Source organism: Psychrobacillus sp. FSL H8-0484, from assembly GCF_038005325.1.
Taxonomy (GTDB): Bacteria; Bacillota; Bacilli; order Bacillales_A; family Planococcaceae; genus Psychrobacillus.
The window spans coordinates 3,269,009-3,326,679 of record NZ_JBBOSZ010000001.1 but is presented as its reverse complement, the minus strand read 5'-3'; the positions used below and the strand labels follow the sequence as shown (position 1 = coordinate 3,326,679).

59 protein-coding genes are annotated in these 57,671 nt (G+C 36.2%); 38 read left to right on the top strand and 21 right to left on the bottom strand.

Annotated elements, in window-relative coordinates:
• Window positions 1–781: 781 nt before the first annotated feature.
• Genes MHH81_RS16295 through MHH81_RS16285 form a run of 3 tightly spaced genes read right to left on the bottom strand, consistent with a single transcriptional unit; the run spans window position 782 to window position 2,579 of the window.
• Window positions 782–1,630 carry an RluA family pseudouridine synthase gene (locus MHH81_RS16295; protein ID WP_340923162.1) on the bottom strand — a complete coding sequence of 283 codons (849 nt, stop codon included), beginning with the start codon at window positions 1,628–1,630 and terminating at the stop codon, window positions 782–784.
• A gap of 51 nt (window positions 1,631–1,681) precedes the next feature.
• Window positions 1,682–2,152 (bottom strand): thioredoxin family protein, encoded by a 471-nt coding sequence (locus MHH81_RS16290; protein ID WP_340923160.1) that lies wholly within the window; start codon window positions 2,150–2,152, stop codon window positions 1,682–1,684.
• A gap of 1 nt (window position 2,153) precedes the next feature.
• On the bottom strand, window positions 2,154–2,579 hold the full coding sequence (locus tag MHH81_RS16285) for a disulfide oxidoreductase (protein WP_340923158.1): 426 nt from the start codon (window positions 2,577–2,579) through the stop codon (window positions 2,154–2,156).
• 130 nt (window positions 2,580–2,709) lie between these two features.
• Between MHH81_RS16285 and MHH81_RS16280 the strand changes: the two genes are divergently transcribed.
• The 4 genes from MHH81_RS16280 (at window position 2,710) to MHH81_RS16265 (ending at window position 7,904) form a co-directional block, all read left to right on the top strand.
• Window positions 2,710–4,254, top strand: coding sequence for a GNAT family N-acetyltransferase (locus MHH81_RS16280; RefSeq protein ID WP_340923153.1), 1,545 nt, complete (start codon window positions 2,710–2,712; stop codon window positions 4,252–4,254).
• A gap of 15 nt (window positions 4,255–4,269) precedes the next feature.
• Complete coding sequence (locus MHH81_RS16275) at window positions 4,270–5,991, top strand: phospho-sugar mutase (RefSeq protein WP_340923151.1); 1,722 nt, start codon at window positions 4,270–4,272, stop codon at window positions 5,989–5,991.
• A 135-nt stretch (window positions 5,992–6,126) separates the two neighbouring features.
• Entirely contained in the window at window positions 6,127–7,242 is a 1,116-nt protein-coding gene (locus MHH81_RS16270) for a GAF domain-containing sensor histidine kinase (protein WP_340923148.1), read from the top strand.
• 14 nt (window positions 7,243–7,256) lie between these two features.
• Complete coding sequence (locus MHH81_RS16265; RefSeq protein WP_340923146.1) at window positions 7,257–7,904, top strand: response regulator transcription factor; 648 nt, start codon at window positions 7,257–7,259, stop codon at window positions 7,902–7,904.
• 55 nt (window positions 7,905–7,959) lie between these two features.
• Here MHH81_RS16265 and MHH81_RS16260 read toward each other — a convergent pair whose 3' ends face one another.
• Window positions 7,960–9,303, bottom strand: coding sequence for a hemolysin family protein (locus MHH81_RS16260; protein ID WP_340923143.1), 1,344 nt, complete (start codon window positions 9,301–9,303; stop codon window positions 7,960–7,962).
• Between the two features lie 241 nt (window positions 9,304–9,544).
• Here MHH81_RS16260 and chrA point away from each other — a divergent pair, with 241 nt between their 5' ends.
• The 5 genes from chrA to MHH81_RS16235 all read left to right on the top strand — a co-directional run bounded on the left by chrA (window position 9,545) and on the right by MHH81_RS16235 (window position 17,269).
• A complete protein-coding gene (chrA, locus tag MHH81_RS16255) occupies window positions 9,545–10,702 on the top strand; it encodes a chromate efflux transporter (RefSeq protein WP_340923140.1) in 1,158 nt (385 codons plus the stop codon).
• 385 nt (window positions 10,703–11,087) lie between these two features.
• Complete coding sequence (locus tag MHH81_RS16250; RefSeq protein ID WP_340923137.1) at window positions 11,088–12,830, top strand: ABC transporter ATP-binding protein; 1,743 nt, start codon at window positions 11,088–11,090, stop codon at window positions 12,828–12,830.
• On the top strand, window positions 12,827–14,566 hold the full coding sequence (locus MHH81_RS16245) for an ABC transporter ATP-binding protein (RefSeq protein ID WP_340923134.1): 1,740 nt from the start codon (window positions 12,827–12,829) through the stop codon (window positions 14,564–14,566). Before MHH81_RS16250 ends, MHH81_RS16245 begins: the two co-directional genes overlap by 4 nt.
• A gap of 188 nt (window positions 14,567–14,754) precedes the next feature.
• On the top strand, window positions 14,755–16,011 hold the full coding sequence (locus MHH81_RS16240) for an MFS transporter (RefSeq protein ID WP_340923132.1): 1,257 nt from the start codon (window positions 14,755–14,757) through the stop codon (window positions 16,009–16,011).
• A 79-nt stretch (window positions 16,012–16,090) separates the two neighbouring features.
• A complete protein-coding gene (locus MHH81_RS16235; RefSeq protein WP_340923129.1) occupies window positions 16,091–17,269 on the top strand; it encodes a M20 metallopeptidase family protein in 1,179 nt (392 codons plus the stop codon).
• 835 nt (window positions 17,270–18,104) lie between these two features.
• Here MHH81_RS16235 and MHH81_RS16230 read toward each other — a convergent pair.
• The gene (locus MHH81_RS16230) at window positions 18,105–18,308 is read right to left on the bottom strand and encodes a YheE family protein (RefSeq protein ID WP_340923126.1); all 204 of its coding nucleotides are present in this window, start codon (window positions 18,306–18,308) and stop codon (window positions 18,105–18,107) included.
• Between the two features lie 72 nt (window positions 18,309–18,380).
• Between MHH81_RS16230 and MHH81_RS16225 the strand changes: the two genes are divergently transcribed.
• The 5 genes from MHH81_RS16225 to MHH81_RS16205 all read left to right on the top strand — a co-directional run bounded on the left by MHH81_RS16225 (window position 18,381) and on the right by MHH81_RS16205 (window position 21,775).
• Window positions 18,381–18,770 (top strand): ferritin-like domain-containing protein, encoded by a 390-nt coding sequence (locus tag MHH81_RS16225; RefSeq protein WP_340923123.1) that lies wholly within the window; start codon window positions 18,381–18,383, stop codon window positions 18,768–18,770.
• A gap of 191 nt (window positions 18,771–18,961) precedes the next feature.
• Window positions 18,962–20,104, top strand: coding sequence for a DUF445 domain-containing protein (locus MHH81_RS16220; RefSeq protein ID WP_340923120.1), 1,143 nt, complete (start codon window positions 18,962–18,964; stop codon window positions 20,102–20,104).
• 19 nt (window positions 20,105–20,123) lie between these two features.
• Window positions 20,124–20,468 (top strand): YlbF family regulator, encoded by a 345-nt coding sequence (locus tag MHH81_RS16215; protein WP_340923117.1) that lies wholly within the window; start codon window positions 20,124–20,126, stop codon window positions 20,466–20,468.
• Between the two features lie 144 nt (window positions 20,469–20,612).
• Window positions 20,613–21,392, top strand: coding sequence for an enoyl-CoA hydratase (locus MHH81_RS16210; RefSeq protein ID WP_340923114.1), 780 nt, complete (start codon window positions 20,613–20,615; stop codon window positions 21,390–21,392).
• 5 nt (window positions 21,393–21,397) lie between these two features.
• Window positions 21,398–21,775: an FAS1-like dehydratase domain-containing protein gene (locus MHH81_RS16205; RefSeq protein WP_340923111.1), complete on the top strand. Its 378-nt coding sequence runs from the start codon at window positions 21,398–21,400 to the stop codon at window positions 21,773–21,775.
• 256 nt (window positions 21,776–22,031) lie between these two features.
• Here the strand turns inward: MHH81_RS16205 and MHH81_RS16200 are convergent, their stop codons facing one another.
• From MHH81_RS16200 to MHH81_RS16175, 6 genes are all read right to left on the bottom strand, one after another.
• On the bottom strand, window positions 22,032–22,238 hold the full coding sequence (locus MHH81_RS16200; RefSeq protein WP_340923109.1) for a hypothetical protein: 207 nt from the start codon (window positions 22,236–22,238) through the stop codon (window positions 22,032–22,034).
• A 46-nt stretch (window positions 22,239–22,284) separates the two neighbouring features.
• A complete protein-coding gene (locus MHH81_RS16195) occupies window positions 22,285–22,488 on the bottom strand; it encodes a helix-turn-helix transcriptional regulator (protein ID WP_340923108.1) in 204 nt (67 codons plus the stop codon).
• A 12-nt stretch (window positions 22,489–22,500) separates the two neighbouring features.
• The gene (locus MHH81_RS16190; RefSeq protein ID WP_340923105.1) at window positions 22,501–22,899 is read right to left on the bottom strand and encodes a hypothetical protein; all 399 of its coding nucleotides are present in this window, start codon (window positions 22,897–22,899) and stop codon (window positions 22,501–22,503) included.
• Between the two features lie 440 nt (window positions 22,900–23,339).
• The gene (locus MHH81_RS16185; RefSeq protein ID WP_340923103.1) at window positions 23,340–24,191 is read right to left on the bottom strand and encodes a pentapeptide repeat-containing protein; all 852 of its coding nucleotides are present in this window, start codon (window positions 24,189–24,191) and stop codon (window positions 23,340–23,342) included.
• A 200-nt stretch (window positions 24,192–24,391) separates the two neighbouring features.
• Window positions 24,392–25,000, bottom strand: coding sequence for a hypothetical protein (locus tag MHH81_RS16180; RefSeq protein ID WP_340923101.1), 609 nt, complete (start codon window positions 24,998–25,000; stop codon window positions 24,392–24,394).
• A 314-nt stretch (window positions 25,001–25,314) separates the two neighbouring features.
• Window positions 25,315–25,500: a YhzD family protein gene (locus MHH81_RS16175; RefSeq protein WP_340923098.1), complete on the bottom strand. Its 186-nt coding sequence runs from the start codon at window positions 25,498–25,500 to the stop codon at window positions 25,315–25,317.
• A 140-nt stretch (window positions 25,501–25,640) separates the two neighbouring features.
• On the opposite strand from MHH81_RS16175, the gene MHH81_RS16170 reads away from it, so the two are divergent.
• The 6 genes from MHH81_RS16170 (at window position 25,641) to yhaM (ending at window position 31,325) form a co-directional block, all read left to right on the top strand.
• Complete coding sequence (locus MHH81_RS16170) at window positions 25,641–25,850, top strand: helix-turn-helix transcriptional regulator (RefSeq protein WP_340923096.1); 210 nt, start codon at window positions 25,641–25,643, stop codon at window positions 25,848–25,850.
• Complete coding sequence (locus MHH81_RS16165) at window positions 25,843–26,154, top strand: DUF3796 domain-containing protein (protein WP_340923093.1); 312 nt, start codon at window positions 25,843–25,845, stop codon at window positions 26,152–26,154. Before MHH81_RS16170 ends, MHH81_RS16165 begins: the two co-directional genes overlap by 8 nt.
• 17 nt (window positions 26,155–26,171) lie before the next feature.
• Window positions 26,172–26,369: a hypothetical protein gene (locus tag MHH81_RS16160; protein WP_340923091.1), complete on the top strand. Its 198-nt coding sequence runs from the start codon at window positions 26,172–26,174 to the stop codon at window positions 26,367–26,369.
• A 94-nt stretch (window positions 26,370–26,463) separates the two neighbouring features.
• Window positions 26,464–27,669 carry a metallophosphoesterase family protein gene (locus MHH81_RS16155; protein ID WP_340923089.1) on the top strand — a complete coding sequence of 402 codons (1,206 nt, stop codon included), beginning with the start codon at window positions 26,464–26,466 and terminating at the stop codon, window positions 27,667–27,669.
• Between the two features lie 3 nt (window positions 27,670–27,672).
• The gene (locus tag MHH81_RS16150) at window positions 27,673–30,390 is read left to right on the top strand and encodes an ATP-binding protein (RefSeq protein WP_340923087.1); all 2,718 of its coding nucleotides are present in this window, start codon (window positions 27,673–27,675) and stop codon (window positions 30,388–30,390) included.
• Entirely contained in the window at window positions 30,387–31,325 is a 939-nt protein-coding gene (yhaM, locus tag MHH81_RS16145; protein WP_340923085.1) for a 3'-5' exoribonuclease YhaM, read from the top strand. Before MHH81_RS16150 ends, yhaM begins: the two co-directional genes overlap by 4 nt.
• 48 nt (window positions 31,326–31,373) lie before the next feature.
• On the opposite strand, the gene MHH81_RS16140 is transcribed toward yhaM, so the two are convergent.
• The gene (locus MHH81_RS16140) at window positions 31,374–32,306 is read right to left on the bottom strand and encodes a peptidylprolyl isomerase (RefSeq protein WP_340923083.1); all 933 of its coding nucleotides are present in this window, start codon (window positions 32,304–32,306) and stop codon (window positions 31,374–31,376) included.
• 138 nt (window positions 32,307–32,444) lie between these two features.
• Here MHH81_RS16140 and MHH81_RS16135 point away from each other — a divergent pair, with 138 nt between their 5' ends.
• Window positions 32,445–32,546 carry a YjcZ family sporulation protein gene (locus MHH81_RS16135; RefSeq protein WP_340923080.1) on the top strand — a complete coding sequence of 34 codons (102 nt, stop codon included), beginning with the start codon at window positions 32,445–32,447 and terminating at the stop codon, window positions 32,544–32,546.
• Between the two features lie 114 nt (window positions 32,547–32,660).
• Here the strand turns inward: MHH81_RS16135 and MHH81_RS16130 are convergent, their stop codons facing one another.
• The 6 genes from MHH81_RS16130 to MHH81_RS16105 all read right to left on the bottom strand — a co-directional run bounded on the left by MHH81_RS16130 (window position 32,661) and on the right by MHH81_RS16105 (window position 35,824).
• The gene (locus tag MHH81_RS16130; protein ID WP_340923078.1) at window positions 32,661–32,846 is read right to left on the bottom strand and encodes a hypothetical protein; all 186 of its coding nucleotides are present in this window, start codon (window positions 32,844–32,846) and stop codon (window positions 32,661–32,663) included.
• A gap of 69 nt (window positions 32,847–32,915) precedes the next feature.
• A complete protein-coding gene (locus MHH81_RS16125; protein ID WP_340923076.1) occupies window positions 32,916–33,437 on the bottom strand; it encodes a DUF3267 domain-containing protein in 522 nt (173 codons plus the stop codon).
• A 149-nt stretch (window positions 33,438–33,586) separates the two neighbouring features.
• Window positions 33,587–34,126 (bottom strand): HTH-type transcriptional regulator Hpr, encoded by a 540-nt coding sequence (locus tag MHH81_RS16120; RefSeq protein ID WP_340925291.1) that lies wholly within the window; start codon window positions 34,124–34,126, stop codon window positions 33,587–33,589.
• A gap of 143 nt (window positions 34,127–34,269) precedes the next feature.
• The gene (locus MHH81_RS16115) at window positions 34,270–34,647 is read right to left on the bottom strand and encodes a YtxH domain-containing protein (protein WP_340923074.1); all 378 of its coding nucleotides are present in this window, start codon (window positions 34,645–34,647) and stop codon (window positions 34,270–34,272) included.
• Between the two features lie 106 nt (window positions 34,648–34,753).
• Entirely contained in the window at window positions 34,754–35,278 is a 525-nt protein-coding gene (locus MHH81_RS16110; RefSeq protein ID WP_340923072.1) for a tryptophan transporter, read from the bottom strand.
• Window positions 35,279–35,398: 120 nt separating this feature from the next.
• Entirely contained in the window at window positions 35,399–35,824 is a 426-nt protein-coding gene (locus tag MHH81_RS16105; RefSeq protein ID WP_340923069.1) for an HIT family protein, read from the bottom strand.
• A 246-nt stretch (window positions 35,825–36,070) separates the two neighbouring features.
• On the opposite strand from MHH81_RS16105, the gene MHH81_RS16100 reads away from it, so the two are divergent.
• The gene (locus tag MHH81_RS16100) at window positions 36,071–36,820 is read left to right on the top strand and encodes an ABC transporter ATP-binding protein (protein WP_340923067.1); all 750 of its coding nucleotides are present in this window, start codon (window positions 36,071–36,073) and stop codon (window positions 36,818–36,820) included.
• Window positions 36,804–38,000, top strand: coding sequence for an ABC transporter permease (locus MHH81_RS16095; RefSeq protein ID WP_340923064.1), 1,197 nt, complete (start codon window positions 36,804–36,806; stop codon window positions 37,998–38,000). The genes MHH81_RS16100 and MHH81_RS16095 overlap by 17 nt, the downstream gene beginning before the upstream one ends.
• A gap of 346 nt (window positions 38,001–38,346) precedes the next feature.
• Here MHH81_RS16095 and MHH81_RS16090 read toward each other — a convergent pair whose 3' ends face one another.
• Together MHH81_RS16090 and MHH81_RS16085 are read right to left on the bottom strand one after the other, a co-directional pair.
• Complete coding sequence (locus MHH81_RS16090; protein ID WP_340923062.1) at window positions 38,347–39,516, bottom strand: M20 metallopeptidase family protein; 1,170 nt, start codon at window positions 39,514–39,516, stop codon at window positions 38,347–38,349.
• Between the two features lie 62 nt (window positions 39,517–39,578).
• Window positions 39,579–40,070, bottom strand: a complete 492-nt coding sequence (locus MHH81_RS16085; protein ID WP_340923060.1) for an antibiotic biosynthesis monooxygenase family protein — start codon at window positions 40,068–40,070, stop codon at window positions 39,579–39,581.
• Between the two features lie 203 nt (window positions 40,071–40,273).
• On the opposite strand from MHH81_RS16085, the gene hemE reads away from it, so the two are divergent.
• The 9 genes from hemE (at window position 40,274) to MHH81_RS16040 (ending at window position 49,484) form a co-directional block, all read left to right on the top strand.
• Window positions 40,274–41,326: a uroporphyrinogen decarboxylase gene (hemE, locus tag MHH81_RS16080; RefSeq protein WP_340923058.1), complete on the top strand. Its 1,053-nt coding sequence runs from the start codon at window positions 40,274–40,276 to the stop codon at window positions 41,324–41,326.
• A 21-nt stretch (window positions 41,327–41,347) separates the two neighbouring features.
• Window positions 41,348–42,277, top strand: a complete 930-nt coding sequence (gene hemH, locus MHH81_RS16075; protein WP_340923056.1) for a ferrochelatase — start codon at window positions 41,348–41,350, stop codon at window positions 42,275–42,277.
• A gap of 293 nt (window positions 42,278–42,570) precedes the next feature.
• Entirely contained in the window at window positions 42,571–43,509 is a 939-nt protein-coding gene (locus tag MHH81_RS16070; RefSeq protein ID WP_340923053.1) for a YncE family protein, read from the top strand.
• A gap of 5 nt (window positions 43,510–43,514) precedes the next feature.
• The gene (locus tag MHH81_RS16065; RefSeq protein ID WP_340925289.1) at window positions 43,515–44,180 is read left to right on the top strand and encodes a response regulator transcription factor; all 666 of its coding nucleotides are present in this window, start codon (window positions 43,515–43,517) and stop codon (window positions 44,178–44,180) included.
• A complete protein-coding gene (locus tag MHH81_RS16060; protein ID WP_340923050.1) occupies window positions 44,177–45,571 on the top strand; it encodes a sensor histidine kinase in 1,395 nt (464 codons plus the stop codon). The genes MHH81_RS16065 and MHH81_RS16060 overlap by 4 nt, the downstream gene beginning before the upstream one ends.
• Window positions 45,568–46,023, top strand: coding sequence for a FixH family protein (locus MHH81_RS16055; protein WP_340923048.1), 456 nt, complete (start codon window positions 45,568–45,570; stop codon window positions 46,021–46,023). The genes MHH81_RS16060 and MHH81_RS16055 overlap by 4 nt, the downstream gene beginning before the upstream one ends.
• A gap of 91 nt (window positions 46,024–46,114) precedes the next feature.
• The gene (locus tag MHH81_RS16050) at window positions 46,115–46,684 is read left to right on the top strand and encodes a TetR/AcrR family transcriptional regulator (RefSeq protein ID WP_340923047.1); all 570 of its coding nucleotides are present in this window, start codon (window positions 46,115–46,117) and stop codon (window positions 46,682–46,684) included.
• 66 nt (window positions 46,685–46,750) lie between these two features.
• The gene (locus MHH81_RS16045) at window positions 46,751–48,940 is read left to right on the top strand and encodes a YhgE/Pip domain-containing protein (protein ID WP_340923045.1); all 2,190 of its coding nucleotides are present in this window, start codon (window positions 46,751–46,753) and stop codon (window positions 48,938–48,940) included.
• Between the two features lie 157 nt (window positions 48,941–49,097).
• Window positions 49,098–49,484, top strand: a complete 387-nt coding sequence (locus MHH81_RS16040; protein ID WP_340923042.1) for a hypothetical protein — start codon at window positions 49,098–49,100, stop codon at window positions 49,482–49,484.
• Between the two features lie 62 nt (window positions 49,485–49,546).
• On the opposite strand, the gene yhfH is transcribed toward MHH81_RS16040, so the two are convergent.
• Window positions 49,547–49,672: a protein YhfH gene (yhfH, locus tag MHH81_RS16035; RefSeq protein ID WP_340923039.1), complete on the bottom strand. Its 126-nt coding sequence runs from the start codon at window positions 49,670–49,672 to the stop codon at window positions 49,547–49,549.
• Between the two features lie 122 nt (window positions 49,673–49,794).
• Here yhfH and MHH81_RS16030 point away from each other — a divergent pair, with 122 nt between their 5' ends.
• From MHH81_RS16030 to MHH81_RS16005, 6 genes are all read left to right on the top strand, one after another.
• Window positions 49,795–50,787: a lipoate--protein ligase gene (locus MHH81_RS16030; protein WP_340923037.1), complete on the top strand. Its 993-nt coding sequence runs from the start codon at window positions 49,795–49,797 to the stop codon at window positions 50,785–50,787.
• A gap of 463 nt (window positions 50,788–51,250) precedes the next feature.
• Entirely contained in the window at window positions 51,251–51,955 is a 705-nt protein-coding gene (locus MHH81_RS16025; protein WP_340923036.1) for a response regulator transcription factor, read from the top strand.
• Between the two features lies 1 nt (window position 51,956).
• Window positions 51,957–52,982, top strand: a complete 1,026-nt coding sequence (locus MHH81_RS16020; RefSeq protein ID WP_340923034.1) for a sensor histidine kinase — start codon at window positions 51,957–51,959, stop codon at window positions 52,980–52,982.
• Entirely contained in the window at window positions 52,963–53,736 is a 774-nt protein-coding gene (locus MHH81_RS16015) for an ABC transporter ATP-binding protein (protein WP_340923032.1), read from the top strand. The genes MHH81_RS16020 and MHH81_RS16015 overlap by 20 nt, the downstream gene beginning before the upstream one ends.
• Window positions 53,708–55,639, top strand: a complete 1,932-nt coding sequence (locus MHH81_RS16010; RefSeq protein WP_340923030.1) for an ABC transporter permease — start codon at window positions 53,708–53,710, stop codon at window positions 55,637–55,639. The genes MHH81_RS16015 and MHH81_RS16010 overlap by 29 nt, the downstream gene beginning before the upstream one ends.
• A 454-nt stretch (window positions 55,640–56,093) precedes the next feature.
• Window positions 56,094–57,641 carry a fatty acid--CoA ligase family protein gene (locus MHH81_RS16005; protein WP_340923027.1) on the top strand — a complete coding sequence of 516 codons (1,548 nt, stop codon included), beginning with the start codon at window positions 56,094–56,096 and terminating at the stop codon, window positions 57,639–57,641.
• The last annotated feature ends 30 nt before the right edge of the window (window positions 57,642–57,671 follow it).

Sequence of the window (57,671 nt, the reverse complement as noted above, 5' to 3'; positions counted from 1 at the left end):
ACCTTCTCTTTGTTTTATATACAAGCATAAGGTGTGCATTTATATGAGTATTATTCGGTTATGAGTTGCTAACTAGTAGAGGTATTGGTTAGATTTACAGGAATAGAAAGACCAACAGCATAACGTGCTCGATTATCAATTTCACTAACTTTTAACCTCGCTTGACCTACTAACCGTCCTTCAAACTCCACCCACAATTCAAATTTATTTGTTCTAGAGTGACTTGAAACTTATAATTAATAATACCATCGCTAGATGTAAGGCGGAATGCTTGGAAACTAGCACGTTCCGTTTGGAGTAGGGGGAATTCTGGAGATAACTTCCAGAGAATATCAATCTTTAAAAGTTACGTTTGTAAAGATGAGCTTATTAAGCTAACGTGGTGCTTTACTTCAAGAAGGGAGTAAAGACTTTTTCCTTATTAAGCTAACGCGTGCTTTAGTTGAATATTCGCTTTCCGAAATAATCAATCTTTATTATAAAAAGCCCTATACAGGTATGAAAAATAGCCCCTTTTTGATCACTCTTTGTTCAACATAAGGGCTATAATTTTCTATTAGAATCAGCATTTGTAGCTGTATTTTAATCAATCTTTATTACAAACCAACAACCGAAAAAAGAGTCGGGGGAAATGACTTCAGTTACTTCCCCCGACTCTAATTATTCTACGTTGAAAATGTGTCAAAACCATCCCGAAAACGAGTGAAAATAAGGTGCTCCTAGAACTTCTCTTAGGATGATATCACTCTTTAAAAGGAGAGATTAGCACTTTCTCACGTTTCTATCTTTTATCCTCCACAACAATTTTTTCGCCGGTGATTGGATGAATAAATTGAACCTTGAATGCATGCAACTCATATGTTTTGGTAGGTGTTCTTTTTGCTCCATATAAGTCATCACCCACAATTGGGTGACCTAAATGAGCAAAGTGCACACGAATTTGATGCGTACGTCCAGTTTCTAATATTGCGTGTATCTTTGTAAATTGGTCATGTTTACCGACTACTTCATAATGCGTAATAGCAAGTTGACCGGACGGAGAAACGCGTTTTCTCGTCGGATGATGGCGATCATTTCCAATGGCTGCTCGAATGGTGCCATGCTGGTTTTTCACTTGACCTTCAACAATTACTTCATACGTGCGAACAATTTCTTTATTTTCAAGCATACGATCTAGCATACCTTTGACGATTGGATTTTTTGCAATGACTACTAAGCCTTTTGTACCTTCATCAATTCGGTGTACATGCTCTCCGTAATTTTGCCCCTTGCTCTTTAAATAGTTCATCACAGTATTCATAAATGTATGATTTTGCCCAGTGTCATTCGGGTGTGTTGCAACACCTCGAGGCTTGGAAGCAATCAATAAGTACTCATCTTCATAGGCAACATATAAAGGAATTTGATCGGAAGTAAGATAATTAGATGATTCGCCTTCCCATTTAAAAACTAATACTTCCCCTTTTTGGTGGGGTAATTTCCATTGTAATAATTCTCCGTTTGTGTCTGTTACTGCTTTTTGCATGCGTAAATCATGGATCAGCTTTTTCCCAAGCTTCCATTTTTGTTGTAGAATTGCGTCAATCGTTAGTCCATCTTCTGGGACTGTGTAAGTTAATGTATGTTGCATCTTTCATTCTCCTTCAAAAAAGGCCATGTCTATTCGACACGACCTCTCTGATTATTTCAAAACAACTTGATCAAAAAATGCTTGAATTTGCCCATTAGGTACAGCGCCTGTTACTCTTGCTACTTCTTTTCCGCCTTCAAAATGAACCAATGTTGGAGTAGCTTCTATTCGATAATCATTCCATCCTTGTTCATATTCCAGTACATTATATTTTACAATATCTACCTTATTTTCATTTGCAAGTGGAGTTAATCTAGGTGTCATTTCTTTACAGTGTACACATTCTGGACTAAAGAAATACGCAGTAACTGGTTCACCACTACTAATCTTAGCTTTTAAATCATCTGGTAGGATAATGTTTTGATAGTTCGGATCATCAATTAAGTCAATAGTAGATTGTTTTAAATTGTCTGTGTCGTATGGGTTATCTGCTAATACGTTTTTGTTTTTTTGGCTATTTAGTACAAAAATTAATACGAAGACGGCAATAATAATTCCACCAAATATGGCTAATTTCTTCATGTTATTTTTCCTCCTTAATACTTTTTAAAATGATTACACTGCTAATGGCAATTAGTAAAAATGCTGTAAGGGCTAAAAATGGAATCGTAATAAAGCCTAAAACATTTATGTACTCACCTGTACAAGGAACTCTTCCGCAAGTCGGTGCAGCCTCTTGCATAAAATCCAACTTTTGAATGCTATAATGATAGGTAGAAATGCAAAGACCAATTATAGAAAAAGTAAGGGTAGTAACTGCTATTTTCGCATTTTTTTGTACATATGCCACACCTAATATTAACACAAGTGGGTACATAAGAATCCGTTGATACCAGCATAATTCACAAGGCTCGTACTGTCGAACTTCTGAAAAATATAAGGATCCTAGAGTTGCGGTAAAGGCTACTGACCACATAAATAACATAATATTTTCAACTTTTTTTGTCATAGTCTACTCCTTTTAAATACTTTGAACTCAAGTCAAATTATAAGTGTTCTTTATAGGCATGTAAAACATTTTAACTGCGGACAAAAGAGATATATAATGAAGTTAAGTGAAAAGAAGAGGAGCGGTTAACATGTCAGAAGAATTCAATTCATCTCAGTTTGAAAAAAAAATGATTATAAGACAAACTTCTTTTTCAGATATAGCACCTATATTAGAAATTCAGCGTCTTTGTTTTCCAGGTATGGATCCTTGGGAAGTTGCACATTTGCGCAGCCATTTAACTATATTTCCTGAAGGACAATTGGTAGCAGAGTTAGACGGAAAGGTAATTGGATCTTGTTCCAGTCTTGTGATTAACTTCGATGAATACGATGATCGACATTCATGGTCTGATGTGACAGATTCGGGTTATATTACAAATCATAATCCAGATGGGTACAACTTGTACGGCATCGAAGTAATGGTTCACCCTGATTATAGAAGAATGAAAGTCGGGCAACGTTTGTATGAAGGAAGAAAGGACATTGCAAGGCAGTTCAATTTGAAATCCATTATTATCGGTGGGCGAATTCCAAACTATCATAAGCATACGGAAGAAATGTCACCAAGAGAATATGTGACGGCTGTTTCTCGACATAAAATATACGACCCTGTGTTAACCTTCCAACTGATGAATGGGTTCACATTAATGCGTATTAATCCGAACTATTTACCAGATGATATGGCTTCAGCTAAATATGCAACGTTAATGGAGTGGAATAATGTAGACTATATTCCATTATCAAAACGCCATTTTAAAACAAGCTATCCTGTACGAATTTGCGCAGTTCAATATATGATGCGTAAAATTAACTCGTTTGAAGAGTTTGCACACCAATGTGAATACTTTGTAGATGTAGCTTCAGACGCACAATCAGATTTCGTTGTTTTTCCAGAAATTTTCACGACTCAACTCATGTCTTTCTTAGATGAACGCTCACCAAGTCAAGCTGTTCGCAAATTAACCGAATACACTCCACAGTATATGGAATTATTTGCAGATTTAGCGGTTCGATATAATATCAATATTATTGCTGGTTCCCACTTTGTGGAAGAAGAGAATGAAGAAATTTATAATATCGCATACTTATTCCACCGTGATGGAGCAATTGATAAGCAATATAAAATTCATATTACACCGAATGAACGTAAATGGTGGGGTATTAGTGCAGGGGATACGGTCCAAGTATTTGATACTGACTGTGGTAAAATTGCGATTCAAATTTGCTACGATATCGAATTTCCAGAACTTGCGCGAATTGCGACAGATATGGGAGCGAACATAATTTTCTCTCCGTTTTGTACAGAGGATCGACAAGGTTACTTACGGGTTAGATACTGCGCACAAGCTCGTGCCATTGAAAATCAGATTTATACCGTCATCTCAGGTACAGTAGGAAATCTACCACAGACGGAAAATATGGATATTCAATATGCTCAGTCAGCTATTTTTGCACCTTCTGATTTTGAATTCGCACGAGATGGAATTGTAGGAGAAACAGAACCGAATGTAGAAATGGTCTTAATAGGAGACGTTGATTTAGAAATCTTAAGACGTCAACGACAAGATGGAACGGTTAAGCATTTAAAAGATCGTCGCCATGATGTATACAGTATTGAGTATAAAAAAGAATGAATGGGAGAATCGCTAATGTCGTATAAACAATTATTCGAACAATGGAATAGTTCTTCTGAATTGGAAAGTGTTTGGAAAGAAGATCTGCAGCTATTAGCGAAAGATGAAAAACGAACAGAGGATGCATTTTACCGAGATTTAGAATTTGGTACTGGTGGAATGCGCGGAGAGATTGGAGCAGGAACGAATCGTATGAATACATATACGGTTCGTAAAGCTACATCGGGATTAGCTTCCTACATAATATCTGCAGGCGTGGATGCGATGAGTCGGGGAGTAGTAATTGCTTATGATAGTCGTAGGTATTCTCCTCAATTCGCACAAGAAGCAGCAAATACATTAGCTTCTAACGGCATTAAGGCTTATGTGTATAGTGAACCGAGAACGACACCTCAGCTTTCCTATTCGGTACGTGAGCTACACGCATTTATGGGGATTGTTATTACGGCAAGTCATAATCCTCCTGAATACAATGGTTATAAGGTATACGGAGAAGATGGAGCACAGCTTAACCTTGAAGATGCCGATTCTGTTATTCAGCATGTACAGAATGCTGGAGATGCTCTTCAAATAAAACAAACGGCTATAGACGAGAATTTAATCATTCGTTTAGAGGAAGAAATGGATCAAGCTTATATAGAAGCATTGAAAACGGTGCAGGAAAATCCTGATTTAGCTTTAACTACTGATTTAAAAGTAGTATTTACTCCTCTTCACGGAGCATCTGGTAAAACAGTAAAGCGAATTTTAAGTGAAGTGGGCTACAAGCATATTTTTTATGTAGCTGAACAAATGGAACCAAATGGCGAGTTTCCTACCTTAAAATCACCAAACCCTGAGGAACAAAGTGCTTTTGAGTATGCGATTCAATATGGAGAAAAACAGAATGCCGATATTCTAGTTGCAGTGGATCCAGACGGCGATCGTGTAGGAGTAGCAGTAAAAACGGACAAGGGCTATCAGCTTTTAACTGGCAATCAAACCGGTGCAATTCTAATTGATTATTTATTGACTCAACGAAAAGAAAAGGGCAATATGCCTGCAAATGGGCGAGTCTTTAAAACAATTGTAACATCTGATTTTGGACGAGTTATTGCAGAGTATTATGGTGCAAGTTCAGAAAATGTATTAACTGGCTTTAAATTTATCGGGGAAAAGATTAAGCAATATGAAGAAACCCAAGAATACCAATTCTTGTTTGGATATGAAGAAAGCTACGGTTATTTAGTAAAAAGCTTTGCGCGCGACAAAGACGCTATCCAAAGTGTGCTAGCTATCGTGGAAGCTGCTGCGTACTATAAAGAACGTGACATGACATTAGTGGACACCTTACGTACCCTATATGACAGACATGGCTACTATTTAGAAGGACTAGTATCTGTAACGAAAAAAGGAGTAAGTGGTGCGAAGGCGATTAACAACTTACTAGAACGAGTTCGTGCCAATCAGTTAACAGAGGTTGCAGGAATACCTGTTCAATCGCAAGAGGATTACTTAACTTCTTTACGAACATTTACAGATGGTAGAGATGCAGAACAAATTTTATTGCCACAATCAAATGTTTTAAAATATTTTCTCGCAGAAGGTTCATGGGTTTGTGTGAGACCAAGTGGAACGGAGCCAAAGATAAAATATTATTTTGGGGTAACAAGTGGCTCAGAAGCAGAAAGTATGGAAAAGCTAGAATCGTTGAAAGAAGCCTTCACTGCTAAAATGAATAAGTACTTAGAAGAATAGTAGTTTAAAAACGAGAGGAGCGGTAAAAGCTTTTCTCGTTTTTTTCGGTCAAAAGTATGATGTCTTGTTTTTACAGTCTCGTAGCATTAAATGATAAAATGTTACAAGAGGATGATTATACATGGAGGAGTTTACATGCAGTCAAACGAACTCTCGAATATAGAACTATTAAAAGAAATAGCCGAATTTTTAAATGAAGAAACAGAAATGGAGCAGATGCTGCAAGGTGCACTTCGCAAGTTATTAGAAGGCACTATTTTCGAAACAGGCTGGATATTTTTTATTAATGAAAAAGGAAAGCAAGAACTTATCACACATGAAAATTTGCCTAATTCACTACAGCAAAATGATTGCCGACATTTGCAAAAAGGTGGATGCTGGTGTGTTTCAAGATTTCGAAATGGTGATTTAAAAAAAGCATCGAATATCATCGAATGTAAACGAATTGAAAATACCCAAAAGATGAAAAATGAAAACAATGAAGGCATTACCCATCACGCTACGGTTCCATTACAGTCTGGGCAGGAACGTTTTGGTCTTTTAAATGTAGCTACTCCTAATACGATTCGTTTTTCAGAAGGAGAACTTGCGTTGTTAGAGTCCGTTGCATTCCAAATTGGATCTGCGATTAAGCGCATTCTTTTGACAAATCAGGAGCGGGAGGTTGCACTTGTACAAGAAAGAAATCGTCTTGCTCGGGACTTGCATGATTCTGTTAATCAGCTGTTATTCTCAGTTACTTTAACGGCAAGAGGTGGTATTGAAATGACTGATCAGCAGGAAGTCAAAAATACCTTTAAAGAAATACAATATTTAACGCAAGAAGCTTTGACCGAAATGCGCGCACTTATATGGCAGCTTCGACCAAAAGGGTTGGAAGCGGGTATAATTGAAGGCTTGAAGGGCTATGGCGAGATATTAGGACTAACATTAACTATTAAAGTAAAGGGCGTTATAAACTTACCAGCTAATATGGAAGAGACCTTATTTCGTATAGCTCAGGAAGCATTAAATAATATTCGAAAGCACTCAGGTGTATTAAATGCAGAGTTGTATTTAACAGTGACCCCGACAGACGTTCTCTTAGTTGTAAAAGATGAGGGCTGTGGATTTCATATGAATGAATTAAAAATTCTTCCGTCTATAGGCTTGCAGAGTATGAGAGATCGAGCAAATTCAGTGGGAGGAACCATTGACTGGGTAACAGAATGGAATAAAGGGACGGAAATACTAGTACGCTTACCTTATTAGAAAGGGGGATAAATATGATACGAGTATTAATTGCAGATGATCATCATGTAGTGAGAAGAGGGCTAAGATTCTTTTTAATGACACAAAAGGATATGGACATCGTAGGTGAAGCAACGAATGGAAAAGAAGCTATAGAAATGACAGAGAGTTTAAAGCCAGACGTTGTCCTCATGGATCTTGTTATGCCTGAAATGGATGGTATACAAGCAACGAAGCGAATTAAAACAAAATATCCACAAATTCAAATTTTAATGCTAACAAGCTTCTCCGATAGAGACCATGTCATACCAGCTTTAAGGGCAGGTGCAGCAGGGTATCAATTAAAAGATATTGAACCGGATGATTTAGCAGATTCTATTCGAAAGCTAATGAGAGGAGAAAATACGTTACATCCTGAAGCAACAACTCAGTTAGCTAAAGAAAATGAACCAATCGAATTAAGTCCACATGAAGAACATCCGTTAACACCTAGAGAACAAGATGTATTGTCAGAACTAACAAAAGGGAAAAGTAATCGTGAAATAGCTTCCTCTTTGTTCGTAACAGAAAAAACAGTGAAAACACATATATCTAATATTTTTACAAAGCTCCACGTCCAAGATCGAACACAAGCTGCACTTTATGCAGTCAAACATGGATTGACGGAGTCTAGTGGACAATAAAAAACACGGGGAGTCTCTATAATAGAGATTCCCCGTGTTTCCATGTGCTTATATTCTAATATTGTACTTCTACTTTATCTTCTAGTTCAGTGTCAACAGGAGCAGATTTAATGATTTCTAAGTATTGAATGTGATGACCATCAATCTCTTTTACCATGAAATCAAAGCCTTGTTCCACTAATTTTTCGCCTTTTACAGCATCATAGCTCTTTGTCATAAACCAACCACCGATTGTATCAATATCTTCTTCATCGATATCGATTCCTAGTAGGTCATTTACATTTCCAATTAACATTTTTGCATCCACAATATAATGATTTTCCGCGACTTTTTGAACTTCTGGAAGCTCATCTGTGTCGAACTCATCACGAATATCACCGACGATTTCTTCGATAATATCTTCAATTGTTACAAGACCAGAAGTACCGCCGTATTCGTCCATTAAGATGGCCATATGAATACGTTCACGTTGGATTTTAAGTAATAAATCAGCAATAGGCATATTTTCAATTACTCGAATAATTGACTGCATATAGTCAATAACACGAGTAGATGCATTGGCAGGATCCTTAATATAAGCTGTTAATAGGTTTTTCATGTTAACAAGGCCTATAATGTGGTCTTTGTCACCATCTGTTACAGGATATCTTGTATATTGTTCTACTCCTATTAACTCAAATACCTCATTAAGTGTGAGATCTTTGTCAATCGAAATAATTTCAGTTCGAGGAACCATGATCTCTTTTGCAATGCGATCGTCAAATTCGAAAATTTTATTTACATATTTGTATTCTGCTTGATTTATCTCTCCGCCTTTATAGCTTTCAGAAAGAATCATCCGAAGTTCTTCTTCCGAGTGGGCTACTTCAGATTCGGAAACGGACTTCAATCCAAACACACGAACTGCTAGAAAGCGTGCAGATCCATTCATCCCTTTAATAACTGGATACATAAGCTTATCAAAAATGATGAGCGGTTTTGCAACTGCTAATGTGATAGCCTCTGCTTGTTGAATTGCAAATGTTTTTGGTGTTAATTCTCCTACCACTACATGGATATAAGTTACAAGAGAAAATGCAATGATAAACGAAAGTATAGAGGAAACACTCTCAGGAAGCTCAAAATACTCGAATGCTGGATGTAACAGTGCTTCTACTGTCGGCTCACCAAGCCACCCTAATCCTAAAGCAGTGATGGTAATACCGAGCTGACAGGCAGAAAGATATTCATCCAAATTGGAAACGAGTTTTTTGGCATTTAATGCCTTTTTGTTTCCTTCAGCTATCAGCTGATCAATTCTTGTCGTTCTTACTTTTACAATTGCAAATTCACTAGCAACAAAAAATGCAGTGAGTGCGATTAAGACAGCAAATGCTGTCAACCGTATGGCTATGTCCAAATAATTACTTTGTCCCTAACCCAAATGGGGGGTAGAACAAAGTGTACACCTCCTGTTTTCTAAAAAATAGTTTATAGGTTTAATAATAAAATATAAAAAAAGAAATTACAAATCTTTCTCCTTACACTGAATATAATGACATTGCTGCTGTTCATAAAAGGTTTGAAAATTAACATAAACTTATCAATCAAAGGGCTAATTTTATATCATAATAATAGAAAGATGATTGGGGTGAGCGTAATTGGCAAACAAATATTTGGAGATTTTAAAAGCAGCTACAAAGCTTGGGTTTACCTCATTTGGAGGTCCCGCAGCGCATATTGGTTACTTTCGTGAAGAGTATGTCCAAAAAAGAAAATGGTTAGATGATAAATTATACGCGGACATAGTAGCCTTATGTCAGTTTTTACCTGGTCCTGCTTCCTCTCAAGTAGGTATATCCATTGGTTTACTAAGAGGAGGGATATTAGGTGGTATTATTTCTTGGTTCGGATTTACAATGCCATCTGTCATCATACTAATGCTATTTGCAATGTTTGTTACATCAACTGGTTCATATGACAGTGGATGGATACAAGGATTAAAAATAGTTGCAGTAGCAGTAGTTGCCCAGGCGCTACTAGGAATGCAAAAGTCACTTGCGCCAGACCGTATGAGAATTTCAATTGCTATAGTTTGTGCAGGACTCACTCTACTTATTCCCACAGCTATTGGACAAATTAGTATTATAGTTGCAGCTGGAATTTTTGGATATTTTTATTTTAAAAAAGAACTGGTTGATCCTGTTCCTAAGATGTCACTTACTTTTGGGAAAAAGACCGGAATTATAAGTTGGATTATATTTTTTGCTTTATTGGTTTTATTGCCTATTTTTAAACCTTTTATGCAATCCGTTTATTATGCCATATTTGATACATATTATCGTGTTGGTTCGATCGTTTTTGGTGGGGGACATGTTGTTTTACCAATGCTACAACGCGAAGTGGATATTTCGTCGGATGTATTTATTGCAGGATACGGAGCAGCTCAAGCAGTACCAGGTCCACTTTTTACACTAGCTGGGTTTTTAGGCCAAGTTACTGCAGGCACATCAGGAGCATTTGTTGCAGTTATAGCAATGTTTTTACCCTCTTTTTTACTTGTAATTGGAACATTACCTTTTTGGTCAGTAATACGATCGAAAAAAGGGATCCAAGCAGCTTTAAAAGGAGTGAATGCCGCGGTAGTAGGAATACTTCTTGCTGCATTATATGATCCAGTATTTACAAGTGCTGTGAACAGTCCAACAGATTTTGTCATTGTTCTTATAACTTTTACGTTACTTGTCGTGTATAAATGGGCACCTTTTAAAGTAGTATTAGTAAGTGCACTCCTTGGAGCGATTATGCATATTATTTAATTAGTCGCTTTTTTCGAAAAGTATTGACAATGGAAAATTCTATGTGCTAATGTTAAGGGACACTAAATAAATTGGAAATGGAGGTATGAGAAATGATTCGTTTAAAAGATATGACAAACAATTTAATAATTTCTTCATACCTACCATCAGACGTAAAATGATTTAATAATAGACATTTAAGGAACGACTTTGTCTATTTTAAAGCACATTGCCGGAATATGGGTAATGTGCTTTTTTGCGTCTTTTCATTTCCATTTTTTGGTTAAAAAATGATGGGAAGGAGTGTTGAATATGATTATTCAACGAACAAGACAAATTTTATTAAAGGAATCTCTAGAAGGTGGATAGCTTTCCTAAACATAGAGAAAAGAAATGAGGGATAAGAATGTTTTCTGTTTTATTTAAATTGAAATGGTTTTTTAAAGATCATTGGAAGCGATATACAGTCGCTGTTAGTTTGCTAATTATCGCAAGTGCATTTGAAGTTGTAGCTCCATGGTTAGTCGGTGAAGCAATTGACTCGATTACGTTGGGTAAGATGACAACGGAATCATTAATGCAATATGTATTATATTTTGTTGGAATAATTATTGTGGGATATGGACTTAACTTTGTTTGGCAATACCAATTATTTGGTGGCTCTATTTCGATCGAGCGCATTTTACGTTCGAAGCTAAATCGAAAATTTTTGAGCATGACACCAACTTTTTATGAGAAAAATCGTACGGGCGATTTGATGGCTCGTGCAACGAACGATTTAAATGCTGTAGCTACAACAGCTGGTTTTGGAATTATGACGTTGATTGATTCTACGATGTATATGGCTGCACTAATTCTTGCAATGGGTTTCATCATTTCATGGAAGCTCACCATTTTTGCAATTTTACCAATACCGATTTTAGCATTAATCATGCAATATTTAGGAAAAATCATTCACGAAAAATATATGGTTGCACAAGACGCATTTGGTGATTTAAATGATCGAGTACTAGAATCAGTTGCTGGTGTTCGTGTTATTCGTGCTTATGTGCAAGAACGAGCAGACGAGCAAAATTTTGCGGATATGAGTGAAGAAGTGTATCAAAAAAATATGGTTGTAGAACGAATTGATGCATTATTTGGTCCAATCACTAAAGTAGGAACTGGTATTAGCTATGTTGTTGCATTAGGATATGGTGCTTATCTTGTATCACAAAATGAGATGACTGTTGGAAACCTAATTACATTTAATGTTTACTTAGGGATGGCGATTTGGCCGATGTTTGCTATTGGAGAATTAATCAATGTCATGCAACGTGGGAATGCTTCTCTTGATCGTGTACAGGAAACATTGGATTATGAAGCAGACGTGAAAGATCCTGCCGTTCCAGTTCAATTAAAAGAAGTAGACTCCATCGGATTTGACGATGTAGGATTCCAATATCCATTATCGCAAGTTAAAAATCTTCAAAATATCCGTGTGAACCTTGAGAAAGGGCAAACACTTGGAATCGTTGGGAAAACTGGTTCGGGTAAAACAACCTTTATGAAGCAATTATTAAAGGAATATCCGATTGGGGCTGGCCAACTAACAATTGGAGATACAGCCATTTCAGAGCAAACGAAAGATCAGGTTTTAGAATGGATAGGATATGTTCCTCAAGACCATGTGTTATTTTCCCGAACGATACGTCAAAACATTCTTTTTGGTAAAGAGGATGCGACAGAAGAAGAGCTAGAAGAAGCAATTCGATTAGCTCATTTCCAACGAGACTTGATGAACTTACCGATGGGATTAGAAACACTTGTAGGAGAAAAAGGAGTATCCCTATCCGGTGGGCAAAAACAAAGGGTATCTATTGCTCGAGCACTTATTAAAAATCCGGAGATTTTACTATTAGATGATTCGCTTTCTGCAGTAGATGCAAAAACAGAGGCGAAGATTATTGAAAATATACAAAATGAACGCAGTGGGAAGACAACAATTATTACGACGCATCGATTGTCAGGAATTCAACATGCAGACCATATTATCGTTTTAGATGAAGGACTGATTGTCGAAGAAGGTACACATGATGAACTTCTAGGGCAAAATGGTTGGTATAAAGAACAATACGATCGTCAACAGCTTGAGGGGGTGTCGTCATGAGTACAGGAAAACGACTCTACCATTATGCGTTATTTTATAAGAAACCAATTATGCTTGGTTTAATCTTTTTGACTATTGCAGTGTTTAGCGACTTGTCAGGTCCATTTATTGCAAAGAAAATTATCGATGAGCACATTATGGAAGGGGCTATTGACCTTCAGCCCATATTAATGCTATTAGCGGTGTTCTTCAGTCTGTCTATTGTAACTGCTGTATTTAGATATTTTATGTTTATTAATTTACAGATTGGTGCAAACCGAGTTGTGCAAAAACTAAGAAACGATGTTTTTCAACACATCCAAACGTTGCCAATACAGTACTTTGATAACTTGCCAGCTGGTAAAGTAGTAGCGCGTGTAACAAATGATACAGAAGCAATTCGTAATTTATACGTGCAAGTGCTATCTCAGTTTGCTACAAGTATAATTTCAATTGCTGGAGTTTACGTGGCATTATTTATTTTAGATGTAAAAATGGCTGCAATTGCACTATTTGTTCTCCCAATTGTGTATATTTGGATGATTGCATATCGAAAATATGCTTCCAAATATAATCATATTGTTCGTACAAAGATTGCTGATATGAACGCGATGTTGAATGAATCCATTCAAGGGATGTCCATTATTCAAGCATTTAAACGAGAAAAACAAATGGACCATGAATTTGAAGAGATGAATGAAGAACATTACCGCTATCAGAAAAAATTACTTACACTAGATTCAGCTACTTCTTTTAACTTAGTAAGTGTGTTGCGTTCGATTATGTTTGTGTTATTCATTTGGGTTTTTGGTAGCCAATCAATGGAACCAAATACAATCGTTTCAGCTGGTCTGCTATATGCATTCGTGGATTACACAACAAGATTATTTAATCCGATTACAGGAATCGTAAATCAATTCTCTCAGTTAGAGCGATCACTTGTGGCTGGAAATCGTGTATTCCGATTACTGGATGAATCCGGGGAGAAGGTGGAAGACCAACGAATGGATCGTTACGAAGGAAATGTGGAGTTTCAAAATGTTTCCTTTGCTTATAAAGAAAAGGATTATGTATTGAAAAACTTAAACTTTGTTGCGAATAAAGGAGAAACGGTGGCACTTGTCGGCCATACAGGATCCGGTAAAAGTTCGATTATGAACTTATTGTTCCGTTTCTATGATCCTTCCAAAGGAAAGATTCTGATAGATGGAACTGATATTACGACGTTACCAAGACAAACAATTCGAGATCATATGGGGATTGTTTTACAAGATCCTTATTTGTTCTCTGGGACGATTGAGTCAAATGTAAGCTTAAGCGATCCACGGATTTCCCGTGAAAAAGTAGAAGCTGCATTAGAAGCGGTTGGTGGAGAACGCGTTTTAAAAAATCTTGAAAAAGGATTGGATGAACCTGTCATTGAAAAGGGGAGTACATTATCCTCAGGACAAAGACAGCTAGTTTCTTTTGCAAGGGCACTTGCATTTGACCCGGCCATTCTTATTTTAGATGAAGCGACATCAAACATTGATACAGAAACAGAAGAAATCATTCAGCATGCAATGGATGTATTGAAAAAAGGAAGAACGACGTTTATCATTGCACATCGACTTTCTACTATTAAGAATGCAGACCGTATTTTAGTATTAGATCGTGGAGAAATTGTGGAAAGTGGAACTCATGACGAGTTATTACAGCTACAAGGACGCTATGAACAAATGTATAAATTACAAGCAGGAGTATCTCAGCATGTGTAAAACATGTGGGGATATTCCCTTTTTATTTTCTATATCTGTGGGGGACTGCTCCAATATTGCACGAATGAGTTTCGAACTTGAGGAAAACGTTTCATGAATTTCGGTTTAATTAGTCAAATCTGTATTGAGTTTTTCTGACGGGAATCGTATATTTAGAGTATCGAAATAAAGAACAAAAGAGGTCTCGTATGATTCATTGGCTCCAGGATTGGAAAAAGAAAATAGCTTCATTTAATAGAAACATTCGCATGTTTATGATTGCGAATATACTCATTCAAATTGGAATGGGTGTTTTTATGGTGATGTACAATTTGTATATAAAGGAGTTAGGATTACCAGAAGCGGTGAACGGAAAAGTGATATCCATGACTTCACTTGCTTCTGCAATTATGCTTATTCCAGCGGGTTTTTTAAGCGATCGATTTGGACGTAAGGGCATCATCATCATTGGTACAGTAATATCGGCTGGGACTCTTTTTTATAGAAGTATAGCTGTAGGGGAACAATCCCTTATTTACGCTGCTTTTTTCACAGGTCTATTTATGGCACTTGTTCAAGTGTCAGGTGTCCCTTTTTTAGCGGAAAATTCAAATGCAAGCGAGCGAATGCATTTGTTCAGCATTCACTTTTCACTCATTATGATTGCAAGTGTCGTTGGAAGCCTGGGGGGAGGAGTGTTAGCAGATGCACTCCATATGTATGCATCTCTACCGACTGTAGATGCGATTAAATATGTATTAATTTTAGGAGCGCTCATTTTTACAGCAGCTTTAATTCCTTTATTTCAATTAAAGCCAGTTGTAAAAAGAGTAGAAAAAGAATCTAAAGTAAATCCATTAGAAAAAGAATTACCGAATACTTTTACTCGTAATGTAAAGATTATTGTATTATTTGGATTTGCGAATTTGCTAATTGGAACGGGATCTGGACTTGTCATTCCCTACTTAAATTTATATTTTTCGAATCGATTTGATGCTTCCAACACGTACATTGGGTTAATTTTATCACTTGGATCTGCAATGACTGCAATTGCCATGTTATTAGGGCCAGCTCTTGTGAAAAGGGTTGGTCAAGTGAGAGCACTTGTTATTTTCCAACTTCTTTCCATTCCATTCTTATTTATTACAGGATATACGAATTCACTTGTCATTGCATCAATCGCCTTTTTAATGCGACAGGCTTTGATGAATGCAGGAAATCCGATTCAAAGTGCCATAGCTATGGATCTTGTACATGATAAATATAAGGGACTTTCCAATTCAGTAAACCAAATGGTGTTTAATATAGGATGGGCAAGTACAGGAACTATTTCGACAGGGCTAGTTATGACGTTTGGATTTTATTGGGGGTATGCATATGCATTTACGATTACAGGGATATTATATATAATTGCCTCAACTTATTTTTATATTTTATTTGGTCGAAAGAAAATAGGAACGATCTAATAAAGAAACCTCACTTTCTATACTAATAATATGGTATAAAAGGGAGGTAATCAGTAGATTTTTATTAGGAGGGTTTAGGATGTTAGAAAATTTGTTTAATAGACTAGAAGAAATTTATCCAGAGTTAGTTGAATTGCGAAGAGATTTTCATATGTATCCAGAACTCTCACATGAAGAAGTAGAGACACCGAAAAAAGTTGCAGCTTATCTTACAAGTTTAGGATTAGAAGTGAAAACGCAGGTTGGTGGAAGAGGCGTACTAGGTTATCTAAAAGGTGGGAAACCCGGAAAAACGGTTGCTCTTCGTGCTGATTTTGATGCGCTTCCAATTCAAGATGAGAAAGAAGTAGGGTATAAATCTCGAACTCCAGGTGTAATGCATGCTTGCGGACATGATATTCACACTTCGGCACTCTTAGGGGTTGCCAAAGTATTGAGTGAAGTAAGAGAGGAAGTACCTGGTACGATTGTATTCTTACATCAATTTGCTGAAGAAACTTCTCCTGGTGGCGCTGAATTCATGATTAAAGAAGGTTGCTTAGATGGAGTAGATGTAATTTATGGTGCACATGTCATGTCACAACAACCTTACGGTACAGTTAGTGTAGTAGAAGGTTATGCATCCTCTGCACAAGATGATTTTTATATTACGATTCATGGGAGAGGTGGCCATGGGGCATCTCCTCATGAAACAGTTGATGCACTTGTAACGGGAAGTCAAGTAGTACTCAATTTACAACAAATTGTAAGTAGAAGAGTTAATCCATTGAAAGCAGCTGCAGTGACTGTAGGGGCATTTACAAGTGGAAGTACTACGAATATTATTCCTGATTCCGCTTCGATTAAAGGAACTGTTCGAACGTATGATGAGGGAGTTCGAAAACTGATTCAAGAATCAATGGAAAAAATAGTGAAAAGCACTTGTGAAGCGGCGGACGCTACATACGAATTGAAATACGTTAATGATTGCCCTTCTATATACAATGATCCAACTGAAACAAAACGTGTAGAAAGAGTAGCGAAATCGATTGTTGGCGATGAAAATGTCATCGAGAGTGATCCAATGATGGGTAGTGAGGATTTTGCATACTATCAAAAAGTGATTCCAGGTACATTTTTTATTATAGGTGGAAGAAATGAAGAACTAAATGCAACTTATCCACATCATCATCCTAAATTTGATGTGGATGAGCGCTCGATGAAAGAAATAGGAAAAGTGTTTATCGGAACTGTCTTTGACTACTTAGAAAATGAATAATGAATGAAGAAAGCTGCATGTGTTTAGAATTCTAAACTACATGCAGTTTTTGTATTTTATACAACTAATTGAAAAAATGTTGTTACCTGCCGAAAATCCGCTCGCTTTCCGCGGACGAACTGCCAAGCCTCCTCGGTTGTGCCTGCGGGGTCTTGGCAGTCCGTTTTTCCGCAGGAGTCTCGCGGATTTTCGTCATAAAATAAATTCTCCTAAAAATCGCTCAGTAATGATGTAGCTAAAGTCCACTCAAAAGCAATTCGTAAACGTCTGCGAACAAGTTTTGTACTTAAAGGGAACTATGCGCTTTTCTTAAAAGATAAGAAAGTATATGAAATTAGACTTCCACGAACCCAGTGTTCATGGTGTTTTGAATGATATAAGAACTCCATTACATTACATGCAAAGCAGAGTTATTAATTTGGTAGCAAGAACTTGAAATAAATGCCTTAAGAAAAGTAATCCCTGATTTCTCATACTTGTAAACAGAGCTTATGACAGAAAAATAATTAGGATTCAACTTATAGAACTGTAAATGTGCTCCCGAAATTGCATCTTCGGGAGCTTTCAATATGAGTAAGAAAGAATCTATTCTCTCGTTATCCAAAACAGCACTAACCTGTTGCCAACAGTTGCAGGAAGGCGACGGATGGACGAAATCCACAAAATTACCGAAAAGGAGAGTAGGATCGTGACGCTAGTCACGATCCTACTCTCCTAAAAAACGCGCGGTAATGATGTAGCTAAAGTCCATTCCAAAGCAATCCGGAAACGTCTGCGAACAAGTATTGCACTTAAAGGGTGCTTGCGCTTTTCTTATCTACAAATTTTGTGAGTATCAGTCATACACATGAAACAGCATTAGCTCATGTATCATTTTTTTGACGCTTTCTTCATCAGCAGGTATGTCGCCGATCCACTTAATCGTTCCGTCTGATTCGTATTCTGCTGTATATCGGTGTTGTTTGTAGAAGAAGGAGACGGACCAACCAGGTAATTGTTTATTTTTATATAAGGATTTGAAGCTAAAGTGCTGTAGCAAAGAAATCAACCTTTCATGTGTGAGATTTTATTCGCATACACTAGTATAAATGACTAGTAAAGGAGCATCTATTTGTTTACTGAAAAATTAAAACAAGCAATACAAAATGAATATGCCGATTATCATTATTATGTAGATATGTATAACTTAACAGACGATCCATATTGGAAAGACTTTATTGAGCATATCTATGAGGATGAAAAAAGCCATTATGAAATGTTTCAACAACTCTATTATATGCTGACGGGGACATTTGTTCAAAATTTGGAAAAACGTCCTCCTTGTGAAGACTTGAAAACATGTGCCAAAAATGCGGTGAGAGATGAGCTAGAGGCTGCTGAAATGTACAAAGAAATGTTGCTTCAAATTCCAGTTCAGCAAGCATATGCTCCACTTTTTGTTGCTATGCATGACGAAACGGAGCATGCTATTCGGTTATCAATGATGTATAACGCGTTGTAATAAATGTAACATCATTCAACGAAAACCATGCTGTCATAAAAGTAACGTCCTCATCTGATTATTCTAAATTTTGTAAGAAGTTCAACAAGCTCAATGCTAAAATCTAGACCTAAATACTTCAAGGCGAATTTGATGTGCTTGTCTATCCTCTGCTATAATAAGCTAGAAGCTAGAGGAAAAAGGTGAAATAGATGGGTTTTTTATGGACAATCACATTCATGGCAGTTGTTGGAGCGGCAATTGGAGCAGTTACAAATCACTTAGCTATTAAAATGCTTTTTAGACCGCATGAAGCAAAATATATAGGGTCATGGCGAGTTCCTTTCACACCGGGTTTAATTCCCAAAAGACGTGATGAGCTTGCAATACAACTAGGAAATACGGTTATTAAGCATTTATTGACGCCTGATATATTTAAAAAGAAGTATTTCAACGAGGAAATGAGAGTAAAAGCAAATACCCTTATCGTTCAGCAGTTAAATGACAATATCCTTCAATCGTATAAGACGATTGGGGATTGGTTGAAACTTGGCGGACTTGAAAATGTTGCCTCCATTGCAAATGAAAAAATAAATGAGCAAATAGATGTGCAATTTAATCTAATAAAAGCAAAAATTGAAAATGAAACGATTCGTCAGCTTGCTCCTATAGAATGGCAGAAAAAAGCAGATAGTAAAGTGGGGGAAATTGTTTCGTATATTCTTCTCAAAGGAGAAGACTTCTTCCAATCAGAAGAAGGGAAAATGGCGGTTAAAAACCTCATTGATGATTTTCTTTCTACTAAAGGAACGCTTGGGAGTATGATTCAAATGTTTATGGGAGAATCTTCTTCGTTAGCAGGAAAGGTTCAACCAGAAATATTGAAGTTTTTAAAAGCCCCAGGAACTAAGAACATGCTGGAAAAAATTGTTCAGAACGAGTGGGAAAAATTAAAGGATCAACCAATTATTGAAATGATGGAAGGCTTTGATTTTGATCCGGTTATTGCCAATGTGAAGGGTTACCTGACCAATCAGTTGGCTCTAGAAGAAAGATTGAATCATAACCTTATTCACTACTTCCCGGGTGCAACTGAATGGACGCAAAATCAGCTGGTACCTAAAGTTACTGCGTTTGCATTTAAAGAAGCAGAAACAAAGCTGGAAGAAGTATTGCGTAAAATGAGATTAGAAGATATGGTAAAAGAACAAGTTGATTCTTTCCCAGTAGCACGCCTGGAAGATATCGTACTTGGTATTTCCAAACGTGAATTTAAAATGATTACTGTTCTAGGTGGCGTTCTTGGAGGTCTGATAGGAATTATCCAAGGACTAATCGTATTTTTCACTACTTAAATTAAAGGAGCCTACAAAAATGATTAATATTTATGATGACATTAACAAGTTAGAAGCAAGCCTACGCCAAACAGACCAGTTTGCCAATGTAAAAGCAGCGGTCGAATCAGTAAAAGCTGATTCAGAAGCCCTAGCGCTATTTCAAAGCTTCCGTAAAATACAGTTATCCCTTCAAGAGAAGCAAATGAAGGGCGAAGAAATATCTGGTGAAGAGATAGAGTACGCACAAAAAACAGCTCAGCTTGCACAAAGTAATGAAAAAATCTTCCATATGCTTCAAGCAGAAATGGCATTAAGCCAATTAATTGAAGAAGTAAACCGAGTGTTACTTAAACCTGTTCAAGAATTATACGAAGGTATCTAACTTGAATGAAAGGATCTCCCCAATATTTGGGTGAGATCCTTTTTTGTATTGCAGAAGAATTTCTTCTTTCTAGCAGGAATAAAATTATAAGAAGGCGAATTTAATAATAATGAATGATCATTCACTTATAAAGGGGAAATCGTAATGTATGAAACTTTACTAGTAAAAAAAGAGGGACGAATTGCAACTTTATCGTTAAATCGACCAGAAACAATGAATGCTATGAATGAAGTAATGATGAGAGAGCTTGCGGAGAGTTTAGAGTCATTAAAAGAAGATCTATCTATTCAAGTGGTAATACTAAAGGGAGAGGGGCATGCCTTTTCAGCTGGTGGAGATATAAAAGCAATGATAGATACGGAGAATCAACTCAATATCGAGGACGCTATGGTTTATTTATCTCGTATTGCTACAACATTATATACATTACCTCAAATTACAATTGCTTCTGTTCACGGAGCAGCTGCCGGGCTTGGATTTAGTATGGTACTGGGATGCGATATTATTATTACAGAAGAAAACAGTAAGCTTGCGATGAATTTCATTGGAATTGGTCTTGTTCCCGATGGTGGAGGACATTTCTTCCTAAAAGAAAGAGTTGGAATTCCAAAAGCAAAGGAGCTTATGTGGAGCGGCCAGCTATTTACAGGAAAAGAAGCACTAAAAATAGGTCTAGTGGATGAGGTAGCGTCAGATGGATTAGGCCAAGTAACAGCGGAATCCTATGCTCAAAAGCTTCTGCAATCACCACTTGCTGCAATGATCGCTTCCAAAGAAATATTACATGCATCTAAACTACGAGACCTAGAATTAATTTTAGAAAAAGAAGCAAAAATGCAAAGTGCAATGCGTCAAACAGCAGATCATATAGAAGGAATTAATGCATTTGTAGAAAAGCGTACACCTGTATTTAAAGGAGTGTAACTGTTATGGAGTTAAAAATAGGGGAAACTTTTACATGGAAACGAACATTTAGCGAAGTTGAGGTCATACAGTTCGCAGAGATATCAGGAGACAAAGGAAAACATCATATGGTGCGAGATGATCAAGGTCGGTTGATGGTTCACGGGTTATTAACTGCAAGCATTGGGACAAAAATTGGTGGAGATTTAAACTATATTGCGAGAGAATTGGTGAGCGAGTTTCTACGTCCAGTTTTCACGGGTGATACGATTACCTGCGAGCTGTCTATTACCGATGTAGTCCAATCAGAGGGATTTAAAAAGATAGAAATCAAATCTACTTATAGCAATCAGCATGGTAAAGAAGTGTTGATTGGAACAAGCCACGGGATTATAAGGGAATAATGTAGCGGGAGTTGAAGGGGGTGTCCTTCGACTCTTTTTATTTTGAATGAGGCTAAAAATGCTGATCCTAATAGAAAATCATAGCCCCTATTTTGAACAAAGATTGATCAAAAAGGGGCTATTTTTCATACCATTGTAGGGCTTTTTGTAATAAAGATTGATTATTTCGGAAAGCGAATATTTAACTAAAGCCTCCGTTAGTTGAAGTGAAATTTTTCACAATATTTCAGTGGAAAATAGAAATTCTCATTTATTACTACTTCACAAAAAATGCGATAATACCTATAACAATACACAGTATCCCACTCAAAAATTGCCCTAATCCTGAAGCTTCTCCCATTAGAAGTAAATTGAATATGTTTTTACTTTTTTGTTTTTTTCCAAATAAGCCATCATCTGTTTTCATACGATAAATACCCCAAACTATTAAAATAGCCCCTAAAATAAATAATATAATAAGCATTTATGTTCCTCCGTTTTTTTTTATATGTGCATCTTTATGAAATGTATTATTTGTCATCCTCATCAAAAATAAAAGTTTCTTCAATTGATAAATTAAAAACTGAAGCTATTTTATACGCAAGTAGCACAGATGGATTATACTTTTGTTTTTCTAGTGAGATGATTGTTCTAGAAGATACACTTACTTTATCAGCTAATTCTTGTTGCGTTATCCCATATTCTATTCGCAATTCTTTCACTCTATTTTCCATAAATCCTCCTGATTAAAGGAAATGATTGTAATACTTTCTAGACCCAAATTCAATAATTATTAAAGATATTAAGACAACAAATAATGCAGTATTTGTTGGGATTACCACAAAATTAGTTAAAAACATAAGAATTAAAATTTCGGATATCAGAATATGCAAGGAAAAGCGAGCAACTTTTCCATCAATTAAAGCATCTCTTTCGTCATATTCCTTTGCTAATTCCTTTTCTAGTGATTTATTCTTTCGGGATGTAATATTAGAAATTGTTGAGTACAACAAAATTATTCCACCTAGGAATACTGTGATATAGCCGAAATTAAATTCTACTGATGTATCGAGAATTATTTGAATGATTCCCATTATAATTATCAAGGTTGAGACTAAAAAACGCTGTATAAATAGATTTTTCAAACATTCCTCTCCTAACCAACTTATTCTTCTTTAGTGAAGTTTACTTCACGTGAAGTTAATTTCACATTAACATTTTTCAAAACAAATTTCAAACGGTAAATAATGGTTCTTCAAATGACGGAATATTTCATCGTTTGAACGATTTTAGTTTTAATAGTATACAACTAAACTGCTTCTTTAGTTGAACAAGAAAAAAGAGCTGCCTAAGCAGCTCAACGATCTTTCACTAAAGCACACCGTTAGTTTAAGTAGAATCCTTCACAATCTCTTCTACACCTTAATATAACTCCAATCCATTAAATGTGTTCCAGAATCTGATTGATTAGAAAAAGACGCCTTTCTATTAAAGAAAAGCGCCCTATAATTGAATAAGGAATTCCGCTTCAATTGAACGGAGATAATTTTCAAAAGTCTCCTTCAATACACAAACATGAACAAAATCAGTTAATCCAATGAGAGGGGCGTTGTATATGAGAGGGTAATGTTGTCTTTACATCACCTTTAGCCGAATTAATTTGCATTTGAGTTAAAAACATACTCGTAGATAAGTTCGCTCCCCTTAAATCAGCATCACGCAAATCAGCACCAATAAAATCGACACCTCTTAAATCTGCATTCCTCATATCTGCTGCAATCAAATATGCTCCCCTTAAATCTATCGCCCTTAAATCTTTACCTCTTAATTTTATGCCAATCCAGTCAGCTCTTTCATGAATATAATTCTTGGCATTTATAGTGCTAGCTAACTTTGAAATTAAGCTTTCTCGAATATACTTGCTGGTTTCCGAAAGCAATTTATTTATTGGAAATCTGTACATCACTAGATCAAGAGATAATAATTGTTCAGCATCGAGTTTTGTTAAGTTCTGCAATTCTTTTAACTGCACACTCAATTTATCAGACAAAGCATGGGGAATGTCATACGTCAAGGCTTCTGCCGTGTACGCAATCATTTCATGTATTTGTTCCATGATCGGAAACACTTGGAACATTTTATCTCCAATTTCAGGATTATCTCGCCAACTTTGACCTTTAAAAGTAACTTGGGAAACGACTTGTCCAGCACCTAAACAGTCAAACACTGTACATCCCTTAAAACCTCTCTCACGTAGGTTACTGTGAATTTGACAACCATAATCAGATTTTAAATTAACACAAGGTCTACCTGCTGGCTTGTTAATTGGAAAATCACTCGATGCTACAATATTAAGCGCTGTGCAACAAAGTCCAAAGCACTTCGTACAATCAGCTGTTAAACTTTCTCTAATATTTTTGGCTGTTTCATTATACATTTTTATATCCTCTTTAAATTTTCTGTTTTTTATTTGAAGAAAACCTCTGATTCTATTGTACTTGATTCTTCAACAATATGGCCCGATTGTTAAACAAAGCTAATACGAGTTCTTCAACTAACCTGCTGCGTTAGTTCAATAAGAAAAAAGAGTTGCCTAAGCAACCCATGTTCTTTCACTACAGCACTCGTTAGTGAAAATTACTCCAGATGCATTACAATCTCAAGACCTGTTGGTTTGTCCCTAAAGGTGTCGCTATATTCTCTGAAAACTAATTCAAGTCCTGAAATATCGTCAGGTAACGGTGGAGAAACGATGAAGTTGTGGGTGTTAGTTCCCGTTGAACCTCTTCCTCCATCCGCACGACAATCGTATTCTCCTAATAAAAACAATTCAAATGAATTGCGATGAAGATGATGTATGTCAATTGGTGATTCATCTTTACCATCCCAATCGACATTAAGACGTATAACGCTGGCATTCTCATACTGCCGAATGAGGGTTACTGAGTAAAAACGTTCATTTATTTCAACTGATTTTAAAACAGGTAAGTGCTTTCTAAATCCAGTCGGTTCAACACGAGGTTTAAAGAAATCCTCCAATTTCATAGATTTGAACAATGAACTTAAATAATCTTCGTAGAGGTCGTATTTTATAGACCAATTTGTGATTGCTTCTTCTGGTGGAAAACCTGGATTATTGCTTGAAATGTCCTTACGTTCTTTTAGCAATGCGCAAAGTTGTTCATCGATTGAAAAAAGTCTTTCATCATATTTGTCTGTTGGACGTTCAAATGGCAATCGCTTCATTGTTTTCCTCCTCAATTTACATATCCAAACTAAAATCATAAGGTACTCTTATTTTAACAGATAATGGAATTGCATTGAGTAATAATCTTTCACTAACCTGCTGCGTTAGTTTAAGTACATTTCTTCACAATCTTTAAAGTGATGTTAACATAAATATTTAATAAAAATCATCTCAGCTCTATAAGTTTCATTTAGAGGTGAGATGATTTTAATCAAACTTTATTACAAATTATCAAAAATCAACTATTGGAACTGGGCATGAAAAATAAAAAAAGGTACATAAACCAACCTAATGGTTAATGTACCTTATCTATTTACACGTGGAATAATACTAGTTTACCGGAGCTATTTACTAAACGATGTGTTGTTTCTGCTAAGCCTTTTTCTTCTACAGCAGCTTCCCCTTTTTTCTTCGCTTCGTCGTCATTTTCGAAACTCCAAGTCTCTTCCACAATCAATTTTCCAGTTGGTTCAAATGCAGTGAATTTATACATTTTCAAGAATGAACACCCCTTTATTATTCTTATATAGATTATACACGAAAAATTTTGAAAATAATATGTAAAGTAAGCTTGACGTAGTAATCGAGTGTAAAGTATACTTTACGTAAAGCTACCTTTACAAAAAGGGGTGATGAGGTATGAAGAATTTCGTTCGAGACAGAAGAATGGCATTGGGAATGACACAGGATGAACTATCAGAGAAGCTGGATGTATCAAGGCAGACGATTATTTCGTTAGAAAAAGGGAAGTACAATCCATCCATCAATTTGGCCTTTAAAATTTCTAGACTGTTCCAATGTACTATTGAACAATTATTTATTTATGAGGAGGATGAAAAGAATGTATGAAGAATTTGATTTGCTTACATTTTTAATCGGTTTGCCTTTAGCTATTGTCATAATGTCTATTGTTTTCTTTATTATGTGGAAAATTGGAAAGAAAAAGAGATGGTTTGACGAGCGTTATAAAAAAGTTCATGAAAAAGCACGATCCTATTCTTGGATAGCGACGACTGTTGCCATTCTAATTGTGTGGATGATTGTCATATTAATGGAAGGACCTGGACTGACCTTTTTCTTACTAACAGGGCTATGGGTAGTTCATATGGTTTCCTATTCAATAGGAGCTTTTATTGCTAATCAAGATAACTAAATAAGGAGTGTTATAAAGTGAAAAATAATACTAAATGGGCACTATTTGTTTCATTGTTTGTATTAATTGGATTTCCACTATTTTTTCTATTACTCTCTTTGATAACGGATCAATGGAAGTACCTTCTATTTAGTATTCCTCCTTCTATGACCGCAGGATTAACTGGACTAATGCTAACGCTTCGGCAATTAAAAATAGAACGTAAAAGCGCATAATCATAAAGCGGGAGGCTGTACACATTTAGTTGTATACAGTCTTTTTAATATGATAAAATAAGAACAAATATTCGTTTTTAATGAGGTGCATTGGATGACAGAAATTCATTTTCTTCATATTGCAGATTTACATTTGGATAGTCCATTTAAAGGGATTTCCGCTATTCCACAAAATAGATGGAAGGATATACGAGAAAGTACCTTTCATGCTTTTACGAACATCATAGAGTACGCGATTGCTAGTAAGCCCGATTTTTTATTAATAGCCGGTGATATTTATGATGGAGAGAATAGAAGCCTACGTGCACAGCATTTATTTCAAAAAGGAATGGAAGCTTTAGGTAAAGAAAATATTCCTGTTTTTATTTGTTATGGTAATCATGATCATTTAAGTGGGAGCTGGGTTCGCTTTCAGCTACCAGAGAATGTCCATGTATTTGGCGAAGAAGTAGAAACGAAGTCCATTATGATAAAAGGAGTTACTGTGCAAATTTCAGGGTTTAGTTATAAGGAACGACATATTCGTGAAGCAATGCATACTTTTTATCCAATCGCGAACAACGGGGACGTTCATATAGGAATGCTTCATGGCAGTATGGAAGGGAACAAGGAACATGATGTGTATGCTCCGTTTCGAAAGAGTGATCTTATTGGGAAGGGCTATCATTATTGGGCTCTTGGGCATATTCATAAGCGTCAAATTGTCCACGATGATCCTCCTATCGTTTATCCAGGAAATATCCAAAGCAGGCACCGAAATGAAAAAGGCGTCAAGGGGTTTTATGAAGTCACCTTAACGAAAGATAAGGCGGATCTTCAATTTATTCCTTCATCTGCTTTTATTTATGATGAGATGAGTGTATCGTGTAAAGGCATCATGCACGCGAATGAATTAATTCAACATATTGAGCAAGCGCTAAATAGCTATATCGCCTTAAATGGAAATGCTATAGTGGAGCTTACACTGACGGACATTTCGGAAGAAACGGCTGAACTGCTACAAGCATCACCCAAGGAAGAATGGCTATCTTTAATTCAAGAAAGTGTTGACACGAAAAATGCCTTTGTAATTGTGAAAGAGCTAAATATAAAGCTTCCAAAAGAAGAATGGAAGGAATCTACTATGCTGATGGAAATATTACATGACTGGGAAATTTCCGATTGGAAAAATGTCTTAAAAGATATGTATCAGCACCCAAAAGGAAGTAGATATTTACCTGCAATTGATCAGAATTTTATTGATAACACGATGAGGGAAGCAGAGCATGTACTTTCAAAAGCTGTAACGAGGGGGGAGTAACAGGTGAAAATAGAAAAGCTCCATATTTATGGTTTTGGAAAGCATGAAAATGTTGAAATTGATTTACAAGACGGAGTAAATGTCTTTTATGGTGAGAATGAAGCAGGTAAATCTACTATTCAACAATTCATTTTGCATATTCTTTTTGGATTTCCTCAAAAGAATGCACAACTATTACGATATGAACCAAAAAGTGGTGCCATGTACGGTGGAAGAATCCATGTAATAGATGAACAGGAAAACCGAGTAATAATTGAGCGTGTAAAAGGAAAGGCAAGTGGAGATGTCACGCTCTATTTTACAGATGGGACTCGTGGAGGAGAGCAGGAACTTGTAAGCTTACTTCATTCGTATAATCGCGCAGATTTTGAGGCGATTTTTTCATTCTCCTTACTTCAATTACAAGGCTTTGAAAAAATGACAGAGGAGGAATTGACAAGAACGCTTTTGTCCTCTGGAACTACTGGAATGGACACTTTATCAAATGTAGAAACACAATTTATGAAGGAAATGGGTGAGCTTTTTAAGCCAACCGGTAGGAAGCCCTTAATTAATCAAAAGATAGAAGAGTTACGTGAATTAGAGGCAAACTGGAAACAACAAATGGAGGAAGTGGAAAAATACGAACCTTCCATAAAACGAATACAGCAGTTGGAAGTACTTATAAGTGAAACGATAGAAAAAGAGAAAAGGATTTCTACTCAAATACAACAGTATATGCATTGGAAACAACTAAAGCCGATGAAGGAAAGGGAATTAGAATTAGTACAGGCCCTTGAAAAAATAAAGGATCAAAGCTTTCCAGCAGATGGCATTCGTCGGTATGAATTAATAAAAGATAAAGAAACAAATATAAAAGTTGCCACGGAGCAAATAAAGGAAGAGCTGCAATCATTAAAAAGTAGCAATGATGTCCTTCCCAAAGAACAATTAGATTCACTCCATTCATTTTTGAGTAGTGAAACCGAATGGCATCAGTTACGAGCAAAGCGAATACAAATAGAAGAAGAGCAAAGTAAAACGCTTCAAAATCAAATGCAGCAGCTCGCACTAGTTGGAGTAGATTGGGAGAAGAGCTTAGCGTATATTGTCGAAGCAGATGTATCTATTCAGCAAGAAGACCAACTCGTTTCTTTACTTCATACAAAAGAAAGTTTAGAAAGAGAGTTGCAGCAAGAAAATCGCTTATTGCAGATGAAAAAACAGGATTTAGATCAGCACCAAGCACGTATACTGGAGTCTAAACGAGCGAACAGTTCTTCTAATGAGAAAAACCATGGCAATGGAATTGCTTTTGTACTTATTGGGGCTATTCTATTAGTAGGCTTTATTTTAAGTTATCTTCAGTCTAATTGGATGATTGCCATGACTACAGTAATAATTAGTGCTCTTATATATGCAGGCTTCACATTCATGCTCAAAGGCATGCAGCAATCGAATGATGTTCAAAAGTACGAAAGCTTACTAGTGAAGGAACAACAATCCTTAAAGGAGCAAGTAACTCAATTGGAGCATACAATTACTTCATTAGAACGCCAAAAAATAGACTTCACACATCGTGTAAAGTCATTTTTAAACCGTTATTCTATAAGTGATCAGCTTTCCCCTAGTTTATTGCCCGAGTTGTTCAATCGACTTCGCATTATTCAAGAACAGCAGATTGAGCTGGATACTATGGAAACCAAATTATATGAAGTAAGAGGCAGATTACAGGAAATCTTGAAACAGGCAAAGGAGATAACGCACATCTCTTTTCAAGAAGACATGCTTTTCCATCAGCTTCGAGAATATTATTTAGTAGAAAAGAAAAATACGGAAGAACAGCAATCTATCACGAAAAGAATAGATCAATTGGCAGTAAAGCTAAAGGAACATCTATTACTTCTTGCGTCATATGCTGAAAACAAAGCATCTCTCTTCCAGGAAGCGAAAGTGGAATCGGAAGGAGATTACTATGCTGCACATACAGTGTACGAACAAAGAATAACGTTAGAAAAAGAATTGAAGCATATCCGATTGCAGCTCGGCAATAAAGATATAGGAATACAAGACTTTGAAGAAACCTTTGAAAAAGAAAGTAATTCAAAACTGCAAGCCTTGCAAGAACAACGTAACGAATTTGTGGAAGAAAAAGCATCTTTGCTATATAAAACAAATAAGTTAGTAGAAGACGATGAACAAAGTGAAAACTTGCAACAAATAGAACTGAAAAAAGCAGAGCTACAGGAACTAGTGAAAAAATGGGCTGCTTATAAAATTGTTGTAGAAGCGATTAAACAAACGATGGTACAGCTAAAGGAAGAACGTCTTCCAGAAGTTCTGGAAAACGCTCAGTGTTACTTTAAAATGCTTACAAGTAATTCCTATGAGTATTTAACGCTAACACCAGAAGGAAACTTTGAAGCAGTTAAAGCAAATGGGCAGCGTTTTAAAATAGCAGAACTTAGTCAGGCGACAAAAGAACAAGCTTATATTTCGCTTCGCATCGCGCTTGCAGTATCATTAGTAAACAAGGCACCTTTTCCAATCATCATGGATGATCCATTTGTGCATTTCGATCGTTTCCGATTACAACAAGTGGTACAATTAATGACAGAGTTACAAAAAGAACATCAACTACTGTACTTTACATGTCATGAAAATATGCGATATGTCTGGAAAGACGCACATGTCCTACAAGTAGCGACATTATTAGCCGGAAGTGGAGGGATTGTGAAATGAAGGGAATTACACAACTACGAGTAGGGGATCCAGTAGATCATTTCTTACTAATAAAACAATCAACAAAAGGTGTTACAACTGTTGGAAAACCATTTATGTCGCTTGTATTACAAGATAAAAGCGGTGATATCGAAGCGAAACTTTGGGATACAAACGAAGATCATGAAAAGCAGTATGCTGCAAGTCAAATCGTACGAGTAGGCGGGGAGATTCAAGATTATCGTGGGAAATTTCAGCTTCGTGTAAAGAGCATTCGACCAGTAAAATCAGATGAAACCATAACAATTAATGATCTTGTTCCATCGGCAGAGAAGCCAAAAGAAGAGTTGATGGAAGAATTACTACAATTTTTCTTTGAAATGAAAAATCCTTTAATCCAACGAATTACACGACACTTACTCAAAAAGCATCAAACAGCATTCATGACATTTCCAGCGGCAACGAAAAATCATCATGATTACGCCTCTGGTTTGATTGATCATGTAGTGTCCATGCTGAAGCTTGGAAAAGCAATAAGTGAGCTGTATCCAACGTTAAATAAAGACCTGTTATACGCAGGGATCATTTTGCATGACATAGGGAAGGTATTAGAGCTTTCAGGCCCTGTAGCAACAACTTATACAATTGAAGGTAATTTGCTAGGGCATATTACTATTATGGTAAATGAAATTTCAAAAGCAGCAGAAGAACTTCAAATTGAAGGAGAAGAGGTAATGCTTCTTCAGCATATGGTGCTTTCCCATCATGGAAAAGAAGAGTGGGGAAGCCCAAAACGTCCTATGGTTCGCGAAGCGGAAATCTTGCATTATATCGATAATATAGATGCGAAGATGAATATGCTAAATAGGGCATTGGATAAAACAAATCCAGGTGAATTTACAGAGCGTTTATTCCCACTCGAAAATCGTTCATTCTACAAACCAACTTTTGAATAAAACAAATTAAAAAGCGTAAAGGCTCGTTGCCTTTACGCTTTTTATCTCTTACTTCTCGCTACCTTCTTTAGAAGATTTTTCTTCAGTTGTTTTATCTCCTTCAGCAGGAGGTTCAGCCGCAGCTAAAAATTGATCAAGTGCAGTTTTTAAGTCTTCATCTTGAATCTTGATATCTGCGTCTTTCATCATTTTCGCTACTTTTGTTAATAAGATAGAAGGATCAGCTTTTTCAAGCTTTAATTGTTTTTCAAGCTCAGCTTTTTTATCTTCATATGATTCTTTAATCGTACGTTTATCCGTTACTTCAATCACATGAAAACCATGTTGTGTTTTTACTGGTTCACTAATCACATTTTTTTCTAATGCAAATGCAGCTTCTTCAAATTCTGGAACCATTTTCCCTTTACCAAACCATCCTAGTTCTCCACCAGATTGTTGAGCTGCTGGTTCTGTAGAATATTTTTTTGCAACTTCTGCAAAGTCTTTGCCAGATTCTAGCTCAGTCTTCACTTTTTTAGCTGTTGCTTCATCTGCTACTAAAACGTGACGAGCATTAATCTCATTTTTAATATTTTCATATGCTGCTTTCACGTCTTCTTCTTTCACTTCTACATCTTCTATTAAAGCTTTTTCTTGTAATAAATTAAGCTCTATATATTTTTTGTAGGATTCTTCTGTATAGCCTTGTTGAGCGATCATTGCTTCGAAGCTTTCACCAAATTGCTCTTTATCTGCTTTTAATTGAGCGTCCACTTCTTCTTTTGACACATCATACTTAGAATCAAGAACTTTTTCAATCATTAGAAGTTGAAATGCTTGATCTCCAATAGATGCTTTCATTTCTTCATACAAATCATTTTGCGTGATGTCTCCAACCTTTGATGTAGCAATCACTTCACTGCTGTCCGCAGAATCATTGCTACATGCTCCTAAAGCTAAAACGGATGCTGCTAGTGTTAATGACAATACTGTTTTTTTCATGAAAATCTCTCCTCACTTCTACTTGCTGCAGATGTAACTATAACATAAACGAAATAAAAACAAAAATGGTTCCCTTTCATTTGCCTACCGTAAGTTCAAAATAGTGCATACGATAAATGGAAAAGGGAGGTGTTCTAAATGGGTGGACAATATAGCCAAGGTAGTAGCAGTTCTGGATTTGCATTGCTTGTAGTTCTGTTTATTCTATTGATCATTGTTGGCGCAGCATTTATCTACTAATCGTGCCCAGGACTAAGTCCAGATAATTTTGGGTCTTGGTCCCTCTCCTCATGTATGTGCTAAAAAAAGAAATGACCCTAAATCATTTAGTTGATTTGGGTCAATTTTTTTCTCTTAAACTGTATAAACTAGTTCAACGTAGAAGGTCACAAGAAGAATCGTAATTAGTATATTAATTGTACGAAAAATCTTCGGATGTTTTTCTTCTGGAATTTCTTTTGACATTACTAAAGCGTATGTCATACGGTTAATTTGTAGCAAATAAAATGCTGAGAATAGAACTAACGTAAATATAATCATGTCTAAACTCCCTTCATATACTAGTAAGCATATCAAAGAAGGACAGAAACTTACAAGTGTTACATATTGCTAAGGATGTGTCGAAGCTATTAAAATTTCGTATCCAGCGTCCGTTTCCTCAATTAATGCCCTCTTTGGCGATCTACTTAAGTTTTTTACATATATTAAATCAATCAAACAAATTCCGCAGTGATAAGCAAATAACATCGTAAAATAATGAGCAAAATTAGGTATAACTAATGCTCCAATAATGAGTGTAGGATTAATAAAAATAAATGGCGCTAATAAAGAAAATAAAAATCTGTTTTTATTGATCGGTTCAAAAACTCTTATGGAAAAAATAGGGAAACATTTAAATTGCTTTTTAATTTCGAATTTTACTTTCTCTCGATAGCGAAAAAGGGGGATGAAATGAAATAATTTATGAATTGGATACACGCTAAAAAAAGCGAGAATAAAAATCAAAAAATAATCATCGGATTTTTGGGAATCGTTTATAATTCCTAGCAAAGCGTATGCGAAAGAAAAAACAGTTATAACTAAAATGAAGGAAAAGAGAAATAGCCTTTCTAAGCCATATTGTTTTTTCACATTAATTGTTTTCCAGCAATGCAAAGTGTATGCATCTCCATCCTATTTAAAATGATGAATTTGTTTCAGATACATACAATACGACTTTTACTACTAAAATGCAATACATAATTTATTAAGATTAATAGAACGCTTTCATTGACCTAAACTCAATCATTAGGGGTAAAGGATTCATCGATATTTTTAATAGAGCGTTCAAAAATTTCCATAAAGTCGTCGCCATATATATTACGAATGACGGACATTACATCCAAAAATTCTGGGAATTTTCCATACAAATTTTTCATGGGAAGAGAACCTTCAATGACAAAATGGGGTGTTTCATGATAGTTTTCATACATTTCTTCCAGTAATACTTTACCTTTGTCAGTTACGTCAACATAAGTGTTACGTTTGTCTGTCTCTCTTTTGGAAAAGGAGAGTAGTCCTCGTTCCTCTAATTTCTTAGAAAAATTGAATGCAGTAGAAACATGCATTACACCAAACTTTGCAACATCAGATATTGTAGCTCCCTTCGAATGATAAGAAATCCATAAAATATGGTGTTCATTAATATTCAAATCATAAGGTTTTATCCAAGTTTGCCAATCTTTTTCTACTGCTTTCCAAAGAGCCTTGGAAATTTGTGCAATTCGCTGACTATAGAGCATTGCTTCCTTCATTGTATAAAACTGATCATTCATATAGATACCCCTCTTTCTGCATTCTAATCTTTCAAATATTATAGCAACAAAGTATATAAGTTGAAATAAAATATTCGAAAATATTATTTAAATTATAATGTTCTCAAAAAAAAGTATGCCTTAATCGGAAAGATTAAAGGCATACTTTTTTAATTGACTTCACCTGTTGTAACTTTCTTTGGAAGCGTCCGTTCTAGTTCCTCAATTGCTGTTTGTAGAGATGAAATTTCTGATTGTAGCTGTTGCTGAAGAGGATCAGTTTCACTTTTCCAAAGCTGTACACTTGCTTTAATATCTTCAACAGTACTAGGAATTACTTCTTTCGATTCTTTCGCTAAGTTACTAATCGACGCTTTGAGGTCTTGTAGGTGAATTTTAACATCTGAAAGCTTGTCCCGATATTCTGATGAGGTGGACTTTAAGGATGTCCGCAAATCATTACCAGATTTCGGTGTAGTCAGAAGTACAGCTGTAGCCCCAGAAAGTGCACCTATCGCGATTCCATATAATAATTGTGATACTTTCAAATAACTCACTCCTTTACTTAAATGTATTATTCCTTTTCTTCCACCTATTAAAACATATTATTCTATACAAAAAAAGCTTTCCTTCGAAAAGGAAAGCAAGTAATTTTTAATCTGTAAGTGCTGTCTCAAATTTCGATCTTTTAATGAGCTGTCCAATGATTGGATAGATGATAAAGAATGCTACACCATTAATCGCAATTGCTGGTAGAACTACTAAAGTAAATAACTCTCCGAATGCTTCACCTGCTCCAAATACAAAAATGGCAGTTGATAAAAATACTGTTCCAGATACAAGCGTTCCTACACATGTAAGTGCTACGGCAACCGGGATTTTGTTAGCAAATCTATTCAGTAACAGTACTAATCCAAAGAAAACGAATGCTGTGACTGATTTATCAATCACATTTGGTACAAATCCTCCAGGGAATGTAGAAAACAATCCAGAAATGACACCTGTAGATATTCCTAGTAAAAATACACTCTTTACATTAGGGAATAATAAAATTCCGATAAACATCATTGTTAACATAAAATCTGGTTTCATCCCACCATTAATACCTGGGATAATAATATAAAGTACTGCTCCTACCCCTATTAATAGGGACATTAATACTAAATTTTTTGTATTCAATTCTCATCTCTCCTCAGCTTTTCTAAGCTCTAATGTTTTGGATTCCTCTAACGTATCCTCTTGATCGTTAGCAAGAAACTTATAAATGATTGTAAGTCTTTAAAGCTATAAAAGCAATAGTTATTGATTTATCTTTTCTGATAGAACCTTCGCTAAGTCTTGGATCATAGCAGGTGTAAATGATTTTTCTTTTGTATTCCATGTTGCACGGAAGCCATCCGTTTGATCATAGCGAGGGATAAAGTGTAAATGGAAATGAAAAACACTTTGCCCAGCAGGTGCCCCATTATTATTTAATAGATTCATGCCTACAGGTCCGAATGTTTCTTTTAATGCAGTGGCAATTTTGGGAACAACTTTAAATAAATTGCTCGCTTCTTCTTCCGATAAGTCGTACACATTTTCTTTATGATTTTTTGGAATAACCAGCGCGTGGCCTTTTGTTAGGGGCATAATGTCCATAAAGGCGTATACATGCTCATCCTCATAAATCTTTGCACTTGGAATGGAACCGTCAATTATTTTGCAAAAAATACACTCACTCATATAAATACCTCCTATTCATTGTTAGGAAGAGTTTATCATATAATGGGACAGGTTTGTTTAACTTTATAGTGTTTACAAAGCAAGCTGTTAAAGTGAGAACCTTCGGCGGATGTCACAGACTTTGAAAGGAGTAAATTACCTTCACAATTCAAAATCTGGATGCAAATATGCCAAGTAGAATGTGTTTGAAAGAAGATTTTTCGTACAGGATTTGGTAAACTTATTGATAAGAAGTGAGGTGCAGGAATGACTGTATTAGAAGTAAAAGATGTAACAGGTGGATATACAAGAAAGCCGGTGTTACACGATCTAAATTTTTCCATCGGTAAAGGTGAGCTCGTTGGATTAATCGGGTTGAACGGAGCAGGGAAAAGTACAACTATTAAACATGTGATTGGAACAATGAATGCTGTAAAAGGGGAAATTCTGCTCAACGGGAAAACGTTGAAAGATGACCCAGCACTTTATCGCTCTTCTTTTTCCTATATACCAGAAACACCTGTTTTGTATGATGAGTTAACGTTAAAAGAGCATTTACAGCTTACTGCAATGGCATATAATTTAGAGGAATCGGTTTTTGAAGCTAGAAAAGAAGCTCTTTTAAAGGAGTTTCGTATGGAAAAAAGGTTGAATTGGTTCCCTGCACATTTCTCTAAGGGAATGCGTCAAAAAGTAATGATTATGTGTGCATTTTTAGTGAGTCCTTCCTTATATATAATTGATGAGCCCTTTGTTGGGTTAGATCCACTAGGAATACAATCGCTACTTGATCAGATGAAAGCGAGGAAGGACGAAGGGGCATCAGTCCTAATGTCCACACATATTTTATCAACCGCGGAAAGATATTGTGATCGCATCCTTCTTTTGCATAACGGGAAAATTCGTGCTCAAGGGACAATGGATGATCTTCGAGTAGCCTTTAAAATGCCACATGCAACGCTAGATGACCTATATATTGAGATGACGAAGGAACAACAAGATGAACAATTTGCGTGAAGTATGGAGTAAACGTTTTGTTTATTATATAAATGAGCTGCAGAAGTACTTAAAATATATTGTGTCTGGGCATATAGCACTTGTCCTTGTTTTTGTGATTGGTGCAGCAGGATATACGTATAGTGAATGGCTGAATACAGCTCCAAAGGATTTTCCCGCTTTTATTGTGGTGGCTTTCATTTTAAGTTTACTGCTAGCAATGAGCACACCGGTCACCTTGCTCAAAAATGCAGATAGTGTTTATTTTCTGCCACTAGAAACAAAGCTAGGGGAGTATTTAAAGCTTGCTCTCAGATGGACATATTTTTCTTCTATTTTTGTTTCACTTGCAGCTTTCATCGTTTCCATTCCATTGTTAACGAAAGTTGCGGGAGCTACGAAGAATGAAATAATATATTTCTTTTTGATTGTTTTAGTGTTGAAGTATTGGAGTATTCAAACTGAGTTTAATTATCGATGGGCATCTAGTGGTAGGGGGTTATGGGCAGATCGTTTTGTCCGATTTCTATTACTAATAGCGGCCTTATATTTCTTATTAAGTGCTAGCTATTTATTTTTAATAATCATTGGTATTTTACAAGGAATTTATATGAGTGTTTGGGCAAAGAGAAAGAAGGAAGTACCCTTTCCGTTCGATCATTTTATAGAGGTTGAACAGTCTCGTATGATGAGATTCTATCGATTCGCAAACTATTTTACGGATGTTCCCCATATTCGAGGGATGACGAAAAGAAGAAAATGGTTAGATGCTTTTTATAAGCTAGCTCCATATGAACAAAAGAACACACAACTGTATTTAGTAATGCGGACATTCATTCGTACAAACGATTATTTTTACTTATGGGTGAGACTGAGCTTTTTATCTGTTGTAGGGGCTATTTTTATTCCTTTTTCAATCGTTGCGATTATCTTTACAGGTGCACTTGCGTTTGCGACAGTTATACAGATAAAACATGCTCTACTATCCGGGCATGAATTCCGTATGGATTTACTATTTCCGATTGATCCAGAAGCTAGAAAGAGTGCAGTAAACAAGTTACTTCGCATCATTCAAGTTGTACAAGCGTTATTTGTTTTACTGGGAATACTGATTAAAGGGGAATATACTTTACTCATGATACTTGTACCAGTAATCGTATTTGTTATATCCGAACTAACGCTACGAATGAGTAAAAAATAGAGAAAAGGCTGTCGTATTTGACAGCCTTTTTGTTATGCTTCTAAGAACAACAACCTATTTAAGTATGAGTTAATTTCATAAATAGTACTTTGTCATTAAAATACGAACATTTACTGCTGTGTTGATTGAAGCGGCAGGCGGCGACTCCAGCGGGATGAGTGAGACAGATAAGACATCACAAACGACGCGTAGCGGCGGTGATGGCTTATCGCTCACCCCGCGGAAAGCGTCCGCCTATAGCCGAAATCAACTATACTTTATTCCGTGTAAAATATATATTCCTTTAGTATTGTTCGTGTTTTTTTATGTAAATTAGATTTATGAAATTGATTCAAGGATAATTTTTCTAATTTGTTTGGTATTTAATAGCGGCGGAACCTAATGTCTTCGCAGCAATGAGCATCGCGCGTTCATCGAAGTCGAACATTGGACTGTGATGAGGGAAAACTTCTCCTTCTGGCATTGCTCCAGTAAAGAAAAATGTTCCTGGAATGTTCTCTAAATAATATCCAAAATCTTCTCCAATCATATGAAGAATGGACTCTTGTACGTTCTCTACACCAGGAATTTCTTTAGCAACTGTCTCTAAAAATTCCGTTTCCGATTGATGGTTAAGGACAGGTGGATATCCTCTATCGTAACTAAGTGAATACGTACAGTCCGCTGTCATACAAGTTCCTTCAAGCACTCTCTTTAGTTCACGCTCCATTAAATCACGAACCTCTGCGTTAAAAGTTCGAACAGTTCCGGCAAGCTTCACCGAATCTGCAATTATATTAAAAGCATTATCTGCTACAAATGAACCTACAGATAAAACAGCAGCTTCTGTTGGGTTGACTCTTCTGGAAACCAGTTGTTGTAAGTTTACAACTAATTGAGATGCGATGACGATTGCATCCTTTGCTTGATGAGGATTAGCTCCGTGGCCGCCTCTACCTTGAATGGTTATTTCAAATCGGTCGGCGGCTGCCATGATTGGGCCAGATTTATATTCAATTGTTCCAAGAGGAGTTAGCGACCATAAATGAGTACCGAAAATTACGTCTACCCCTTCTAAACAGCCTGCTTCAATCATTGGCTTAGCTCCACCAGGCGCATATTCTTCGGCATGCTGATGAATAAATACATATTCCCCTGACAACTGTTCTTTCATTTCATTTAATGTTCGAGCTAAAATTAGTAGTGCTGCAGTATGTCCATCATGTCCACAAGCATGCATAACCCCAGCTACTGTAGACTTGTAAGAGACATCCTTTTCGTCTTGAATCGGTAGTGCATCAAAGTCTGCACGTAGAGCTACTGTTTTGCCTGGTAAATCACCTTTAACTCTTGCGACAACTCCATTTCCGCCTACATTTGCTTGAAAAGTAATTCCTAAATCTGTATAGAAGTCTTGTATATATTTTGCAGTCTTTGTTTCTTGAAAAGAAACTTCCGGATGCATATGTAAATAACGACGAATTGCTACCATGTCTTCAAAAGAACTCTCTAGTTTTTCTAATAACTTTCCAGTCATAAGTTAACCCCCATTATTTAATTTTTCACTCAATTATAACAGAAAAAAAGAAGCCAGTATCTTTAGGCTTCTTCTTCTGATTGTGCATGATAGTTCGAAACGTATGGTGCGCTTGTAAAGAGCTTTTGTTTATCTGCAACGTTGGTGAAGTCCAGAGTGACTGTTTTTGCCCAGACTTCGTAGCTGCTTGGTCCAGACCATTCCGTTAAAATAATATATGTGTCTGATTTAATCTGTTTTAAGACGCGCAGTGCGATAAATCCTGGTTCGTTTTCTATTGTTGGAGATAAGTTTGTATACTTAAATTCGAAAATGGGTTTCCCTTCTTCGGAGACCGGGATATGGTGCAGGACGAAATAACCTTTTTCAGAAATTTGCCCTAGTGATTCTAGTATTTCATACTTTCGTGGTACTTGGAAAACAGTTTTGTTATCTGTTTCATGAATCAGTAAGGAGTTTCCTGTTCCATGTAAGATAAATATATGATCATGGGGATGCTTCTTTTTTATAGATTGCATAAATTCAGGTGTTCCAGATGTCATATAAAAATTCATACGATTACCTCCAATTATGTTTTATGCTTATACTTTTCCCATAAATGCAAATTAAAAAACGCATTGTCTAACTAAGATTTAGAAAACAGAACAAATTTATGACAATTACAGTATATAACTATACAATAAGAAAAAGAACGACTATAGTTGAAACGTATATTTGAAAACAGTACGGTTAAATAGAAGAAAGGCAGGAATTTTGAATGACTACTTTTAATGATACACTTCTTCGTGCAGCGCGTGGAGAACAAGTGGAGCATACTCCAGTATGGTACATGAGGCAAGCGGGAAGATCCCAACCTGAGTACAGAAAAATAAAAGAAAAATATTCTTTAGAGCAAATTACACATGAGCCAGAACTATGTGCGTATGTAACACGCTTACCTGTTGAAAATTATAATGTAGATGCGGCAATACTATACAAAGACATTGTTACTCCTTTACCTGGCATTGGGGTTGATGTAAAAATTAAATCGGGTGTTGGTCCAGTGATTGATAATCCAATCCGTACCGTACAAGATGTAGCCAACTTAGGAGACTTATCTCCAGAAGACGATGTTCCATTTGTATTAGAAACAATTAAATTACTCACAACGGAACAATTAAATGTTCCTTTAATCGGATTTGCAGGGGCTCCATTTACACTTGCAAGTTATATGATTGAAGGAGGTCCTTCAAAGAGCTATAACAAAACGAAAGCATTTATGGTTTCTGAACCACAAGCATGGTTAGCATTAATGGACAAGCTTGCCGATATGATTATTGTTTATATCAAAGCACAAGTAAAAGCAGGGGCGAAAGCAATTCAAATCTTCGACTCTTGGGTTGGTGCTTTAAACGTAGCAGATTATCGTATTTTCATTAAACCAGTAATGACACGTATTTTCACAGAGCTTCGTGAAACTGGGGTACCACTAATTACGTTTGGTGTTGGTGCTAGTCATTTAGCAATGGAATGGCATGACCTACCTGTTGATGTAGTCGGAATTGACTGGCGTTTATCCATCGAGGAAGCTCGAGCTAAAGGATTGACAAAACCACTTATGGGTAACTTAGATCCATCTTATTTAATTGGAGATTGGGCAGAAATTGAAAAACGTGCAAAACTAATTTTGGAGCAAGGGGTAGCGCAACCAGGTCATATCTTTAACCTTGGACATGGTGTATTCCCAGAAGTGAATCCAGATACATTAAAACGTTTAACAACTTTTGTACATGAATATAGTAAAGAACTTATCGCAGCAAAATCTAACTAAAATTTTTTTGAGGTGAATACGATGAAAAAAACAATGGGTTTATTAGTAATGGCATATGGAACACCTTATGAAGAAGCCGATATTGAACGCTATTACACGCATATTCGATATGGTCGTAAGCCAAGCGATGAACAGTTAGCAGATTTGACGGGTCGTTATCAAGCAATCGGAGGTATTTCTCCACTTGCTAAAATTACGAAAAACCAAGCACAAGGTCTTTGTGATCGTTTGAATGAAGTGCAAGATGAAATCGATTTTAAGCTGTACATTGGGTTAAAACATATCGAGCCGTTCTTAGAGGACGCTGTTGCTGAAATGCATAAAGATGGCATTACAGAAGCTGTTTCTATGGTATTAGCGCCACACTTCTCGACATTCTCCATTAAATCGTATAACGGACGTATTCAAGAGGAAGCCGAAAAACTAGGTAATTTGAAAATTACTTCTGTAGAAAGTTGGTACGATGAACCAAAATTCATCCAATATTGGAGCGAAAAAGTAAGCGCTGCATTTGCGGAAATGACAGAAGAACAGCGTGAAAAAGCTTGTTTAATAGTATCCGCTCACTCTCTTCCAGAAAAGATTAAAGAGTTTGGAGATCCATATCCAGATCAGTTACAAGAAACTGCTGATTTAATCGCAAAAGCGGCGGGTGTGAAAAATTATGCTGTGGGCTGGCAAAGTGCTGGACAAACTCCAGAACCTTGGATTGGACCAGATGTACAGGATTTAACACATGAATTACACAAAGAAAAAGGCTACACAACATTCGTTTATACTCCAGTTGGCTTCGTAGCAGAGCATTTAGAAGTTCTTTACGATAACGACTATGAGTGTAAAGTAGTTTGTGACGAAATTGGTGCTACATACGTACGCCCAGCAATGCCGAACGATCAACCCCAATTTATAGATGCCATGGCAGATGTAGTATTAAAACTTTTGCGTGCTTAATCGAATTCTAGCTAGAAAGTTCCAACTTGCCGGCTCTTCCTACGAGGGAACAGGCTTGTCAGATTGTATTGATTAGGGTATTGCAGCAATGCAGGCTGTATTAAAAGATTTGAAATTATGATGATAAATAGTTGCTCTAAAAGTTCATTCACTTTGGCTTTTGGAGCAACTTTTTTTATAGAAAGTATTCTTTTCTGATAACATTTTCATCATGCCAGAAGATTTCAGTTTTATTATGTCTTCAAACTTTTTTCACATTTTTCCAGTAAAATGGAGCTCTAGGAGGTGGATTGTTGGGAAAGCTAAAAGTGATGTTACTCCTATTTTTACTTGGAGGATGTGAGCAAACTTCCTTTGAATCAATTGATCCATCCATTCCTTTTGTTGCAAGTTTGAACACAGTGGACAGAACGATTGATTTTATCTCGACAGAGCAAAAAATTATACAAACTTGGGAACTGGATGCAGCTTATACAGGGTTTACTTTAGTGACAAATGATCTTTTACTTGTATACGGATATACGCTAGAGGAAGCAAATCTTATTCAGCTATCCACCGGAAAGAGTATTGCTACACTAAAGGTAGAAGAAGGAACCACGTATGCGTATGCTTATAATGAAAATATTTATATAGCAAATGGAAAAGAAAATTCGGTAACTCTTTTTAATAAAAACGGAAAAAAACTAGCAGAATCACCTGCAGGTAATTATCCAATGTCGATGATCTCTGATGGGGAAAAATTGTATGTAGTTAATTTTAAAGATGAGATTCTTTCTGTCTTTTCGCTAGATTTAACAGAGGTAGCAGAATGGGGAATTCCAAGTTCCTCCCATGGGCTTCTAATAAATGATAGTGAATTGTGGCTAGGAGGTCACGGAGCTGGAAGCAGTCCTAATCGAGTAATTAGTCGATTCAACCTTGAAACCGGAGAACAAATAGGAGAAGTGGAAGCCCCAATAATGCCCATTAATATGGTGAAAGCTTTGAATGGAAGTATTTTTGCAGTCAGTCATGGGAACAGTTCGGTTTATGAAATTTCTAAAAAAGGAGAAATACTTTCTTCTATAAAAGTAGGAGCAAATCCATTTTCCATAGTAGCATTTGAAAATAGCGTTGTTTTAGCAGGTTACGATGATCAGGTAATTTACTTTATTGAATCTGGGAAAGTAACGAATAAAGTACAAGTGGGCAAAGGTCCATTTCAGCTAATTGTAAGGGAGGCAAGCAATTGAAAACAATTTTAGTAGTAGATGATGAACGAGATATGCGACAACTAGTTGAGTTACATTTGCTTAAATCTGGTTTTGAAGTCTTGCAGGCTGAAAATGGAGAGATTGCTCTTGAGATTGTCCGCACTACGAATGTGGACTTAGTAATTCTAGATGTTATGATGCCCGGGAAAAATGGATTTGAAGTCTGCGAAGAAATGAGGAAATTCTCTTCCGTTCCAATTATATTTTTAACAGCTTTAGACGCAAAAACAGATTTAGTGAAAGGTTTAATGCTTGGTGGAGATGACTATGTTAGTAAGCCTTTTACGGCAATAGAGTTAACTGCTAGGATGGATGCTATCTTTAGAAGACTAGGTGCTATGACGGAGAATGAGACTCTTACAAAAGGAATTATAGTAAATGATCCAACTGCCAGACAAATTACAGTAGGTGGAAAGAGGCTTTCCCTAACATTAAAGGAGTATGAACTTATTCATTTGTTTATGAGTTATGAAGGCAAGGTTTTTTCAAGGGAACAACTGCTTGAACGACTATGGGGGTTAGATTACGAAGGTGGAACTCGCACAGTAGATACACATATTAAGACGCTTCGATTAAAGCTTGGGCCAATAGCTGGCAAATATATTGAAACTGTTTGGGGCATTGGCTATCGTTTTGAGGCAAGGAAATGAAGAAGCTTTCCGTAAAAATTTGGACGTTGCTTCTAGTATTTATAACGACGACAATTGTTTTCATAGTGATCTTTACAGATTTTTTGTATGAAGAACTTTATGTACAAGATACGGAAGCTTCCATGATGGAAATTGCAGAAAATCTACAGCGTACATATAATGGTGGGGTTGTCACGAATGATTTTATTAAACAATCAGAGGATTATAATCGCTTTTCAGATGTGGAAGTATTTACCGTTCGAAATCCGAGAGAACTAAGTGCTTGTTTACCTTTTGATATAGACTATGAATCGTTAATTGGAGCAGAGGAACGAGCGCAATTAATTGATGGAAACGCGGTAACGAAGCGGGGATATGAAAACAGGTTTGACCGAGAAGTGGTGTCGGTTATTTATCCGCTTGTTGATGAGAATCGTTTAGAAGGAATTATTTATTTGTATGTACCCTTAACTAAAATGACGGAAATGGCTTCTCGAGATGCATTGTTTTTAATACTAATCGTGTCCTTCTTGTTGATTGTAATGGCTTTTATTAGCTTAAAAAGCTTAGAAAGAGTGTTGACTCCGTTAGCAAAATTAAAAGAAGCAGCCATCTCTATGGCTGCAGGGAAGTATGATACGCGTGTAAACGTGGAGTCTTCGGACGAAATCGGAGAGCTTGCAAAAACCTTTAACCAAATGGCAAAGTCCATTCAACAAGAGGATGAAAAAAAACGAGACTTCTTATCTATTGTTTCTCATGAGCTTCGAACACCCATCAGTTATATAAAAGGATACGGGGAGGCATTTGAGCAGCAACTTGTAACGGAAGAGAAAAAGGCCGAAATTTATTCGCTTATTGTTCGAGAAGCAAATCGAATGCAAAAACTAACGGATGACTTGCTCCAAGTTGCAAGATCAGAGAATATCGAAGACGTAGAAATTGCACCACTCGTGTTATCGGAAACTATCCGTGAAGTGCTACAGCTGGTTAAGCCAGTTGCAGATGAAAAAGGAATTGCTTTTACTGTTAAAGTAGATGAAGAAACGATTCTATCTGCTGACGAACTTAGAGTAAAGCAGATATTTATAAATATATTAGAAAATGCAATCCGGTATTCTCCAAAGGCGTCTAACATATTAATTGCAAATAAAACAACACAAACAGAAACTACCATTCATATTACGGATGAAGGATGCGGGATTGAAGAAGAATATTTGCCGCATATTACAGAACGTTTTTACCGAGTGAATAAAGCAAGGAGTCGTTCGGACGGTGGAACTGGGCTTGGTCTCTCTATTGCATCTCAGCTGATAGATGTACAGAAGGGTAGACTCGCCTTTACAAGTGAAGTGGGAAAAGGAACAACAGTCCATATTACATTACCAATTTGGGAGGATACATTAGAATGAAAAAGACAATAGTAGCACTTGCATTAGCAACAATGACACTAGTAGGATGTCAAGAGGAAGAAGCAACCCATACAAATCATAATGAAGGGACGCTTGAGGAAGTTGTTGTAGAAATTCAAACCGCAGAAGAGTTACCAGTTGGTGAAGTTACATTATCCGCAAAAGTAACACAAGGAGACCAGGCTGTCGATGATGCAGATTCAGTAGAATTCGAAGTGTGGGAATCAGGTAAGCGTGATGAAGGAACGAAGATAGATGCTAATTTAACCGAAGATGGAGTATATGAAGCAAACTATGCTTTCGATCACGATGGAGTATATTATATGTTTGCCCATACTACTGCTAGAGGACTTCATGTGATGCCAAAACAAGAGTTAAAAGTTGGAAGTCCTGATATGAGTAAGGTCATCCTAGATGAGAGTGATAATTCGATGAGTGAAGGTCATCACTAAAAACTTGCAAAATAAATAGTCTAGGTGTATTATAATGACTAGTTGACCGTATCGGTTTTCTGGTCATTTTTTTTTTTAGGAGGGAAAACAAATGGATCGTAAGCAGGAAATACTGTTAGCTGCAACAAGGTCTTTCTCGCTTTTTGGATATAAAGCTACAACGATGGAGCAAATAGCTAAAATTGCAAATGTCGGAAAAGGAACGATTTATACATTTTTTGAAAACAAGGAAGTTCTGTTTCAGGAAATCGTCCTTCGAATGATCGCAGAAATGAAACAAGAAGCAGTAAATGTTATTAAAGAGGATGTTTCATTTCAAGAAAATGCTCATGCTGCAGTGATGAAAATGTTAGAGTTCCGAGAAACACATCAGTTGTTTGCAAAAATAATTGATGAAGAACAAGAGTGGAAAACACCAACTGTCAAACAAGTGATAGGTCAAGTGGAACAAGCGATTGTCTCTTTTGTAAAAGAAAAAATAGATAAGTATATTGATAAAGGTGAAATTCGACAAGTTAATAGTGAACTTGTTGCATACTTACTGTTAAAGGCGTATATTGCCTTCGTTAATGATTGGAACTCAACACACAAGCAATCATTATCCGAAAAAGAAATAGCTAACTTTTTTCAAGATACCATTTTTCGTAGTCTCATCATCTGAGACTCCTTTTTTTGAATTTAAATGACCAGATGAATAAAGTGGTCAAATAGTACTGGAGGATATAAAATGATAAAATCAGAGTGGAAAAGTATTTTTACAAATCGAAAATTATTAATCCCCTTCATAGCTGTGTTATTTATCCCTGTTATGTATGCTGGGATGTTCTTATGGGCTTTTTGGGATCCATATGCTAATTTAAAAGATTTACCGGTAGCAGTTCTGAACTCGGATGAAGGTGTAGAGGTTAGTGGAACGGAGGTTTTAATAGGGGAAGAGTTAACAAATAACTTAATAGAAAGTGAGCAATTTAATTTTATATCGGTTACAAAGGAAGAAGCTGAAAAAGGGTTATTAGATGAAGATTATTATTTATTAATCGAGATTCCAAAGAACTTCTCTCAAAATGCAACAACCCTTTTAGATGATAATCCTCAAAAAATGGTTCTTACGTATAAGCCAAATGAAGGATACAACTTTTTGTCCTCTCAAATCGGTGAAAGTGCGATGGATCGTATTAGTGCACAAGTGAACGAACAAGTTACTTCTACTTATGCAGAGATATTATTCGAATCTATTACTAAATTAGGTGATGGTTTTGCAGAAGCAGCAGACGGTGCCGGTCAGTTAACAGATGGAGTATCTAAGGCTAATGACGGAGCAGCAGATTTAAAAGAATATTTGGAGCAATTAGCGAGTAGTACAATTGAACTTCAAGATGGAACTAAAACAGTATCTGACGGTATACAATCAGCAGCAAGTGGTTCATCGGATTTAAAGAGTGGACTATCTTCACTTTCTGATGGTTCAACGCAACTAACAGATGGGGTTAGTAAATCTGCAACAGGAGCAGAAACGTTAAATAGTGGGATTAAAGAATATACGGCTGGTGTGGCACAATTAAATGAAAGCTACCAGTTACTTGGAGAAAAAGAAAAAGCACTAGTCGACTCATTAGCTAAGCTACAAAGTAGTTCTGCTACATTAAATGACAGTGCAAATCAGTTATCGCAAGGATCTGCAGGCGTAACTGCTGGAATAACGGCACTTTCAGAACAACTAGCACAGCTAACGGCATCTTTACCTGCTGAACAAGCAGCCGCTATTAAAGAAACATTGAAACAATTAGAAACAGGGAGTTCCACTGTATCAGCTGGTTTAGAAAAGCTATCTGGTGGAACGGCAGCCCTATCTACTGGTACAACTCAAGTGAGTGATGGAGCAGCTCAACTTAACGCTAAGTATTCAGAAGCACAACAAGGCGTTGCAAAATTAAATGAATCATCCGCTAAATTAGTGGAAGGTTCTTCTAGTCTAATGGAGGGTTCAAATACATTAGCAGTAAAAATGAACGAATTTAATGCTGGAATTAAACAAGCTTATGCTGGTTCTTCTAGTTTAGTGGATGGATTGAATCAATTAGCATCTGGATCGACTCAGTTGAAAGATGGTACAAGTACACTAGCAGAAAAATCTGGAGAGTTAGCAGCAGGATCTAGCGAATTGGCTGAAGGTACAAAACAGCTAGTAGATGGATCGGGAACATTGCAATCTAGCTTGAAAGATGCAAGTGAGCAGTCTAGTGAAGTTTCTGCTACAGATGAAACTTACGATATGGTAGCTTCTCCAGTAGATGTAGAAGTGGAGCAAGTGAACAAAGTTCCGAACTATGGTACAGGATTTACTCCTTATTTCTTATCACTTGGCTTATTTGTAGGAGCTTTAATGATTTCAATTGTCTTCCCATTTGTACAACCAGTAATTAAACCAACAAGTGGAGTTTCATGGTTTACAAGTAAAGTAACTGTTCTTGCTGTAGCAGGGTCTATACAGTCAATTTTAGTTGTAATGATTGCATTGTTTGCATTGAAAGTTGAAACGCAAAGTGTAGGGTTATTTATCCTATCTACGTTTATTACAAGCTTTACATTCTTAGCATTAATACAATTTTTCGTTTCAGTCTTAGGAGATGCAGGACGATTCGTGGCAATCGTTGTACTAATTCTTCAATTAACAACAAGTGCTGGAACATTCCCGTTAGAAATGATTCCACAACCATTGCAATTCTTTAACAAAATATTGCCGATGACATACTCCGTTCAAAGCTTTAAAGCTTCTATTTCAACTGGAGATATGGGGCAATTCTTGCATAGCAATGGAATATTGATTGGCTTTATGATGACGTTCCTTTTATTAACATTAGGTTACTTCCTGTTAGTATTTAAAAAGCGTCACTCCAAACAAACAACAGAAGCATAAAAATCAAGGGGGCCGTCTCTAAAGTCATCTAGTGACTGAGAGATGGTCCCTTTTCCAATGTATTGATTTCCGTTCCAGACGGACGCTTTCCGCGGACATGGCTTCAGTCTTCTCAGGCCAACATGATGTTGGTCACAAAGGCGTTGAGGCCCACAGGATGTGGGTCATGCAATCGTTGCCGCAAAAGTTCTTTTGCGCAGGAGCAGAGAATTTTTGCGACGAGCTTTGCGCAGGAGCAGGACGCGGCGAACTTAGATTGCCTTCCATTGGAGGTGGCGTTCTTAGCCTTTGTTCCTTTGTTCCTTTGTTCGCTCCTGCGGGGCCTTCAGCTCATGCACCTGCCGTTTCGCTTTCGGTGCACAAAACATTTGCTATTCCCGTTGGAGTCGCCGTCTTCCACTATAATCAATTGCCTACAAAAAATAGTAGTTTAATAAAAAGTATAAAAAAAACAGGTGTAGAAAAAGACTCGTTTTTCTACACCTACTTCAATTTATGGGCTTATTGGACAGACCCTTTTTCTTTGAAGACAGAATATAAGTAGCAAATAAAACAAAAAGAAGGCCAACTAGAAGGAGAAGTATCTAGTTGGCCATTTTATATTTTTTAAAGGGTGTTGCATTTGTCACATTGGTTTCCATAGCACTCATGTTGCTCTTCAATTGTTTCACCACATGTAGCACATTTCTTTTTAGGTAGGTTTCGGAAAAATTCAATTACGTTTTCTAACATAGTTGTTCCACCTCCATCTGTTATATAACTGTTTAAGTTTTATCAATTGTAATATAACACAATTCAATTTGTCAACATATACTTAAATTTTTTGTTAAAATAGGTTTAAAGGAGAGATGACGATGTATTTTATTGATAATAAAGGAATAACAGATCCACGAATTAACCTAGCAATTGAAGAGTATGCGTTAAATACAATGGACGTTGAAAAAGACTCTTTTCTTTTGTTTTACATAAATCAGCCTTCCATTATTATTGGAAGAAACCAAAATACTGTAGAAGAAATTAATACAGATTTTGTAGAGAAAAACGGTATTATTCCAGTTCGCAGACTTTCTGGTGGTGGAGCTGTATATCATGACTTAGGAAACCTAAATTTCAGCTTTTTAACAAAAGATGATGGGGATAGCTTCCGTAATTTTAAAAAGTTCACACAACCAGTTGTAGATGCACTTGGGAAAATGGGCGTGAATGCTGAACTTTCTGGAAGAAATGACATTTTAGCAGAAGGTAAAAAAATCTCTGGAAATGCACAATTCTCTACTCGTGGTAGAATGTTTAGTCACGGGACATTGATGTTTAATACAGAAATCGATGCAGTCGTATCTGCTTTAAAAGTGAGTAAAGAGAAAATTGAATCAAAAGGAATCAAATCGATCCGTAGTCGTGTGGCAAATGTTGCAGAACTATTGAAAGAGCCAATGACGATTGAACAATTCCGGTCAGAAATTCTTTCATCTATATTTGGTGGAGCAGAAAATATTCAATATTGGGAGCTGACAGAAGAGGATTGGGAAAATATCCACAAGCTTTCAGAACAACGCTACCAGCAATGGGATTGGAACTATGGAAAATCACCCAAATTTAACATGAAGCATACACACCGTTTCCCTTCAGGAGGCGTAGATGTTCGATTAGAAGTAAACAAAGGTATCATGGAAGAAGTAAAAATCTTTGGAGATTTCTTTGGTGTCGGTGAAATGGAAGAAGTAGAGCGACTTCTGACTGGCAAGCCATATAGCAAACAAGCAATTGAAGAAGCTCTGGAATCCGTAGATGTACCTAAGTACTTCGGTGGTATTACAAAAGAAGAATTAGTACAACTTATTTACTAAGATGGACGAAGAGACTGACATATGTCGGTCTCTTTTTATTATTACCTGAATCAATTTCATCATTCCAATTTACATAAAAAAACACGAACAATACTAAAGGAAACTCCGCCTGCCGCTTCCATCAACAAAGTGATAAATGTTCGTATTTTAATGACAAAGTACTATTTATGAAATTAACTCACCTTTTAATAGTATATTGTGATAGGTATTTTTGTGGCACAGCTAGAATTAAGAGATTTGGTTTGTTAGATTTAAGTAGTCTATTTGTATAGTAATTATATTTTAGGTTAAAACTACATCAAATATTTACAGACACATTTGTAAACCTAATTAAGAATCATCAGTTGTACTAACAAAAGAAAAACTAGTTCAACATATTTATTAAGATGGACAAGGAGTCTGACGTATGTCGATCTCTTTTTTGTTATGATAAGGAGAGAGAAATTTTAGGAGGAGGATTTTAGTGACGACGCATCGTGTGTTAGTAGTAGAAGATGATCGGAAAATTGCATCTCTGCTTGCAGATACTTTAAGAAAATACCACTATGAAGTGCATACTATAGAAGACTTTGATCAAATAACCGAGGAGTTTACAGCTTTTGACCCTCATATTGTTTTATTAGATGTGAATTTGCCATCCTATGATGGATATTATTGGTGTCGTCAGCTTCGCCAGTTGACAACTTGTCCCATTATTTTTGTTTCGGCAAGATCAGGAGAAATGGATCAAGTGTTTGCACTAGAAAATGGTGGAGATGATTTTATTACGAAGCCTTTTCACTACGAAATCGTCCTAGCAAAAATAAGGAGCCATTTAAGAAGAACTTATGGCGAATATGCGGTGAAGCAAGAAGAACGTGTCGTAAAAGTAGGCAAGTTACAGGTCTTTTTGGAGCGAATGGAGTTACATGTTGCGAAAGTAGAAATTCCTTTACAAAAGAAAGAATGTACCATTTTAGAATTACTTTTAAGAAGTTATCCAAAGCTAGTGACTAGAGAACAATTATTAGAAGAGCTTTGGGACGATCAGTCATTTGTTGATGAAAATACATTGAATGTCAATATGACAAGAGTTAGAAAAAAACTAGCTGATTATGATGTTGTATCTACGATTGAAACTGTTCGAGGAGCAGGTTATCGATTAATCCTAAGCTCGGAGGAAGCTTAATATGTTTCGATTATTTATACGAGAGCATTTAATCTTTTTAGTTTTTCAATTTTTATTAGTGGCATTCGTCATGCTTATATATTGGTTAGATGGACTTCGAAATCTAGATACAGCGATCTATTCGGTAGTTATTAGTAGCATATTAACATTAACCTTTTTAGGAGCATTATTTGTGAAAAAATATGCTTTCTATAAGAAGATCCTTTCGGTACCGACTAAAATAGAAGTTGTTCTGCAACGTGGGGCGCATTCACCAGAAATTAAACAAGTAGATTCATACTTGCAGCATATATATCGTTTATATCAAAAAGAAGTACAGCTTTTATATGCAAGACAAAATAGGCATTTGCAATTTATGAATAGTTGGGTTCATCAGATGAAAACACCTATTTCGGTAATTGAACTAATGACACAAGCCAATGACCAAGTGGATTCTAATAGTGTGGCAGAAGAAATGGATCGACTCAAGAGAGGGTTAGAGGCCGTTCTAATGAATGCAAGACTAGACACTTTCGAAGAAGATATGCAAATAGAACAAATTGACTTAAAACAACTTGTTTCACAAGTTGTAACAGAAAATAAACGCTTATTTATTGGCCATCATGTGTTTCCAGTTATTTCAATGGTGGAAGACTGTATTATTACCTCAGATACGAAATGGCTACGTTTTGTTATAGCTCAGTTTTTAACAAACGCGGTTAAGTATACGTTTGAGGAAAATAAAAAAGTGTATTTTGAATCGTCTATAGAGGAGAATCAGGTAATTTTTTCAGTAAGAGATGAGGGAATTGGGATTCCTGCTTCGGATATTAAAAGAGTAACAAAAGCATTTTTTACAGGAGAAAATGGTAGGAAAAATGGTGAATCTACTGGAATGGGTTTGTATTTAGCACAAGAGATTTGTAAACGTCTAGGACATGAACTGAGAATTAGATCGTCATTGGGACAAGGGACAACCGTCTCCATCCTATTTAAAAAAGAAGAAATGATAGAACGAGGTGAGTTAGATGCCAATACTAGCACTTGAAGATGTCACAAAAGTTTATGAAGGAAAAGTAGCACACCTTGCAATTAACCAACTCAGTTTTGAAGTAGAAAAGGGAGAATTTCTCGCAATAATGGGACCTTCGGGAAGTGGAAAAACAACGTTACTTAATATTATTTCAACGATTGACCGACCAACTTCCGGATGTATAATGTTAAATGGCTTCAATCCATTAGAACTAGCAAATAATGATTTGTCTTTATTTAGAAGAAGACAGCTTGGATTTGTCTTTCAAGATTTTAATTTGCTTCCCGCACTAACTGTAGAAGAAAATATGGTATTGCCATTGACCTTAGACGGGCAGTCTGTAGATGTGATGAAGCAAAGGGTGAGAGAAATCGCAGAGAGACTCGACTTACTTCCCATATTAGAAAAAAGACCTTCCGAAATTTCAGGTGGACAAGCCCAACGTACTGCAATTGGCCGTGCATTGATTCATAAGCCTTCCATTATACTTGCAGATGAGCCAACAGGAAATTTAGATTCAAAAGCAGCAAGAGATGTATTAGAAATTCTTTCCCAGGTGAATAAGGAAAGTCAAACAACGATCATTATGGTGACCCATGATCCCATTGCAGCTAGCTATTGTGACCGAGTTCTTTTTATAAAGGACGGGGAATATTTTAATGAAATTTATAAAGATGATAGAAGACAAACATTTTTTCAACGGATATTAAATGTACTGTCTTTACTAGGTGGAAACGTAAATGACCTTTCGACAATTCGCTTATCATAATGTAATTCGAAATAGTCGCGTATATGCAGCGTTTTTTATGGCGAGTATTTTTTCGGTAATGGTGTTTTTCGTTTATTCCATGTTAATGTTTCATCCAAATATTGAAGACCAGTTTTTACGAGATATTGCGTTTGGTGGAATGCTAATAGCTGAAATAATACTCATCATTTTTACATTGTTCTTTTTGTTTTATTCGATGAGTGCTTTTTTACAGGCTAGATCGCATGAATTTGGAATACTTCTAAATTTAGGGATGGAAAAGCAACAGCTTAATCGCTTAATTTTTCTAGAAACAATGATACTAGGCTTTATCTCGATTACAGTAGGAATTTTCTTTGGCTATTCTTTTTCTAAATTTTTCTTTATGGTTATCCGAGAATTGTTTTTATTGGATAGTCTCCCTCTGTACGTATCTTGGAAGCCATTTGCTTTAACTATTCTTGTTTTTTTGTCGCTATTCATCATTATTTCCATAAGTAGCGTGGTTTTCATACGCAAAAAAGAGATTATTCATCTATTAAAGGGATTTGGTAAACATAATGAACAATCCTTTAAAAAGTGGAAGGCTTTGTTAGGATTTTTCCTACTTTTTGCTGCATATAGTTTAGTTATTTTCTCTGTTTTTCACATGAATGTATTTCTTAGTTTTCTAATTGTTATATTAGCTTTTGTTGGAACTTATTTCTTTTATACAGATAGTATTTTGTATTTACTGCATATTGTTCGAAAAAGAAAAAGTCTGTATTGGCACTCCTATAGATTAATCGCATTTGCGGAAGGCTCGATAAAAATTAAAGAAAATGCACGGATGTTTTTCGTTGTTACTATCGTATCGACGATTGCGTTTTTGTCAGTTGGAATTGTAACCTCCTTCACTTCATTTACAGCACAATACCGAGAACTAAATCCAGTAAGTATTTTTTATTCTAGCGATTGGGATAATCCATTTGAAGACGAACATATTATGAAACTATCTCAGGAACTTCAAAATGAAGGCTTGTCTTATGAGTTAGTCAAATTTAATGTTAAAAAACAAACTTCCTCTAATTCACATGAACAAGTCAACTTAATAAAAGAGTCGGAAGTAAATAGTCTAGCTGTCGCATTAAAAATTCCGTTAATAGATTTGCGAGAGGGAGAAGCTCTATTAGTTCCAAACACACAAGAGGATTTTGGAAGTATCCGTCAAGAGGAGGAACAAACTGTTCTAGAGGAGAGCAGTGTACCAATTCGAATCCAAGGGGTATACAATCATTTAATCTTCCCATCCCTTGCAATAGAAAAAAGAGCAATTATTATTAACGATGACGATTTTAACTTAATAACCGAGCCATTACTTGGGTTTGGAATAAAAGAGTCTAGTACGACGTTTTATGCATTTCATGTTCCAGAATGGCTGCGAACAAAAGATGTGGGGACAGATTTAGATAAAATTATGAACGAGACTTTAGGGGCTTCGGGGATAAATCCTAATTCGTTTTACTTTGTTAATCCGGGATTAAACTTTTCGATTATTCGGGCTACATTTTCTTTGTTATTGTTTACTGGCTTGCTTGTAGCAGCGGTACTTTTACTTGCAGCGGGAAGCTTCGTTTATTTTAAGTTGTACACAGATTTAGAACGGGATAAAAAACAGTACGATGTTTTGCGTCGAATGGGTGTTACTGAACAAGAACTTGTAAAAATCGTGAATGGGCAGTTAATACCACAATTCTTTTTACCTTGGGGACTTGCAATGGTGCATAGTACATTTTCATTTCTATTCCTTCAGGCATTTTGGGTAGATCTAGCGGCTGTTTCTATTGCAATGGAAATGTTACTTGTATTACTTGCATTTACCGTTATTCAAGTGTCCTATTTTTACTTAATTCGTTGGAGATATATTGCGCATATTCAAGATTGAATCACTTATTATATATGAAAAGAAGGTTCGGTTTTGAAGTACAGAACTCAAATTCGCAACCCATTTAACATATAAAATATATAAAGGCTTTAACATTAGATTAGCAACAGAAAAAGCAATGGAATTGGTCTCCATTGCTTTTGTTGTTTTTATTCGGTCTTTCCAAGATAGACAACCTTCTTCAAATGTGTTGAATAAGGGTGATCGTGGCATTATCGTTCACTTCCAAAATGAGATATGCAATATCTTTCGGTTCGAGTGATGAAAGATTGCTAATTATACTGCTAATTGGACTCCTCATTATAATGTATTATTAAATTTTATAATCCAAAACCGAACTCGTTATTTTTTTGGAACCTTCTTTTATATTGAATAATCAAAATTTTTCTTATATAATAAATACAGGGAATTATGAATGACTATTCATTCAAAAAAAGAGACGGGAGATGGGAATATGAGTTTAGTGACACATGTTCAACAAAGGGCGTTGCAAAATCCAGATAAGATCGCCTATCATTTTATGGGGAAAAATACGACGTATGCAGAATTTGATCAATCTGTTGAACGTTTTGCAACGGCACTGCATTCATTGGGAATCGTAAAAGGGGATCATGTAGGGTTTTTACTTGGAAATTCTCCTCATTTTCTTATTTCTCTTTATGCAACGATGCGTATAGGAGCAACTGCCGTTCCAATTAATCCAATTTACACACCAGAGGAAATTAGCTATATCATAAAAAATAGTGATGCAAAAGCAATTATAGCACTAGATGCTTTTCTTCCTTTAGTAGAAAAAGCAGCAGGTGTTTTTTCATCGGTTGAAAATTATGTCATTTGTGAGACCGACGAAGCGACTGCGGAAAAATTAGCCGCACTTCCAAATGCTTTAAAAGCAAAAGTGAAATCGTTTACATTGTTAATCTCTACCACCGAGCCAAATACTTCGCCAGTAGAGGTGTCACCAGATGATAATGCTGTCATTTTGTATACATCTGGTACGACTGGTCATCCAAAAGGTGCAATGCTGACATTTAATAATATTTACTCGAACGCTCGGGACGTTGCAGAATATTTAACGATTAGTACAGATGATCGGGTTATCGCAACGCTTCCAGTATTCCATGTGTTTGCACTGACGGTTGTTGTCAATGCGCCTTTATTAATGGGGGCAACAATTTTATTAGTTCCAAGATTTAGTCCCCAGGACGTTTTTAAGATTGCGAAAGAACACAAAGCAACTATATTTGCTGGTGTACCTACCATGTACAATTTCTTATATCAATTCCCTGAAGGAAATGTGGAGGACTTTTCTACGATTCGTTTAGCGATTTCTGGAGGTTCTTCCTTACCGGTAGCATTACTTCATAATTTTGAGGATAAATTCCATGTACGTATCTCAGAAGGATATGGTTTATCAGAAGCATCTCCGGTCACATGCTTTAATCCAATCGATCGTGATCGTAAACCTGGTTCTATTGGAACGAACATTGTGAATGTAGAAAATAAAGTAGTGAACGAGCTCGGGGAAGAAGTTCCCGTAGGGGAAGTTGGAGAGCTAATCGTTCGAGGACCTAATGTAATGAAGGGCTATTACAAAATGCCAGAAGAAACCGAAAATGCCATTCGTGATGGTTGGCTATACACAGGAGACCTTGCAAGACAAGACGAAGAAGGCTATTTCTTCATTGTCGATCGCAAGAAAGATACGATTATAGTTGGAGGATACAATGTATACCCGCGTGAAGTGGAAGAAGTTTTATTTGGACATCCAGGCGTTATAGAAGCAGCAGTTATTGGAGTTCCGGATCCTAATTTTGGAGAAGAAGTATTAGCATTCGTGGTGAAGAAGGATGCTTCCTTAACAGAGGAACAAATACAATCCTTCTGTTCAGAAAAACTTGCAAAATTTAAGATCCCGAAACGTATAGAGTTCTTAGAGGAATTACCTAAAAATACAACAGGTAAAATATTACGCCGTTCATTAAAAGCCCAAACAGTTTAGTAATAGATAAAGAGGATGTCTCAATAGGTC

Coding starts and splice junctions, on each gene's coding strand:
- MHH81_RS16185 (WP_340923103.1), bottom strand. CDS start 24,191: ATGTATAATGAAACAGCCAAAAATATTAGAGAAAGTTTAACAGCTGAT.
- MHH81_RS16040 (WP_340923042.1), top strand. CDS start 49,098: ATGTGGGTCATGCAATCGTTGCCGCAAAAGTTCTTTTGCGCAGGAGCA.
- MHH81_RS16180 (WP_340923101.1), bottom strand. CDS start 25,000: ATGAAGCGATTGCCATTTGAACGTCCAACAGACAAATATGATGAAAGA.
- MHH81_RS16030 (WP_340923037.1), top strand. CDS start 49,795: ATGTATTTTATTGATAATAAAGGAATAACAGATCCACGAATTAACCTA.
- MHH81_RS16095 (WP_340923064.1), top strand. CDS start 36,804: ATGAACAATTTGCGTGAAGTATGGAGTAAACGTTTTGTTTATTATATA.
- MHH81_RS16155 (WP_340923089.1), top strand. CDS start 26,464: ATGACAGAAATTCATTTTCTTCATATTGCAGATTTACATTTGGATAGT.
- MHH81_RS16090 (WP_340923062.1), bottom strand. CDS start 39,516: ATGACTGGAAAGTTATTAGAAAAACTAGAGAGTTCTTTTGAAGACATG.
- MHH81_RS16210 (WP_340923114.1), top strand. CDS start 20,613: ATGTATGAAACTTTACTAGTAAAAAAAGAGGGACGAATTGCAACTTTA.
- MHH81_RS16170 (WP_340923096.1), top strand. CDS start 25,641: ATGAAGAATTTCGTTCGAGACAGAAGAATGGCATTGGGAATGACACAG.
- yhaM (WP_340923085.1), top strand. CDS start 30,387: ATGAAGGGAATTACACAACTACGAGTAGGGGATCCAGTAGATCATTTC.
- hemE (WP_340923058.1), top strand. CDS start 40,274: ATGACTACTTTTAATGATACACTTCTTCGTGCAGCGCGTGGAGAACAA.
- MHH81_RS16285 (WP_340923158.1), bottom strand. CDS start 2,579: ATGACAAAAAAAGTTGAAAATATTATGTTATTTATGTGGTCAGTAGCC.
- MHH81_RS16215 (WP_340923117.1), top strand. CDS start 20,124: ATGATTAATATTTATGATGACATTAACAAGTTAGAAGCAAGCCTACGC.
- MHH81_RS16290 (WP_340923160.1), bottom strand. CDS start 2,152: ATGAAGAAATTAGCCATATTTGGTGGAATTATTATTGCCGTCTTCGTA.
- MHH81_RS16195 (WP_340923108.1), bottom strand. CDS start 22,488: ATGGAAAATAGAGTGAAAGAATTGCGAATAGAATATGGGATAACGCAA.
- MHH81_RS16280 (WP_340923153.1), top strand. CDS start 2,710: ATGTCAGAAGAATTCAATTCATCTCAGTTTGAAAAAAAAATGATTATA.
- MHH81_RS16085 (WP_340923060.1), bottom strand. CDS start 40,070: ATGAATTTTTATATGACATCTGGAACACCTGAATTTATGCAATCTATA.
- MHH81_RS16060 (WP_340923050.1), top strand. CDS start 44,177: ATGAAGAAGCTTTCCGTAAAAATTTGGACGTTGCTTCTAGTATTTATA.
- MHH81_RS16235 (WP_340923129.1), top strand. CDS start 16,091: ATGTTAGAAAATTTGTTTAATAGACTAGAAGAAATTTATCCAGAGTTA.
- MHH81_RS16015 (WP_340923032.1), top strand. CDS start 52,963: ATGCCAATACTAGCACTTGAAGATGTCACAAAAGTTTATGAAGGAAAA.
- yhfH (WP_340923039.1), bottom strand. CDS start 49,672: ATGTTAGAAAACGTAATTGAATTTTTCCGAAACCTACCTAAAAAGAAA.
- MHH81_RS16100 (WP_340923067.1), top strand. CDS start 36,071: ATGACTGTATTAGAAGTAAAAGATGTAACAGGTGGATATACAAGAAAG.
- MHH81_RS16220 (WP_340923120.1), top strand. CDS start 18,962: ATGGGTTTTTTATGGACAATCACATTCATGGCAGTTGTTGGAGCGGCA.
- MHH81_RS16275 (WP_340923151.1), top strand. CDS start 4,270: ATGTCGTATAAACAATTATTCGAACAATGGAATAGTTCTTCTGAATTG.
- MHH81_RS16265 (WP_340923146.1), top strand. CDS start 7,257: ATGATACGAGTATTAATTGCAGATGATCATCATGTAGTGAGAAGAGGG.
- MHH81_RS16130 (WP_340923078.1), bottom strand. CDS start 32,846: ATGATTATATTTACGTTAGTTCTATTCTCAGCATTTTATTTGCTACAA.
- MHH81_RS16270 (WP_340923148.1), top strand. CDS start 6,127: ATGCAGTCAAACGAACTCTCGAATATAGAACTATTAAAAGAAATAGCC.
- MHH81_RS16135 (WP_340923080.1), top strand. CDS start 32,445: ATGGGTGGACAATATAGCCAAGGTAGTAGCAGTTCTGGATTTGCATTG.
- MHH81_RS16045 (WP_340923045.1), top strand. CDS start 46,751: ATGATAAAATCAGAGTGGAAAAGTATTTTTACAAATCGAAAATTATTA.
- MHH81_RS16165 (WP_340923093.1), top strand. CDS start 25,843: ATGTATGAAGAATTTGATTTGCTTACATTTTTAATCGGTTTGCCTTTA.
- MHH81_RS16010 (WP_340923030.1), top strand. CDS start 53,708: ATGACCTTTCGACAATTCGCTTATCATAATGTAATTCGAAATAGTCGC.
- MHH81_RS16205 (WP_340923111.1), top strand. CDS start 21,398: ATGGAGTTAAAAATAGGGGAAACTTTTACATGGAAACGAACATTTAGC.
- hemH (WP_340923056.1), top strand. CDS start 41,348: ATGAAAAAAACAATGGGTTTATTAGTAATGGCATATGGAACACCTTAT.
- MHH81_RS16005 (WP_340923027.1), top strand. CDS start 56,094: ATGAGTTTAGTGACACATGTTCAACAAAGGGCGTTGCAAAATCCAGAT.
- MHH81_RS16020 (WP_340923034.1), top strand. CDS start 51,957: ATGTTTCGATTATTTATACGAGAGCATTTAATCTTTTTAGTTTTTCAA.
- MHH81_RS16055 (WP_340923048.1), top strand. CDS start 45,568: ATGAAAAAGACAATAGTAGCACTTGCATTAGCAACAATGACACTAGTA.
- MHH81_RS16295 (WP_340923162.1), bottom strand. CDS start 1,630: ATGCAACATACATTAACTTACACAGTCCCAGAAGATGGACTAACGATT.
- MHH81_RS16245 (WP_340923134.1), top strand. CDS start 12,827: ATGAGTACAGGAAAACGACTCTACCATTATGCGTTATTTTATAAGAAA.
- MHH81_RS16240 (WP_340923132.1), top strand. CDS start 14,755: ATGATTCATTGGCTCCAGGATTGGAAAAAGAAAATAGCTTCATTTAAT.
- MHH81_RS16050 (WP_340923047.1), top strand. CDS start 46,115: ATGGATCGTAAGCAGGAAATACTGTTAGCTGCAACAAGGTCTTTCTCG.
- MHH81_RS16140 (WP_340923083.1), bottom strand. CDS start 32,306: ATGAAAAAAACAGTATTGTCATTAACACTAGCAGCATCCGTTTTAGCT.
- MHH81_RS16200 (WP_340923109.1), bottom strand. CDS start 22,238: ATGCTTATTATATTATTTATTTTAGGGGCTATTTTAATAGTTTGGGGT.
- MHH81_RS16250 (WP_340923137.1), top strand. CDS start 11,088: ATGTTTTCTGTTTTATTTAAATTGAAATGGTTTTTTAAAGATCATTGG.
- MHH81_RS16105 (WP_340923069.1), bottom strand. CDS start 35,824: ATGAGTGAGTGTATTTTTTGCAAAATAATTGACGGTTCCATTCCAAGT.